Genomic DNA, 53,781 nt, shown 5'->3' with positions numbered 1-53,781 from the left:
AAATCGATTTCTTTAGGTTTCTCTTTAAAACGGATGGTGCAAGAGAATGTTTCATAAGCACTCGCTTCACCTGCACCTGCAATGATATTCAATACCGTTGCAGGTCCCACCCATTCTTTTTTACCGTCCGAACGAACAACTCTATGCCACACTATACGTTTGTCGCCCACTTCATCCTGCAAGCTTTCAATCAATGCTTGCGCAGGGTCTTCTGGGTCAAAGTGACCTTCAGGAGAATAAGCCCTTGCCACTCCTGTTACGGTTTCCTCTAGCGTCCCATCACCATCATAGAAAGCTTCCTCTTCTGTAGTTTCGTTTGGCTCCATTGCAATGTTGGAGATGTAGTGAGCCAATTCTAACCATTCCTCACCCGGTTCATCCTGTCCTGGTGTATATTCTTGGATAAAATGCCCACGTAATGCGTTTTTATTTCTAGCCATTGATTTTTTCCTCCTTGAAAACTGTAATATTTGCCTGTATATCTAATAAAAAAGTAAAAAAGCCTTGGTCATCAGCTTGGTTGATGAAAGGCTTGTTTGTGATTACTATATTTTGAAATTCAAAGCTACCGTCTTGACTTTCCAATTCTTCCAATTGCTCTAATTCATTCTGAACAACCCATAACGTTTGATTAATCTTGCCTTGAATTGTTGAACGCATGGCAAATTCAAAGTTTAGTTGTTGATCACTCGTTCCATCCATGAAAGCCTGCGTTATTCGGGAGCCTGGTAGTGGATAGAATACAAATGATTCACCAGCTCCAAGATAACCGGGTTCAACCCTGATAGGTAGACTCGGAATCTGGTTAACTCTTTCTGCTAGTCTTTCAATAAAGTCCACTTACCAACCAGCCCCTTTCAAAAATGCATTAATCCAATCGCTCATGAACATTCCTTTGGCTTTATTATCCCAACGTGGTCCAGTGCCTGGTGTGGTGTAGTTATACATGTAATACTTAAACATTCGGTTTGCGTATGGCGTGTTGTAATTGATTCCAGTTCCATCAATGTCGATGGTTGCCGTTTGCCTTAAGATACCCTCATCCATGGGAACAAATTGATTCATATCAGCAAGCGCCTGATTCGCAACTGCATACCTTCCACGGTCTACATTCTGATTTTCCATCTTTTTATATACACCAGATAAATTGACATTCACCTCGACCATTAGACCACTTCCAATTCGTAGGAATAGAGGGTTTTCTCATATGCTTCATAGATTGGAATTACCTTTGTAATCGTGTGGTCTTGGTCATCAAAGCGCACTATGGATTGTGTTATAAATTTCGGTAATGGCGTAGTAATGCCTTCGTAACAGAAAATAACGGCATTATAGAGCAACACCTTCCCAGCTGATGACTGACTGTATTCAGCTCCACGATCAATACGGCAGTGTTCAATCGTTACAGATTCTTTGTACTCCGGTCCGTTCCAACCATCGCTAATAAACTCCCGATATTCAAATGAATCAATACAAAAGTCTGCAGGCGGTTTAGGCATTACCATACGGCAACACCTGCAAATAACAACCCTGTACCAGATAGATAAATATAAACATCTTCGGCAACCAATGACTTGCTTTCATTTTCGCCCGTTGTATTGTATCTACTTGGATTCGTTACGCTTGTACGTCCCGCACTAAACGACTGTGGCGCTTGATTGATACCTTCGAATGTAGTTGCTCCTAACTCGTTGAAATACTCTATTTGAGCGCATAGAGCCTGTTTAAATTTGTCCACTCGCCAAGTATTATCTTTATCCATATCGCATTTAGCGTAAAAGTGATTCGTCACGTTATCTAAAATGGCAGATGCTTTCGGAAGCAACTTACCAAAAGTCGTTTCGTCAACATCTGCCTTGTTAAATTCTTTGAATTCGTCGAATGTGAGATAAGGCATAATCTCTCCTCCTCAAAAAAAAGAGGAAAGCTTAATCGCCTTCCCCTTGTTCTTCTTTATTGTCTACACGTTCATATCCAAAATTTTCATACCCTTTAAATTTGTCGCTTTGTTTTCTGATGTTTTTAACCACTTCATCAGCACGTTTGACTGTCATTTCAACAGGTTCATTTGCTTTTATGTCTTGTTTCAATTCTTTGTCGCGATAATCTTTATTAAACTTAAATGTCGCCATTTATATCATCCCTTTCTTATGCTTCTGGAGTAGTTTCGCCGCCCGCGATATCGATTTTAACCATGCCGTCCAAACGCTCTGGGAAGATTAACACACCAGATGCTAGAACAGTTTGTACAGATAGAGTCTCTAATTGCTGTCCGTGAGCTATAGCAATGTAACCAAACTCATCGGTAAACATGTTAAATTCTTGAAATGCATCAGAACCAGCTGAAATATAAGCCACTTGTAAGTTGTCAGCAGCCGTTGCATAAACTTCACCTTGTGGGATTGTATTGTTTAAGAATACAACCGTTCCTGTTAAATCAGTGTAGTAACGCAGCCCAAACTGTGTTTCAAGTGTAATTTTTTTATTAGCAATTTCGTTTGCGACATCCATTGGATTAACAAATGCCACTGTCGTGATCGTGTCATCTTCGAACAAGACTTCCAACGCACCCCATGCAGATGCTAACGCACCTTGCAATGTACCTGCATTCAAGTTCGGTTGTTCTGTTCCGTGTGTCTTGATTGTGTCAAACAAGTAATCACGAATGCCTTTCTGTACCTCTTTGATAAGTGCATTATCTGTCATGTTGATCGCTTCATCACGACCATATCGTTGGATAGCTTCGGCGGTGGTAACTTTACGATACTTTTTAAGCGTGATTTCTTTCGTTTCGGCAGGTTGTGGCGTGACTTTAGAGAGTGGGATTAATTCACCTTCTCCAACATCACCGTCAGCCAAATCAACAACAGGCGCTTTGTACATCGTCAACGTAAATCCTTCTTGTACCGGAATTTGACGTGTAATACCTAACGCTTCAATAAATTTACTGAAGTTCTCCCCGAATCGGTAAGCATAATCAATTGATTTTGCATCCAACTCGCTAAAATTAGATTGCATTTGTGTATTTGGTTCTGGGTAATTATCTGCTCTCGCAAATGTTTGCAAGTTCATTTTTAATAACTGTTTTTGTTTTTCCATTTAAATTGTCCTCTCTTTATTGGAATAATTGACTGTTTTCTTGAATCATTTTTTGACGCTTAATAGCATCTGGCTCTTTCATGATCTGTTCTTTCGTTATCGCACCACTACCGCCACCGTTTGGATTGCCGCCAGCAACAATTGTTGGTGAATTTGGTTTTTGTTCTTGCTTAAATAAATAAGCATCGGATTCTTGCAATGTTTTCAGCTGGTCATCTAACCCCAGTAACGTTTCACCATCTAATTTAATAGAATCGGTATCAAGCAAGGCTTTTACTGCTTTAGTGTTTAAAGCATTTGCATCTCTCAATGCTAGTTCAATAGCAAATTCCTTTTGTTGCTTGGCAGTTTGCTCCCGGTGTTCTTTGTCCTTATCTTTATTCGCTTGCTGCAAGTCCGTTATTTTTTGTTGTAACTTCTCCGGATCAACGCCCTTCAAGTCGTTTAATTGCTTATCACGGTCTTTAACTTGCTGTTTCAGACTCTTGTTTTCATTATTCACCGTGTCGAACTTTTCTTTTGGGAACCAATTCCCATCAGAAACAACAGCAATCTTTTTATCACCTGCTTTTTCAATGACTTGGTTGTATAGTTCTTCTCCGAGTAATTCTTTCAAATCCATCTATAATCGCTCCTTATTAATGTTTTTTAGCATGTAACACCTCATGCGGTAAGGTTTCGCTTAGTTTTACCCCAAGCCTTTAAAATGGGCATAATAAAGCACCTAACGCTTGACTGCTAGGTGCACTTAAATAAATTCAATTCCAGTTTCATGTATAACCACTTCTATATTCGATACATCGATTTCTTGAGCGTCTGGTTTTAAAAACACCTTATCCCATTTTCCGTTACGATGTTTTACCGCTGAACCCCAAGAATACTCATAAACTTCATAAGGCAATAAGTCGATAATATTTCCCATTACACACCACCTTTACGTTTTACAAACGGCTACCGCACCTGGTAGCTAGGAGATATAGTGATCACCTCCAATTATTGTCTGTCATAGAAACCGCATTTCTCCTTTTCCTCAAATGCATCTTTGAATACTGCCTCGACATCTACATCATCTATTTCAATAAAATCCGGATGACATTCTATAGTGAGTAGTGGTCTTTCCGGCGCTTGCATGTCTAAGTTGATGCCGAGTACACCTCTTTCTAATTTCCAATCATTGAGATAAATATCATATGTGCTTGAGCTAGTAGATTCGTATTCCTTGTTTTTACTAATTTTTAAAATCAATTTATCGCTCAACAAAATCACGCTCCTTCTTTATAAGAAAAGTCTTTCAACAATGTATCTAATGGCGTATAAACCTTCTCACGACGGTAATTCCGGCTCAAATACTCCCCATTGTTCTTCAAATGGATACGCATTGCCTTTTGCCTTCGAGTAACCATGGATTGCCAGTAAGAAGTCTTATCGCTGCCTAATTCAGTAGCAACCATAAGGTTTTTCTTGTATTTCACAATCTCCCTTTCAATCCGGCGCTGAGTATCACGTGCTTTTGCTACTTTTGCATTCAGCTCTTGGTCAAATTGAGGTTGGTTATTCGTGTTTACTCCCGGAATAAAAGGCACATGCAAGTGACGGCAGTTTACACCTCTGTGCCCACCCGCCGTTCCATATTCAGCACCCCACATTGGATCATAAATACTTTTATACTCGCTATCCGTCGGAATCTCATTAGGGAAACGTAAATCAACAACATTCCCTTGAATAACAGAGCATTGCTTCCTTGCTCCTGCATGAGAAGTAACAACCACTGTATGAACGCCATAATCAGCCATACGGTCTTTTCTAAGAGAATCATAGGTATTTGATAGGGTAGACTTCAAAACGGTTCTAGTATAGCGTTCTAGGCTCCACGTGTGGCCGCCTTTATCAACAAAAGTAGAATTAATACCCTTTTGCGCTAATTCCATTACAGAACGCTCAACTGCATCCTCAAATGAATATAATCCAGTATTAAACATTGCAGTAGTTCGGTTCAATACATCTGTGTATGCTCTTGCTGCTGTTCCAGTTCCATAATTTGTAGTAATTAACGTCTGATTGACGTAGTTATCAATTTCACTCCAAACCTGCTCATGATAAGCACGCATGACGTTATCTAAGTTGTTTGGCATTGGTTTAGTAGGATAAGGCATAGATTGGTCAATATCCTCCACAATGGCTGTTCCAGCATCTTCGAACATGCGCTTTATTTCAGTTTCAGCAACGCTTGTTACTTCTGCAAGGTATTTAGCCACTTCATTGTTGAATAAGCGCAATTCGGATAGTTTCTGAGCTTGCCATTGGGTAATGTCACTTGAACCACGCTTTAAGCGTTTGATGATGATGCGAATAATTTCTCCTTCAAGGGAGTTATAGAGTTCGGACATATTGCCGGACCATAAGTCGAGTTGGATAGGAGTGATTCTCGGATTTTTAGTTTCCACTTAATCACTCCTCCATTCCCAGCTCGCGCCTTTCCCGTCGACTAGTAATCTCTACCGGATCCATATCCGACTGGTCCATAATGATTTGCTCATACCATTCCTCAGCCATTTCTTTCGGAACCTTGAATATGCGTTCGATAGCTTCTGTTGTAGGAATGAAACCGAATTGCTTAGCCTGTCCATAGAATCGCAGCAAAGCCGTCCTATCCTGAAACACACCATCATCAAAGTCAACACCGATATGCTCAAATGTTGGTATTTCACCATCAAATAACTGTTTGTTATTCCATGTAGTGGCTTTTGCTAGTTCAAGAACAGAAACAATCAAGCCTTTAATAAACTGCTCAACCTCATAAACATGATCGTTACGAGTCCGGTAAGTTAAATCATTTTCACTAACAACCTCAGTTGCTGTTTTCATAGAACGGCCATCGAATGAGAAAGTACCCACAGAAAGCTTTAATTCCATTTCTAACGTTCGTAATGATTGATTAATAGCAGCGATATACTGGTCTGTACGAATGTCGCTAGTCACATCTTTAACCGGATCTTTGCCCTCATTCATTCTCATGGACTTATAAACGTTAACGTCTGGGTCAAAAATCTGTTTAGGAGGTCGGCCACTTTCGTCTGGCAGAGTGTTAAGCACAGCATCATCCACAAACACCGTTCGCTGCCCCATTCTGATTTCCCACCAGAACTGATCGTATGTGTCATTTATCTTTTTAAGAGTAGATACAGAGTTATCGCAAATACCCAGCCCTAGTGGACTGTGTGGATTGATATTATTGAATCCAGACGGCTTGAGATAATTAAATAACGGACGTGATAAACCGGGAATATATGAGACTTCTTGCAGCCCCTCGTATATTTCTTCTAAAGCAACACGCTTACCAACTTCATTCGGACTTTCCGACTTATAAAGTTCATTTGTAATAACGTATAAATTATTGCCATCCTGCCCTTTTTCCCACTCATGAAATTCTAGCAATGTGTAATAAATGGTGCGATTACCATCATGTTTAGTGGTCACCGACTTCATGACACCTTCCGATATGCCATTACTATTATTTCTTAACGGATAAAAAGCGTTGGCAATAGCCCAAGAAAATTCAATTTCGCCAGTTTCCATATCTACATACGGCCTTACTGTCAATCCGCCAAGAGCAAGTGCAGGCTCCAGGTAATCAGCTAGATTCTTCTTGAATTTGTTATGTTCAAATACATGCTCGATAAACTCATGTGCCGACTTAAAGGAGTTATCCTTCTTTTTCTTTTCATCCGCATCAGAAACATTGATTTCACATTGTTCATTAAAAATAAGACCAGCTAATACATCAGCACTCAATTTCCGTAAATTCAGTGACATATAATCTCGTTTCTGCAAGTCTCCATGCGAATTGTAATACTCCACTTTCGGATAATCGCCCTCATACTGCCTTAAGTTGCGCTCTATTCTTGCTAATTCTTTTGGGTCGATATTGATTTTAGGATGATCGTTAATTGATTTTAAATCCTTGCCAGACAATGCATAACCTCCTCTCTTAAATAGATTTTTAATGCGTTGGATGACTTTCACGGCTTCACCTCCTAAACTTTCAGTCTTAAATCACGTGCGTTTGATAAACAAAAATATATAAATTGGTCACAAGTATGGTCATCCTCTTCGATAACTTGCGGATTTTCACTGTTGACTGTTTTTTCATTCCAGGAGAACTTTTTATGTTCCTCTATGAAGATTTCATTGCTATCCGCATGCTCCATCCCGGTTGGATATGGATTTTTAAGATAATAAAAACGACCTTGCGCTAAAAGGTCTGTAGGGTAGTCAATCATATCAACTTTCTTTTTCTTGGCGACTGGTGTTAAATGCTGTCGATAATCTTTATAATACTGGTTTCTAAGCGCTCCCTCAGCACTATCAATGGTACGGTTCATTATCCTGGCACCACGCCAATACTCTTGTTGTGCTGTCTTTGTTATGAATTCATTTAAGTCCTTTGATAAATCACTAGGAGCCTTCTTTTCAACTCTACCAGCCGGGCTATAGTAATAAGTATTTAGCAGTATCACATTCCCCTTAGCTGTTAGACCGTAACAACCATGAGTAGTAGCCGATTGTGAGTGCCCGCCGTCTGTAGAATAATAAAGAGCAATGATTCTATCGTCAGAAGGCAACTCCTCTAACTCTTTAAATAAGCTCATATTGTAGACATTATTTCCAAGACCTACCGGTTCACCTTTATACAAATACCGATAGTAATCATAATCATTCTTTTTGATTCGCTCGATATCATCAAGCATTTGTTCAGTAACAAAGCCCAATTCATCATCTAAATAACTTGAATGATGGACCAAATAGGCATCTTCACCAGTCATGCTGTCGGACCATTCATTTATCCAGTGGTATGGGTTCCTCGGTGGGTTATACGACCAGAATATCCGGACGAAATCAGCCAGTGGATGTTTCTGTCGCATAAATGTAACGTTCGTCTGGTCAAATTCCTCGGCACTACCAAATTCAGCAGCTTCTTCATACCAGACTGCAATTAAATTCCCGATGTCGTTAGATTTCAGCTTCTGGAAATCATCCGATCCATAGAAATAGAATGTTGATCCAGTTCCTTTATGCATTATCTTGAAAGGAGCAACCGTCATACTAAATTGATCCAGCAATCCGAACTTCTCAAGCGCCCATTGAATTTTTAGGAATACCGAATCTCGAATTGTGCTTGCTACTTTTCGAACGACAACAACGTTCGCCTTTTCTCCCTTGGTTAGATACCTAAGCATCATATAAACAAGCAGCAATGCAATAACAGATGACTTAAATGAGTTCCGGCCACCTCTTAATATGTTATACGGCTTGTCCGTGGTCCATACAGGTTTGAAATGCGGGTTAACTTCTTTCTGGATGTTTACAGTTACCTGCTTACTCACTTGCATCACTCCACTCGTCAACAATTGTAATAACTGGTGGAGAACCGCCGTCTTGTTCTTTGGTTATTTTCTCGGTTTCGGCCTTGGTCTTATCTATTTGATGCTGCATTAGTTCTAACTTAAGCTTTCTTTCATCTTCATCGTGCGCTAATTCAAGGAACTGCTTAACAAGATTCCTGTATTCAGCCATCGCTCTCGATTGCGCTCTTATATATGCTTCATATTGCTCAAATGCATAAACTACCTTGTATGCCTCGGAAGAACCTTCCATACCACTTGATTCCATTGATATTTCACTCAATGTGTCGTCATCATGTTCAACCCACATTATCTTCTGTAAATGTATAATGGCAGAAAATTTAATCTCAATCTGTAACCATAATTGATCGGCGATGGAAAAATCCTCAAAGTCCTCCATGATTTCCTTTTGGGTATCGGTGAAGTACTTTGCTCTAAGACCATGCTTTCTTGCGGCTGAGTTTCGTTTGGCAAATTGCTTTACCGGGCTAGGATTCCCAGCACCTTTTCTGCTCCCTTCTTTATATCGCTGTTCTTTTTTTGGTTGCACCTCTTTAGAATTGGTTGCAACCTTCCGTGTTTTAGTTGCATCTTTTTTCTTAGTTGCATCCCTCGTCCATTTTTCACGACTGCGACGACTTTTCAGTGTACCTTCTTTTACGCCGTGTTTTTCTGCTAGAGCCTTGAATGTTATTTTTGTAGTTTCCCATTCTAATCGAATTTTTTCCCAGTTCGGCATTTACATCAACTCCACCTCCGAATTCTTAAAATAAAAAACACCTATCTTTTTTACAGATAGATGTTTTTTGTGTATTACTCACCTTTAAATTTACTGATGATTTCCTCAGGCAAGAAATCATACAAGTTTCTCCCTTGCTTGTTACCGACCGCCTTAACTAGTGAATAATATTCGGTATAAACTTTTTTCAGTTCATCCGAATCACTCACTCCCCAGCTTCTTAAGTGAATTTTGGTTAATTCCATCGCAACATCAAGAATGTTTCTTCCGTTAGTTTCTTCTGACATAACATTCACCTCCCCATCTTTATCATACGACAAAAGAGGACTAATTACCTGCTAAATCTACTAATGATTATAATATTAATAAAGACCGTAAGGTCTTAAGGGGCACGCTCTAAATTTAATTAGTGCTCTATCCCAAAAAGACCCTTTCACTTTCCGGAAATCCGTGCGACATTCGTGCGACATATTAAGCAGCAGTAATTTCTTCCACTTTCTCTTTTGCTCGGTTTATATAAGTTCTGACTGTCCACTTACTTAAGCCTAATTTATCAGCTATTTGCTGCATACTCAATCCTTCCGCCGTATGCATGACATAACATTGCCTTTCTCTATCAGAGAAGTTCCTGAACAATTGAATCAACGCCATTCGCTGTTCCTGACTCATATACAACGGCTCTCGCTCTTTCCGCAGTTCCTCATTGATATCCGGCAAAATGTCCATATCATCATAAAACTTAGCGCGATATTTATCTTTTTTATCTACACCACGATACATATCGGGTTGCCTGCCAGTTCGCATCCAATCGATGGAATAGGTCATGCTGTCAATCATGCTGTTTATATGTGTCTTATCCTGTTGATCAGGAAGAAAATCATCACGGAGATTGTCCTTCGTCTTATTCAATCCCTTCCAACCTTCATCGTATTCTGCCAGTAATCTGTCTGCCCAGTTTTCTAGTTGTTTGCTGTTCATATTGTTCATTTACAACACTCCCTCAAGTAGTTGTTTTGCAAATAAAAAAGGACACCAAACAACGCTTCTTGCGTCATTCAGTGTCCTCCAGTTGGCTGGTAGAACTATTTTTTTAATTGTTTTGCTCTATTTGATCTTTCCTTGAACAACTCTTTGTTTTCATCCCAATCCCTAATTAAGATATACAAATAATCATCAACATCTACTTTATCGTCATACCCTAAATCCTTTCTCATTTCTAAAATTAATTCAGCTAAAATATAATTAAACTTAGCTTGTTCATCTTTACCGCCCTCATTAGTTAATAGTTGAGAATATCTTCTGTACTCAACAAACTTCTTTATAGTGTTTTCCCCAGCGAAAAACATTATGTCCTTAGTAAAGGATTCCATAGATTTTGTTGCATTTTCTTTAAGTTCTTCATCATCAACATCTTTGTATTTCACACCATTAAGAACATCGTAAAGCGCCCCACTAAACTCTGTGAACTTTTCAATCTTCTTTAGGTGCAAATTGCTTTCAGAAGCCTCTAGCTTTACAATTTCCTTCTGTAATTCATTTTTAAATGTTTCTAAGTTTTTCTTGTGTATCTGATCTGGGACCTTTTTTATATAATCAAATAACCAGTATGCTCCAATAATAATTACCACTTGCAAAATTAATATAATTATACTCAAAACTCTTCCCCCTCTTCCCTCCGCATTCGTTTCACCTTCCCTTGATGTGTAACGATTTTGTATTCCCCAAATGGCGGAAGCTCCCTCAATTTAGCTACTCCATCGCAAATAACTATTACACAACTGGAAGGTAAGTCCATTATATCAAATTCTAGCTTATTAGCTCCCTCTTCTAGTTGGAAATCTTCTTGGATTGTTGCCTGGATGTCTCTCTTATTCATGTGTACCAACCCCTCAGTATGGTATAATAAACTTAGTCAAATAGAGTTGGTTGCCGGGGAGATGAGCCCCGGCTTTTTTTATTGATTATTTTGCTAGATTGTTAGATTGCTCTCTCTAAATAATCCAATGGAACACCGTTATTTGTTTTGATTAAGTCAGTATTTAATACAAACCACTCGTAAGGAATACTTTTCCGTCCGCCGCTTAATTGGCTATCCCACCACTTTTTAAGCTCATCTATCGGAAGGTAATACGCTTCGTTATGTTTCTCAAAGTAAACGATAAAGAACGATATTCCGCCTTGGTCTTGATGATTAATCAAATAGTCCACTTGGTGTTGCTCCACATTTTTTAGTGGGAAACTCGTCCGAATCTTGGTGCTTTTAGCATCGAAAGCAATTGATCGCCCGTGACTGATTCCTACAAAGTCCACTGTGCCTTTCTTTTCTGGGAACGCTCTGACAACCCTTCCGGTCTTTTTGTTATAGTGAACATTCCATGGAGTAGGCACCTTGTCAACGAGCGCCATCCCTTTATTTTTGTAAACTTTATTGGAATATTCGATTATATTCTCTAATGTTTTTCCTCGCTTGCCATGGCTCATATAACCATCACCCCTCACGATAATTTCTTACGATACACAGCTTCCCAATAGCTATCACCGCTATCTCCGGAAAACTCCACAAACTTACCTCTACGCTTAAAATGCTTATGATATCTCGTCACCCGGCGAATCGGCTTCACACATTCGAAGCCTTCCGATTCCTTATCAATACACTGCAGCACACACTGATATTTATCCGGATGGCGTACTCTGCTGATTGCTTGCATGGATTATTCCTCCCCGTATGCTCGAATAGCATCATTCTTGGCGGTCACGTAATTCCACTCCAATGTATACAGGCTTACATCGTCTAGACTTCTTCCGTCCGTTGTTTCAAAGACGCCTAGTTTTCTAAGGTTCATGATTAGAAATTTCTTGCGTTGACTGACTTCTGTATCTCTTAGTGATTTATCTAGTGTTTGCACGGTTAGACCTCCTTTAAATCTTCTTCTTTCACAAATATTCCATTAACCATTTCACCGCGGCGATCAGCGATTTCGTTATAAGCCATCTGCAAACATTCTTCTAGGGTTAAGCCGTTTTGTTGACCTAGAATGATAAGTGTTACAAGCACATCACCAATACCATCTTGGAGAGCAACTCTATCATCCCTTGCCAACGCTGCAGCAACTTCACCGACTTCTTCTGTGACTTTTAGAAATTGCTTACTGCTTTCTGCTTTGTCCAACCCTTTGTTGATGCTCCATTGTTCAACGTTTTCGACTAACTTTATTAGATTCATTGGTTTAATCTCCCTTTCAATACTTACTATCCATATTTGGATTTAATTTACGTACATCTTCTAAAAACTCTCGAATCGTATTCGATTCTCGGGCAGCAACAAACATGTCCATTTCGTCATCATGACTTCTTGTGTCATGATACTTCCGTCTGAAAAATCTCACTTCTTCGTTTACTTCCTGGAGCTTTTCATGCCATTTATCGTAAAGTTTTTCAGGTGTCATTGGTTAGTCTCCTTTTAATAGTTAGTATTTTGTTCGAACTACGAATTACTTTAATTCAAAAAACTTAAAGATATTCTTAAACCTCCTACTATTCCCTTTCTGTGACTTATTAGTTTTTCATCTTCAATAGGAGTACTCCCTAATATTTTCTCTTGTTCAATAATTTCATTGAATAGTGTTGCCTTTGTATCATTCAATAGAGTTTCTAATTGACGCACTCTTTCTGTTAACCTTTCGTTATCTCTCTCGCAAATTTCTTTCACTTTATTAATTCTTTGATTTTCTTTTTCTAATTCAATTACTTTCTCCCAACCCTTAACCGCTCTGTCTGTTTGTTCTTTAAAAGACTTTCTTAATTCTTGATAAGCCTTTTCTGAATCAAGTAAACTTCTGTTTAACCAATCGTTATCCTTTTCTAAAATTTCCACACGATTTATAAGCCACTCTGCATGTTCTCGGTCAAAGGTTACTATCTGATTCATGTTATAAACTTGTTCTAAAAATATTTCTTTTATTTTCTCTAATTCACTCATTAGTATTTATCTCCTCTAATTCAGGATTTTCATATATATTTCCGATAATCACAGGGTTGTCGTCTCCTTCAAGTGCTTCACTTAATAAATACTCATTAACCCAAAACGCACCATCTCTCCACTCGACCACACTAGTTTTTTCAAAACTGAATTCTACACCTTGAACGGACGCTACTGTGATGTGGTAGGCATAAATATCACCCTCATAAATCTCTTTTCCATTGCTATCTTTTAGTCCTGTGAATTGGTTTATTGACACTGTATTGGTTTCAACAAAAAACGGTGGTTCGATTTCTCTTTCGCAATCATCAATTTGTTGTACATACATAAGACTTCCATCTTCCCAAAATCCAAATTTGTTAAAATATATAAATTCTTTTTCTTCCTTGTCCCATACACGAAACTTAATTTCTCTCACTGTTATTCTCCTTTCAACTAGTCCACAATTCGTGTCAACTCTCAACCAACAACAACTCTCTCTTATGCTTCCGATTCTTATTTTCTTGCCTTACCAGTTCTTTGTTTTCGCCTTGAGCATAAATTTCAATGACCGTTAAAATTTCATTGTGCTTGTTTATGTGTTTCCGTTCGATCATCCAGCGTGGAGTCATGGGTTAGTCCTCCTTATACTTCTTTTGTTTCAACTCTGAAATGCAATCAAGAAGTACATCAATTGCGACATCAATGTTTTCGTTGTATTCCCTCACTCTTTGTGGAGTTCTTTTTATTTCGTAAGCACCACCACCGAAGCTAACGCTCGTTCGATTAGGTAATTTCATGAAGTCCGCTAACTCAAGCCTCAGTTCGTATGCTCTTTCATATCCCATATGCGTTAAGTTAAATTTCTTTTTAAACTCTCTATTCGATTGGATATAATCATTCTGCTTGGCATATTCAGGAAACTGTTCACGCAATTCTTTGATATAATTAATTCTACCTTTCACCTTTTCCGCAAAATCTTCTTTGCTTTCGTCATCGTTCCAATAGAAATCATCTTCTTGCCTGTATCCATCTAACACGAATGCTATTTTCACCTTATAGAATTCTTCATCATCTGAAACAGATATTATTGACAACATTTCTACCAATTCATTGCCTAACACATTCTGCAATTCCTTTTTTAAATCTTCTTTTTCTTTCTCCCTGCGTTCTTGCAGTTCCTTATATTCTGATTTCCTTATTTCCGCTAATGTCATAGTCATTTTAATTCCTCCTAGTTATAGTTTTAAGAGCGTCTCCCCCCTGTATGTATAAAATCTATTAATCTGTCACGAAACGCTCCCTATGTTGTTATTTGCGCTTAAAACCAGCTTGAATGTGGCGACTTAACCTCAATCTGCGTTAATTCCAAGAAAGCAAGTTGCTTATATAATTCTTTTAACGTTTTTCCGTTTGTTTCGTAATATCCCAATGCATGCAGTTCTTCGATTACATTTTCCATTTCTCGTTCATGCAATCCCTTCATTACAGAACCCCTCCTTTTCCGTTTTGGCTTGTTTATTGCTTTATCGATATCCCATTTGTGGAGCTTGACCCGGCTGTAAAATGTTCTGCGGTCGATGTTGTTTTTCTCTGCTTGGAAGTAGTGTTCGGGTTTTATTTGACTCATTGGGATTCGCCTTTCAGGGCTTGGCGGGATTCAAGGAGCATATCCCAAGCTAGGTTGTCATTAAATTCTCTGTTTGCCCAAAGTTCTTCGATATTTTCCAATGCCTGTTTGTAGCGTTTGTTTTCATTCCAATACTCTTTCATGCGCTTTCTATCCCAAGTCCTTTTCTCTCTTAAAGACTCTTGTTGGAATTCTAATTCCTCAACACGCTCAAGCAAATAATCAACATCTTCCGGCTTTATGCATCGTTCGTATTCCCAGTTGCCTTGAATGCCTTTCAATCGATCAGTCATCACTATCCCTCCACATTCTTTAATCTCTCAATCCGTCCCCTAAGCTTTTTATTTTGCCGTCTAAGGTCTTTGTTGCTTTGCGATAATCGGTCAAATTCCATTGCTTCGAGAATCCTCTTTAATCTGGGAATACCGATTGTCTGCTGTTTCGTTAATACATATCGTAGTTGGCGTTGGGCTTCTTCGTAGTTCACGATATCTCATCCAATCTGTATGCTACTGTTACATTTTCGCCATTCTCTGCCCTTATTCGATGGGACGGGGAAGAAATGACTGACAACTTTTTCTTATCAAACCCCAGTTTTTCTTTAATTTCTCTTCTCGTTCCCATATCTAGCATCTTCTCTCCTTTGTAAACAGCATACTCAACGGCATCATAATCTTTTTTCAATCCGAGGTTTTTAGCTTTGGCATAAAGTGATGAAGCACTTCTGTTTAATTTTTTGGATAATGCTGGCGTGCTTAATTTCCCGTAGTTTTCTTCAAAGTAAATCAGTTCCTTCGTTGTCCATGGCCTTGTCATTTGGTTACCTCCAGTAAATGACTGTGTTCAAAGGTATTTCCGATTATTTCAACATCCTTATCATTTTTAATCAGCTTTCCTAATTCGTAAGCTAACGCTCCGCCTAAATGAGTTCCGTCCATTGGTGGTTCATAATCTGTCTGAACAAGGAAGGACGCATTTTTATACTCAACAACGCCTTTTTGCTTTTCGCCGTCTCCATATAAGTCAAACTCGACAACATCACCCTCAATAATCGGTGTATCTTTTATATCTGTTTCGCCTGTAACTTGCCCAACCGATTCAGGATGCACTTTCACCCAAAAATCATGCACGATATATTCGTCATCAACTTCCACCAAATCTCCCACAATCCATGGCTCGCTTCCGTTCTGGATAAGGTTTCCAACTACCCAGCCGTTATCATGTTCAAATCCCATTTCGTTTAGTTCCTCAATTGGCATGATTGCTTTTCCTCGGTACTTTATCTCCCTCATTCAGAATCACCATCCAATAGTTCTGGGTTTTCGTAGATGTTTCCGATGATTTCATGATAGATTGCCGGTTTATCGTTTCGGAAAAATGTATCTTCACCTTGCTCTTCAAACAATGCATGCCAGCTTTTATTTGGATATATTTGAATTGGCACAAAACCAAATGCAGCAACTTCTTTTATCCAACAACAAACTGATACATTTTTATATTTATCCATAGTGATGTCGTGTTCGTATAATTCCTTGCCGTTCTTATCGACTAGGCCTGTGTATTGGCTGATTGTGTCAGATTCTACATAGAACGTAGCGCCACTTTCTGTTTGAATTTCCGTCCATTGACCTTCACTGCCACTATTGAAGAACAACCCATACACCCATTTATTTCCATGCATAGCAAGTCCTCTAAACTTTATCTCCCTCATTCAGAATCACCCTCCAACGCTTTGTATTCGTCCACGATGTCATAAACTTCTACAATGTCATCTGTGTCACAAAGCCTGTTTAACAAATCACGATAACGCTCATTTTGCCGTTTCAACTCATCCCATTCCTCACTTTTATCAATCAACACTGTGTCTAGCTTTAAGCCATCAACAAAGATACGTCCCGTTTCCTCATCAACGCCCATATAATCGCGTACATTAACTTTGTTGTTAGTTACATCTCCTACAGTTACTTTCATTCCGTCCCCTCCAATTCATCAAGGAGCATCATGATTTCTACATAATCCTCTAAATCTTGAGGTATTAATTCTCTAATTCGTTTGCTCACTTGACTGGAATGTGTTTCCAGTTCCTCAATCCGTTCTAATAAACCCACAACATAAACCTGTCCGTCTCTCAACTCCTGCAAGGCATGTATAGCTAATTCTTTTCCAGTCCAGTTGCTAGGAGTAAATGGCTCGGGATATTTTTCAGCACCTTTTTGTAATTGCATGAGCCTAACATCATCAACGAGCTTGTCTACTTTTTTATAAAATGGATGGTAGATGTGTTTGATTAGGTTTTCGTCCACTAAATCATTCCTTTCTTCCGATAAGCAAACGCCCGTGTAACCTTGTTCTCCATAGCCTGATGAAATAGAGCCAAGAATATTTCTTCCGGAGCTCGCTTGTACTTCTCGGCGATATTCTCAAGCTCCATTCCGTTATTCCAAGCGATTGTGATTGATTCCAATTGGTCTTTGGGAAATGCTAATTCCAGATCTTCCAGGACGAATACATAGTCTCGGTGTCTTGTTTGTTTTAATAGTGGAGCGCGATAAGCGTGCATAGTGTTCATTGCGCCACATCCTCAATCGTCATCTGATTCTCTTCCAGCCCGACTTCTTTTTGTTCTTTTTGCCACTTTTTGAAGCACTTCGGGCCGAATTTGCGCTCAATGCTGCGTTTATCCTTGAGCTTCCGACCGCATCGGATGCATGTTGACATTTAGACCGCCCCTCTCTGCAACTTGGTTTTATGCGATTCTCCCCGACAATGACCTGCGTTGTGACCTAATCTAAATGCCTTATCAAGTGCGGTCGATAAAAGTTCCTCGTCCAGCAAATCCATTCGGTGCAGCCTTAAAACCGCAATCTTGATGGCATTCTTTTCCTTCTCCCGTTCTCTTGCATAACGCTCCAAATTATCCATTCATGACCGCCTCCTGGTTATATCTATAATCGAGTGATACGAACTTTCCGTACTCCTTCAAAAATGCCAGTTCCACTGTTCCTGTTGGTCCGTTACGCTGTTTAGATAAAATAATCTCGATAACATTCTGCTTTTCAGATTCCGCATCGTAGTAGTCATCCCGGTATAGGAAACCAATCACGTCTGCATCTTGCTCGATGTTTCCAGACTCCCGTAAGTCCGACATCATCGGTCGCTTGTCTTGTCGATGTTCAACACCCCTTGATAGCTGGGATAACAGGATGATTGGAATGTTTAACTCTTTTGCTAGTAGCTTTAACTCTCGAGTCATTGCTCCGACTTCCAGGTCCCGTCGCTCATAACGTCCAGTGGATGTGATTAATTGTAGGTAGTCGATGATGACTAGATGTCTGCCTTCCGGATCACTCGTAACGCTCTTTCTAATCCGGGCTTTAATCTGATTCAACGTGTTTTCGTGCTCATGTATGTGTAAATCCCATTCAGACAGTATGCCGATTGCTGTGGATGCTTTTGCATAATCTTCTTGGGAAAACCGCATAGTCTGCCATTTCTGCCCGTCCACCCGAGATTCTGCGGAAATCATCCGTTGCAAGAGTTGCTTAGTTCCCATTTCCAAGCTGAATATGTGCGTTGTTCCACCATTTTGGCAATGTCCGGCACCGATGTTTAATGCGAATGCTGTTTTACCAACAGAAGGCCGGGCAGCAATGATAATCAAGTCCGTTGGTTGTGTTCCACCCGTCATTTCGTCAAAGTCCGCATAACCTGTTTTATAGCCCCGTTGGGTACTTTCCGGAGGTTCCAGCATATCCGCCGCAATCTCCATGAGATAATCTTTTGTTGACCTTCCTTGTTCCTGGATGCCGACTTCTTTAATGTTTTCCAGTTGAGCAAGTAGCTTCGGAAGTTCTTCGTCACTTGGATTTTCCGCATACTGCATAGTGATTCGCTTTGTTTCACGATTCCGGTATGCTTCAAAAACGATAGATTCATAGTGTTTGAGCGTTTCTGTGCTCGGGATAGATTCAGCTAGGGATACGAGATAACTCACTCCACCGACTTGATTTACTGCATCCCCTAGCTCCTTTGTAACAGTTATTGCATCGATGTCTATGTGTTTCTTGTTGACTTCTGCCATAGCTCTAAATATTTGCTGGTGCCTAGCTTCGTAAAAGTGTTTAGATTCGATTGTTAAGGTTTCGAATAGAGAACCTTCCAGCAATACCGATCCTATTACTGCTTGTTCTGCTTGTGGGTTGTGCATCATTTGGATTTATCCTTTATCAATTTTTCTAGGTTGCGTTTAAATTCTTGTTTTACATGGTCCGGCACCTGCGCAGCTTCCCTTTCCCACTGGCGAACCTTTTCTAGGTGTTCGTTTTTAGGTGGGGCATATGCTGCGATTTCTGCCAACGACGGCGGGAATGAACTGTTTACCATGTGTTCACTCAATCTAGCCATAACCCGGTCATAGTCCATTTTTTCCAGTTGAGGAATCATGATCTGTATTTTTCTTTCTGTCAGTTCGAATCTTGGGTAAAGCTCGTTGATTGTTTCCAAAATTTCTAGCGCTTGGTTACGGTTCATGTTTACACCTCCCTATATTTATCTAGGAGATAGCTTGATTCTTTTTTAGGTTTTATTCGCTGATTGATAGGAGTCACTTTATTGTTTTTACGATTTCGCTTTTCAAGTTCGTATGCTCTTACTTGATCTAGTGTTTCGAGTTTTTGATTCGCCCACTCTTTCCAAATTGCTTCCATGTAGCTAAATGAGTAACCGCCTTTTTGCGCAGCTAGTTTCATTCCAGCTATCACGATGTCATCACCTAAATCTTCACACCAAGCAATCAGCGAATCTCTTAAAATTGGTTTCAATATCCCGAAGTTTTGTTCATAAATCACGAAAGGATTTTCTTTATGCGCGTGTGTGTCTTCTTCTTCTCTTTTAATGTCTTTAATCTTTAATGTCTTTAATACTGTCTTTAGAGAGCTGGAACTCCTTGGCACTATTGACTTACCGTTAGGTGCTGGTAAGTATTTTACTAACCGCATAGTAAGTAATTTACTTACCCTTCCACTCTTATAAGTAAGTGTTTTACTTACTTCTTGTTTTCTGCCGGTAGGTGTTTCACTTACTTTTTTACGGCTTAAATTGAGGTGAATTAGGCTGTCGAACTTCTCGCTATCCCAATTTTTATTGGGTGTAATTTGCCACATTTTGTAGTTCTTATTGATGCTGAAAACCATCGTTTTTTCATCCCAATTTAAGACCGCGCATTCTCTTAGGTGCTCCAATTCTTTCTTCACATCTTGCTTATACATGCCAGCTAATTCTAGTTGATTAAATTTCTCTATCTTGCAGTCTTTCTGACCTGTTCCGTAAGATAACCTCCAAAGAAATAGAATTAAATTGAGTTGTCTCTTGCTGAAATTCCTTCTTAATATTTCGTTCCATAACTCGTTTGCTATCCTTATAAAACCTTTTTCCACTTGAGGACTAGCCATCCTATTCACCTCTTTTTAAGCCTTTTATCTTCCAATATCACAAATTGCTATTCTGCCTTTCACTTTCACAACCCGGTAACCTGGGTAACGCTTATCGACATAAGCGCGAATCAAGTCCTTTAAATGGTCTGTATTATCTGCCGTCTCCCAGATCCACTCCGGAAGACGGACATTTGATTTGTTATACATAAATCAACTCACCAACCTCGATTGGTGCACTCAGTTTCTTCGTAGACTTGCAGTAATCACATTTCTCACAACGTACTGGTCCAACTTCGCCACTTCTAACTTCATTGATTCGTTCTAGCTTCATCTGCACCCACTCGTATTCGAAATCAAAGCGACTTTCATCGAAATAAATGACTGCTTTATTTGGTATCTTTTCTTTACTTACAGCGACAATATAAGGCGTATATAATTCACCGGTATTTACTTCAATGATTTTGCGGTACATTGCCATTTGCAGGACGTAATCCCACCGTTCGACGAATGATACCCAGCCGTCGTACTTCTCACTCCAGGAGCGCTCAAATAGGTTTCTAGTTGTCTTTAAATCCGTGAATAACATTCTTTCGTGATTAATTGAGTCAACTTTCATTTTCCAATCGATGCCGAACGCGTTGGCTGTGTAAATTTGCTCCTTTTCGCCTTCCATTGCGAACATGGCGAAAGGATCGTTTCTCAATGTCTCAATCATTAAATCAGCTTGTTCGTAATCCGCGTATTTACTTTTGTTCTTTTTAAAAATGACACTGTTGTTTTCTTCTATGAAATCACTGAAAGCTTGTTCCGATTCAAATGCAGCGTGTGTATAGGAACCAACTAACATTGCAGCGTTTGGCTCCTTCCTTATTTCTCCGCTTAGGTAAGCCATTGCAGAAGCTTCACATTCATTCCAGTTTTTGAGTTGGGAGACGGACATGTATTGCCTGTCCATCTCCAGTGAGTAATAATTACTCGAATTTAATTTCGGTTTGGTTTCCTGCATCCTCTGTCACGTCCTTTTTAGGCTCGTTTTTCGGCTTTTCTTCCTTCTTGGTGCCTTTGGTCTTATCTTCCTTGAAAGCTTCTGTGAGCTTGGATTCTTGCTTTGTTTTGACTTCGTTCGAGAACCAGTCGTCAGCCTTTGACATTCCGTCTTTCAGTGAAGTGTAAATCTTGCCGATTTCGGATAAATCATATTCAGTAAATGCACTTGCGTTATAGCCAACTCGCTCTTCAATTTGTTCTTGTGTTACTCCGTATTTTTCTTTAAAGATTTTAAGCATCTTCGCAATCCGATCCTTAATCGGTTCGGCATTTCCGTTACGCATAGTCTCGTTACATTGCTCAACCGCCTTGTCTACAATATCTCCAGGGATAATACCTAAGATGCACGCCCGCAACCTTCTAGCACCGTTATTCGCGACCAATTCATAAATATCACGTGGATCATCAAGTTTTTTGATAGAGCCCCTTGCTTTCCGGCTATGGGGAACTGTAAACACCTTCTCTTGTCTAACGTTCGTCTCTAGGTCCCAGGCATAAGCCATAGCAACTGATTCACCCGGTCGTTGTTCTAACTCCTTCACACCGAAAGCAAGATTTCCCCAGTTTTGCGCCAAAACTTCCGCCAACCGAATAGATGGACCTTCTACTTTCGTTCCGCCTCTCGGATAGCTGTATAACGCCGCCTGAGCCAACGCCGGGCGCTTGCAGTTATCTAAGATACGTTGCTCTGACTTAAACACGTTTCTAGGGAATTGACGAGCCATGAAGATTTGACCCTTCACTTCTTCCATTTCGCGGCTGGCAGATGATTGTGCAATAACTCCTGTGTTCTCATTAGACTGCTGAAACTGATTTTGTAATTGGTTCATTGATTAATCCCTCCGATTTATTAAATTGATCATTTAGAAAATGTTTATCTAATTCTTGTAAGTCTTCTAATGTTCCGTGGACAGCTATACTGGATGCGATAATACCGAAAGCTTCCAGTGGCTTAAAACCTTCGTTACGGCGTTGATTGTAGCGATGGACATAACGGTTATGAGCCAATCAAATTACCTCCTTGCCCCTATTACAAAAACCGTTTATAATAGGGGTATAATTAAATTTGTTAAGCAATTCCAAACGTCCGCTGCTACGGGCGTTTTTTATTTGACTATTTTATGGATGCCACCATGTCTCTCCAAAATCTCAATTGCATCCAACGACAACTCTTCAACAAGATAAATTTCTTCATCAAATTCAATGATTTCGTCACCACTGTAAACATCGTTGTTCAAACCGTCGGTTCCCCAGTCTTCGCGTTTAGCGCTGTATGGGAAGCCTGTGCGCTCAATTTGTGTGATCATTGGATGGTTCATGTTAGTCCTCCTCAATTCTCTTTTCTATTTCTAGATAAGTGTTTGAACCACATTTACATCTGAAAGGGGTTTCTTCTAAGAAGTCGATAATAACTTTGTTTTCAACACCAGCCTGTTGCATATATGCGCTCCCCCCACAGTTTTCGCATTCTGTTTCCATGGTAATTACGTACATATCAGCACCTCCTTCCTATGTATTAGGGTTAATCATCCCTATATCGGCTACAAACGTATAGATGCATTAGGAGGGAGGAATGCACGTTTATAACCGATATAGGAAGGACTAGCCTTCCATTATTAATTTGAATTTGATATAATATAAATAGGTTTTGAAATTGATCTGATTCGATAACTCACGTGGCTGCGTGGGTTATTTTTCTTTCCAGATAACTGTTTCTTGTAGATTTGAATGCAATAGCTCAGCATGTCTGTTGTCCTCTGCATCGGGTTCAAAATCAAAGTTCCTGTTATGAATGGTTTTATGACTGCCATTTTCATCAGTAAAAGAGACGCTGCACATATTTCCCCTTTCAAACCAATTAACAGAATGTATTAAGTACTCCTTGTCCCACAATTTGATATAAGCTCTCATACTATCTCTCCTAACCAATAGGTTTTTTATGTTTTCGCTGCGTAGCAACATAAGCGCGTTGGATTTCCATGTACCGGTCTACAGGTCTCATTGCTAACCACTCACTTACTTTAATTTTCAATTCCGCACCTCCTAAACTAAAATCATAGTTACGATAAAAATTAATATTGGACTGCTCATAACTCCGTAAAACAGTAATTCTTGTGGCAATGTGACTTCTTCCGGTTCGCCGATGAAATAATCGATGATCCAATTTCTCATCGGAACGCCCCTAACCTAACCAACATCGCCCGAATTTCCTCTCGTCCCTTTTCTTCATTCAGGTCTATCAAGCGTTTAATGGAATGGAGGATGTCCTCTGCTCTCCGGTAAGCTTGATCTAATTTTCCTGCATCAAGGTTCAATTCCGTAAGTACAAACAAATCATTAATGCATTTAACTTCTGCTTTCGCGATTTGGATATCTTCTTGTTTAAAGTGGTTGTGGTAGTTCACAAAATCCCTCCTAGTGTGATTAATCCTGTTATTAATGAAGCGACTGGCTGTAACTGATTGATTACTTCAACTCCTGCATATAAAGCCATCAAGACATCTGGGTTGTTGGTGATGCGGCACCATTTGATTAGATCTGCCGCTTTAAGTTCAACCCTGCCTGTTTCTAGTTTGGCTACGTTACTTCTGGACATGTTAAGCTTTAACGCTATCGCCTCTTGGCTAAGCCCAGCAGTTATACGCATTTTTCGTAAGACTTCTCCAAAGTCCACATTTGCACCTCCTTCCTTGTTCGCCATACGAACAGTTCTTGAAGGGAACAGATTGTTCTTGCTGACTGACTTATAATGTAAGTACCAACCCCCTCAGTTGGTTGTTTTGCTAGATTGCTTGATTTGTTTGCTGATCTATCCAGTTCATCAGAGCATTGTACGGTATTCTGATTTTGTGACCATCACGTACACAAGGGAATCCGTTGTGCTCTGATTGCTGGCATAGTTCATAAGTTGCCGTTTTACCTATCCTTAGAATTTCGGCTGCCTCTGGTACTTTTAAGAATCTAGGCGTTTTGCGGTACCCGTGAGATTCTAGTAATTTTTCAATGTCCTGTAAGTGTCTTTCGTTTTCTTCGCGAATGATTTGACGGATGGATTCTTCCATGGACATTTAGATCACCTCCTGGATAGTTTGCTGGCGGTTAGCATTGTCGATTTCAATCTTTAGACTCGTTGAAGGTTGCCACATACCGATGAAACGCAAGCCTTCTTCATATTTCTTTTTAGGCAGATCGCCGTATCTTGGGATTTCGAAATGATTTTTAAAATCTCGCCAAAAAGCCGAAAAGACTTTGAATGCCATGTTTTTATATGCAGGTGAAGATTTGCCGCCTAGAGATTCGACAACAACTTGTCTACCTTTTTTGTTTAATGTGTGTTCTTGTGCGCCATCGATGCGCATCGTTTCTTCTAGGTTGGTAATTCGTTCATCGTGCTGTTCTAGTGTTTCGGATGCTTCTAACGATAGTCTCATGGAAGCTTTTAATTGCTCTTTGTCTGTTAGGACTCTTGGTTGTTGTTCCATTTCGTTAAACTTAGTCACATATGCAGCTGTGAATAATACGCCTTTTTCACCTGTGAGTTTGTTTGCTACCATTTCGCAACCTTTTTTAGTTATCTGAAAGCAAGGTCTCTTTTTGTTTTGAACATCCAAATATTCGGATTCGATGAAGAAATCAGCGTGGGGAAAATTCCCCTCACCTAAATATTCAATATAAGTTCTAATGGATTTCATTAATTCGTTGTGCGGTCTACCTATCATTTTTGCGACCTCACGACTGTCAGTAACTAATTTTCCGTTTAAAGAAACTACTTTTAATTGATTCATTAGACAACCTCCTTCGTGTCATTAATTGACACAGACTTATTAAAAAAAATATCACCTATCGACAAATCGAAGAACTCACAAACTTTAAGAATGGTTTTAGCGCTTGGATTATATTCCATGTTCTCAATCTTAGATAACGAGGTTCTCTCAATACCTAGGTAATCGGCGAGTTTCTGCTGGTTGACATCTCTTTCTTTTCTTAGCTGCTTAATCCTGTTGTGAAGTACTGTCATATCGTGACCTCCTTTTACATAATCTTTAATGCGTTGTGTTGTGTTGTGTCTTAACACTAATATAAATCACTTTGTGTCACTTGTCAACACTTGTTTTGAAATTATTTATTTTTGTGTCGTATTGCGCTACAATGGAGGTGAATGGGTGTGGTGATAACGATGAGTGAAAAGAAAAATGATAATAAATTCGGTGAATTTATAAAAGCATATAGAACTGAAGAGAAAAATATGAACCTTAGGGAATTCTCTAATTTGACGGGGGTTAGTTTTTCTCACTTGAGCAAAATTGAGCGTGGGGAGCATTCACCTTCAAAATCTACCGTTTCAATGATAGCCAATGCGCTAAGTTTAGATAAAAATAAACTTTACCTACTTGCTGGTTATGTAGCTGAGGATCATTCATATGGCTTAGACTCCTTTTTTCCTTATATAGAAGAAAGTGATGATGATGAAGATGAAAAAAGGAAGGCAAATATTATTAATAAAATCATAAAAGAATTCCCTGATGCCGATCTAATGTTTAAAGACCTAGCCAGTTTTACAGCAGACGATATGCAAGATGTGTATGATTATATTAAGTTTAAGAAGAGTCAAAAAGACAAGGGGGAGTAAAGTGAAAAAACTAATATTCGTTCTTTTGATTCCTATATTTTTGATTGGTTGTGGGGTGAATGCAAAAGAACTAGATAGTTTTGCAGAAGATTATAATCAAAGCGCAAGAAAATATGATGCAACAGAATTAGTTCCAGATGAATTTGGCGAAATAGAAGAAGAAGACGGCGAAAAGTGGAGAGAATTATTCAACTCCAAGGAGCACACAATAGAAGCCCTATATGATGGTAATAACGTTAAAGGATACTATATTAACGTTAAATCTGATACAAATTCTATTGATAAGACCGGAAAAGGATATAACGCTGTTTTAACCTTAGCCGACACATTAGGGTTAGATATCGACAAATTAGAGGACGGCATGCAAACTGCCTTTAATGAGAGTTTCCATGATTACGAAGACGGAGAACACAGCATAAGAATATCAGTTATTAACGTTACATCTGCTTCTATGTCTATAACAGTAGAAAAAAAATAATACCGTTCATTTTAATAAGGTGTGCAAATAAATGTACACCTAATCTTTTACACTTGAACAGAACATACATTCTATATATTGGGAGGTTTTCATGTACACACACCTAGAAGATTATATCAGAGAACTTTTAAGCACCATTAAAGTCCACAGTCCTCCTGACCTTACAATTGAAAATGTGGCTTCAAAACTCAAATTAGAAGTCGTGTATAGGAGAAAGTCTTATCGTTTTGGTAATGAAATTATTCTGCAACCGGGGACTGAACAGCAGGAATGGCAATTGTTTGGCCATGAGTTGTGTCACTATCTCAGACATGCAGGAACGCAATTGTTGATGCATCCCCTATTCATCGACTTACAGGAGTATCAAGCAAATTATTTTGCTTATCATTTCTGTGTACCAACATTCATGCTAGAGCAATTTAAGGAGGTGAATCACTATGAAATAATGGAAAATTTTAATGTAGAAGAAGGATTTGCACTACGAAGAATAGAAATGTATGAGAGGAAGATGTTACTTGCGTGGTCACGTTGCTAAAAAAGGTGACAGGTATTATGTAGTTGTGGATTTAGGGAGGGATCACCGGAATAAACGTAAACAAAAATGGTTTTCTGGTTACTCCAGAAAGAAAGATGCAGAAAAAGATTTACCTCGAATTTTAAATGAATTAGAAAAAGGCTACAAAGAACCGGAGAATATGACTTTAGAGGAATACTTCAACCAATGGCTCTCTCGTAAGAAAAGAAACGTCCAGCCGGGCACCTATGAACATTATGAATCGTATATGCGTACTCACATCATTCCGGGCTTAGGACACCTTAAAATAAGCAAATTAGAGCCGTATCATGTTGAATCCTTTATGGATGAAGTGCATGATAAAGATTTATCTCAGCGTAGCAAAAAACATATATACCGCATCTTATCTTCTGCTTTAAAAAGTGGTAAACGCTACGGCATCAAAGAAGTGATTATGGAGGATATCGAAGCCCCTAAAGTAAACAGAAAACAAATTGAATATTGGACCCATGAAGAAGTTAATAAATTTATGGGTAGCTTGAAAAGTAAGAATCATGCCATGCCTATTATTTTAGCTTTAGCTACTGGAATGCGACGTGGGGAAATTCTAGGGTTGAAGTGGTCTCATGTTGATCTTGAGAACAAAAAAATATCCGTCTTTAATCAGTTAAAAAAAGATGATGATGGTAAATGGACCATATCCCCTCAATTAAAGACGAGTACAAGCTACAGGACAATTGATATTGATGATGATACCATTGAGCTTCTACGGGCGCATCAGCGACAACAGACGAAAGATAAAATGAAAATCGGTTCAGATTACATTGATTTAGATTTAGTATGTGCAACGTCGACTGGGGACAGTATTAAACCAACCTATCTACGAACCGTCTTTAATCGGACAATCGAAAAAAGTGGAGTGAAGAAAATCAGCTTCCATGGATTAAGACATACTCATGCCACTCTATTATTACAAAATGGCGTGCACCCGAAAGTCGTTCAAGAAAGATTAGGTCACCGATCTATTCAAACAACTTTAGATACGTACTCACATATTATTCCTGGCATCCAAGAAATAGCTGCAACAAGTATTCAACAATCACTATACGGAAAGAAAAATACGGAGCCGGAAAATCTTGTTCCGATTGCCCGAAATAATGACTAAAAAAGTATTTCGGAACCCGAAGGTTAGAATATTGTTAGAAGAAAAGAAAAAAGACAAGGGATGAAAGTAGCTTCAAACCCTTGTCAATACTGACTTTATAAGCGCGCCCAGGAGGATTCGAACCCCCGACAAACCTGGTACCGGAAACCAGTGCTCTATCCGGCTGAGCTATGGGCGCATTACTTATTTTCGAGCACAAAGATTATTATAACGTTTTTTTAGTAGACTTTCAAGCTTTTTTACATGTATACTTATTTTACCGTTTGTTTATAAAGATAAATAAACGGGTAAGCTAATATTTAGTCTGCTTTTTATCTAGACACAGCCTTTTGTTTGACCTTTTTTGACCAATGGTATATGATGAAAAAAGAAAGCCAACAAGATAAACTAATAGTTAACAATGAAAATAAGGAGGATATGTAAATGAATTTAGTACCTACAGTTATTGAACAAACGAACCGTGGAGAACGTGCTTATGATATTTACTCACGGTTATTAAAAGACCGTATCATTCTGCTAGGAAGTGGTATTGATGATAATGTAGCAAACTCTATCGTCGCACAGCTGCTTTTCCTTGAGGCGGAGGATCCTGGTAAAGATATCTCTCTTTATATCAACTCTCCGGGAGGCTCCATTACAGCCGGAATGGCAATCTATGATACAATGAACTTCATTAAATCAGATGTATCAACGATTTGTATCGGGATGGCAGCTTCCATGGGAGCATTTCTCCTCGCTGCAGGTGAAAAAGGTAAACGTTATGCCCTGCCGAACAGTGAAATTATGATTCACCAACCACTTGGTGGTGCACAAGGTCAAGCAACGGATATTGAAATCCATGCAAAACGAATCATTGAAATTAAGAGACGAATGAACGAGATCCTTGCTGAGAAAACAGGCCAGCCACTAGAAGTAATTGAACGCGATACAGAACGAGACAACTTCATGAATGCAAACCGTTCTGTAGAATATGGTCTAATCGACCAAATCTTGGAGCGTAAACCAGAAGATATCTAATTAACGCTAAAAAAAACTCCCTTTCAACGATGGATTGAAAGGGAGTTTTTTCATAGCAAACTATAGTATAAAAAGCAGTGTATAACTATAGCTGCTAACAATAGCCATGTCCGGCTCCAGCGCCCAGCAACTATCAAACTTCACACTCCTCCAATCGATAAGTCAACATCGGCTCTCTACGTTCGCCGTGTTTCCTTTATCTCATTCCAGAGTGCTCCAGTTTGTACGTTGCTAAACGGGCGCTTCCGCCTTCGTTTATTCTTTATCTGTGACAAAAGAAATTAGGTGGTTTAGGGCGACTTCTTCATCTGGACCATCCGCAATAATTTTTACTTCTTCTCCGCTTGCAATAGCCAGGCTCATAAGCCCCATAATACTTTTTGCGTTCACCTTTTTTCCGTCTTTTTCTAAAAATAAATGCGAAGAGTAACGATTCGCTTCTTGCACAAATAGTGCAGCAGGTCTAGCCTGCAGACCTGAATCCAAACCAATCTTCACTAAATTCTCTACCAACTCAACTCATCCTCCTTGAAGTTTAGAAAACGCTACCATTTCGTTTTACATCATAATTATCTTTACTATAGGAGTAAAAATATTATGCAATTTTCATCGATTCGTAGCATTTTATTCCTTCATATCCTAATCGGGAATGCTGCAACATCCCCGATCCAAATTTTTTAATTATCAGTATTATATCATGAAATACGGGGAAAGAGAACATTCTTTTATTTCTTCACAAAAACTTCACCTTGACGAATTTTTTCTGCAAACTCGTCTATCTTCTTCAGCCGGTGGTTAACACCTGATTTGGATATCTTTCCGCTCCCCACTAATTCACCAAGTTCTTTTAGTGAAACATCTTCATGTTCCCTTCGTAGAACAGCAATTTCTTGAAGCTTCTCCGGCAGTTGATCTAAGCCGACCGTCTGTTCAATAAGCTTAATATTCTCAATCTGCCGGAATGCAGCACCGATTGTTTTGTTCAAATTAGCCGTTTCACAATTAACGAGACGATTGACAGAATTACGCATATCGCGAACGATTCGCACGTCCTCAAATTTAAATAATGCATTATGCGCACCGATGATACTCAGGAATTCTGTAATCTTTTCCGCCTCTTTAATATAAACGATGTAACCATGCCTTCTTTCAAGTGTCTTGGATTTTAAATCAAATGTATTTAATAATTTACTTAGAGAATCGTTATGCTCTTCGTGGAAGTTGTAAATTTCCAAATGATAAGAAGAGGTCTCCGGATTGTTCACCGATCCGCCTGCAAGAAATGCACCGCGTAAATAAGCCCGCTTGTTGGCATCATCATTAAATACTTCCGAAGAAATTGTCCGGATTATCTGGTGTGGTGGCTGCATAATTTCTAAATCTTGTAAAACGTTTCGTACTTGTTCCTTCAGTCTAACAATATAAATATTATTCTTTTTCAATTTCATTTTTTTTCGAACAAGAACTTCAATCGACACATCGTAATTACTTTTTATCAATGTATAAATTCTACGGGCAATTGCTGCATTTTCTGTTTGTATATCAAGGGAATAACGCTGCCTTGATACGGAAATAACCCCGTTCATACGGATTAATGCTGCAAGTTCAGCTTTCTTTTCTGCCTCATCTGATTCTATTGTCGTTAATTCTTTCTTTATTTCTGAAGCAAAGGACATCGTGTTCTCCTCCTTTACCTTCGATTCCTTCCCTCATGTAATTATAATAAGGAATATAACAGCTTTGCAATCTTATCCGTATCATGACGAAGGGCTGGATGTTCTTTGTTAATAATATCCCCTTCAATAATTTCAAGACCTAATGCAAGCAATTTATCAATATCATAAATAACGGGTTCAGCATTCTCTTCCGCATATTTCTCTCTGATTGTCCCTTTAATCGGTTCATTATGTACAACGATTGACTGAACAATCCCTTGCCCGATATGACGGTTAATTGCTTCCACATGATCGGATGCCATATATCCTGTCGTTTCGCCTGCTTGGGTCATCAAATTACAGATGTAAACAATTTTAGCTTCTGTCTGTTCCAATGCATCCTGTACACTTGGTACAATCAAATTAGGCATAATACTCGTGTAGAGACTGCCAGGACCAATGATGACAAGATCTGCCTCAATAATTGCCTGAACCGCATGACTGAACGGTTTCACAGGTTCCGGACTTAAGAAGACATGGTCAATTCCTTTATCCGATAACGGAATATTGGATTCCCCGGAAATAATTGTCCCATCTTTCATTTTAGCATGAAGTGACAGATTTTCTGTGGAAATGGGATAGATGGTTCCTTTTACGTTTAAGACACGGGAAATTTCTTTTATTCCATCGTAAAAATCCCCTGTTACAGAAGTCATCGCAGCGAGCAGCAGATTACCTAACGAATGACCGGACAACCCATTCCCTACCTCAAACCGGTGCTGAAACAGTTCGACAAGCATCGGCTCTGCATCAGAAAGCGCAGCAATTACATTCCGTATATCTCCAGGCGCCGGAATTGCCATCTCATTCCGTAATCTTCCAGTGCTTCCACCATCATCCGCTACCGTAACAATTGCAATCAGGTCAATCGGTAAATTCTTTAAACCACGTAGAAGAACAGGCATCCCCGTTCCCCCTCCGACAACAACGACTCTTGGTTGTTTCTCTTCATTCATGCCTTAACTTCCCTTTCTCTTATCAATATCGCGATGGCTGATATGAGTAATATAGTCTTTTGATAATTCCTTAGCGAAGTGTTCAGCAAGTGCAACAGATCGGTGTTGTCCCCCCGTGCATCCAATAGCGATGACAAGCTGGGATTTTCCTTCTTTCTTATACTGCGGAAGCATGAACTCTAATAAGTCAAGTACTTTATCAATAAATTTCTGCGTATCCGACCATTTAAAGACGTAAGAAGACACTTCTTGATTCAGACCTGTTAGGGGTTGAAGATGACCTACGTAATGAGGGTTCGGCAGAAAGCGGACATCAAAGACTAAATCTGCATCAATTGGAATTCCGTACTTAAAGCCGAATGAAACCATGTTGATGGAGAAAATTTCCTGATGCTCTTCGGAATATATTTTTAAAATTTTATCGCGAAGCTCGCGCGGTTTCAAATCAGTCGTATCGATTATGCGCTGCGCCCGGCCCCTTAATTCATCCAATATTTCTCTTTCCTGCTTAATGCCTGTAAGCGGCAGACCGTGGGCAGCTAATGGATGGGAGCGTCTTGTTTCTTTATAGCGGCTCACCAGTGCTGTGTCTTTTGCATCTAAGAAGAGAATATGTTCCTTTATCCAGTTTTCTTCGCTGAGTGAGTCCAATGCTTCGAATAAAGAATCGAAAAATTCCCTGCCGCGCAAGTCCATGACAAGAGCCACTTTTGTAATGTTGTTCGTAGAGTCCTTCATCAACTCCAAGAATTTAGGCAGTAGGGTTGGTGGTAAGTTATCTACACAATAATATCCTAAATCTTCAAAGCTTTGTACGGCTACCGTTTTTCCTGCTCCTGACATTCCTGTAATAATTACTAATCGCGTTCCTTTATCGAATCCTTTTTCCATCTCTGCCATTTCCTATCGCACTCCTTTAGAGGAACTATTATCGCTTCTTGTTCTTATATCTATCATATGCTATTCATCGACGGATTTAAACTATATTTCATTATTATTTAACTTTCGCAACCCGAAACAGTTGATTACTTTCATACAGCGTGAGTGTCCGAAACTCACTTCTGGAGGTCCGCAGTCCAGACACCTCTCGCACCTGCTGAGCGGCTGGCAAGCCTCCTCGCGCTGAGCACTAAGGGGTCTCGCCAGGCCTATCCTCCCGCAGGAGTCTCGAGGTGTCTGGACTGCTACCAGGAAAGGCCAAATTGGAATCACTGTTTAATGTTCTAAAAAAGTATACTCCTTATCGTGGCCGAATAATTTCTATTTAAAAGAGCCATCTAACCAGTTCAGTTGCCCGGGGGACGGTGACTCCTACGGGAAAAGCACGTGTCCAGACCTGAGCAGGAAGCGGTTTTCTTCCGAGGAGGCTGAGGCCGTGCCCGTGGAAAGCATCCGTCCCCCGGGCAACTGAACGGCGATTGAAGCTCTGAATGAGTGAAAGAGCCAAATCACTCACGCTGTATGAAAGGGAGAGCGGGTCATTTATGATTCGACAGGTGACAACAATTTAGGTGGGAGTTCGCAAAAAAAAGTGCACAGGTGTAGCAACCTGTGCACAGAAACTAATTTATCTATTAAAAGGGGGTCAATTAGTTATTTATAGTGTACCCAATTATTGTTGCATACGGGTTACAGGAGCGTTAAGAAGTAATGACGTTTCATTAACTTTCTTTACGATTGGGTCGTATCGATAACTTCAGGCAAGTTTTCCACATAGCTGATTGCCTCTTCAGCAGCGATACTGCCGTCTCCTGTTGCTGTCACAATTTGTCGTAATTTCTTGTCGCGAATATCCCCTGCTGCAAATACTCCTGGAATCTTCGTCGCCATATTTTGATCCGTTGGAATATACCCTTCGTCATCGGTGATTCCAAGAGATTGAAATGGCTCACTTAAAGGTTCGGTTCCAATATAGATAAATACACCATCTGCCTGGAAGTCGGACTTCTCACCTGTATTCCTATTTTCTAATGTTACGCTTGCTACCTTACCATTTTCTCCATTAATTTCATTAACGGCCGTATCCCAGATAAATTCAATTTTTTCATTATTGAATGCCCGTTCTTGAAGTATCTTCTGTGCTCGTAGCTCATCACGACGGTGAATAATGGTTACTTTGCTCGCAAATCGCGTGAGGTATATGCCTTCCTCAACTGCCGAGTCTCCCCCACCTACAACGACGAGATGCCTTTCTTTAAAGAAAGCACCGTCACATACCGCACAGTATGAAACGCCGCGTCCAGCTAATTCCTCTTCGCCTGGAATGCCTAATTTCTTATGTTCTGCACCTGTTGTGATGATTAATGATTTGGTATTATATTCTTTATTACCTGCAATAACGGTTTTATAGTTGCCGTGGTCAACAACGTCTTTAATATCACCGTATGCATATTCGGCTCCGAATTTCTTTGCATGTTCAAACATTTTATTGGATAGGTCTGGTCCAAGGATATGGTCATATCCTGGGTAGTTTTCCACATCTTCCGTGTTCGCTACTTGACCTCCGGGAATTCCACGTTCCATCATCAATGTTTTTAAATTTGCTCGTGATGCATAGACAGCTGCTGTCATACCAGCAGGACCTGCTCCTGCAATGATCACATCATATAAAATTTCTTCAGCCATGTTTATCGCCTCTTTTTATCATTGTTCTTATGTTGAGTTTATAACAATCTGCGGTTTTCCGTCTATCTATCTGCTCAGAGACTCTTGCCAAGGTGCTACATGATCACGTAGAGCCCGGTGTTTCATACAGCCATCCTCCCATAATTCAAAAGCAATCTCTTTTTTCCCTAGATGGTAGCAAGTAATGCTGAACCATTTATAAAAGGATAAATGTCCACGTGCCATGCTTCGTCTTATCTTATTGAATCGTTGGTAAGCTGTTTCGTATTTCCCTGTTTTTGCCATTATCACTGCCAGCTTAATCTGCTGATCCCCGTGGAGTGGATAGACATGGATCAATTCACTCATGATTGTATCATAAGCGTCGTACTCCTCTGTCTCGTAATAGAAGAGGGCAAGGTTCATCATGCTGTGCAAAGAGTGATCCATTTCTTTTAAATACTTTTGCTCCAGTTCAATCGCCTTCTTCTCGTTTCCTGTATAAAACAAGGCTTGGGCATAATCATGCCTGACACTGAGGTGATCTGGAAATAGAAGGAGCATCTCATGGATGAGCGGAATTGCTTTCTTCCATTCCTCATTTTCCAGCATATAGAAGACCGTTTCCTGATACTTCAGTAAATCATCTTCCTCTTCCAATAACCAGTCATCCATTTCTTCATCCTCAAGTTCGAATTCGATAAGTTCCATCAACATCTTCGCTTCTTCACCGAACTCGCCGTCGGGTTCTTTCTCCAAATAGGTTTGCGCATATTTCATGGAATCATTGAGAAGCCCCAGATGTGCATAGTTATTCGCAAGTAAATAATAACAATCTACATAATCATCATGCTGCAGTACGCTATTTAATAATTGGTTTGCTCGATGATACTTTCCGATTTCGGTATACACGACGGAAAGCTGGCAATTATATAAAGGATTTGTTGAATCCAAATCGATTGCTTTTGTTAACCATTTTATCGATTGATCAAATTTCTGCTTCTGGAATGCTTTAACTCCTTTAGAGAAATAAAATTCTGCATCCGGAATAAACGGAAGAAGCTTATTTGCTTTTTTACGCTGTTTATTCATTAACCTGCTCCTAAAATTGACATATGGTCTTAGTATAACATATTTTCACCCATTGACGAACCTAGAAACAAAGCAGATTACAGGAAGACAATTGCAGCATCCAATCATGCGCTGCTTCACATTCCATATATAAGTTCTGCTAAAATCTCGGCATTTATTCTTCGCTTCTCTGTGTCCTGTATATTTTCAGCAACGGATTCATTGGAACGCTCCCTATGCTAACTCATTAAAAAAACGGAACACGTTACATGTTCCGCTTAAATAGTTAATCCGGTGTAACCATCCGTCAAATTCCCACTTAAAACTTCATAAGACGGATGGTGACTTACTTCCTCCATTATGAACACCTTATTCAGATGGAAAGGTTTCTTGCCTTTGCCGTTCATCCATTTCTTCTTTTGTATAAATGATTCGCATCGGGTTCCCGCCGACGAATGCGCCTGCTGGAACATTTTTATGTACGAGTGTTCCAGCAGATACAGTAGCGCCATCACCGATTGTAATGCCAGGAAGAATGGTTGTATTGGCGCCAATCAGCACTTCATCTCCTATGACTACTTCCCCAAGTCGATATTCATTAATCAAATATTCATGAGCAAGAATTGTAGTATTATAGCCGATAATACTATTCCTGCCTACTTGAATTTTTTCCGGGTACATAATATCTGGCATTACCATTAGGGCAAATGCAGTTTCTTCTCCAACTTTCATCCGTAAAAAAGTGCGATAGAGCCAATTTTTCATTGCAAGAAATGGAGTATAACGGGCAAGCTGAATAACGATAAAATTCTTGGCGACTTTAAGAAACGGGACTGTCTTATAAATCTGCCAAAGGGAATTGGAATCTTTCACAGGAAAGCGCTTCGTATTACGCATTGTCTATACTCCTACTATTTGAAGAAGGTCTGTCATTTTATCAAGCATATAGGTCGGTTTATAGGCAAGCAGGCGGTCTCTTCCCTTTTGTGACCAACTGACCGCAGCAGTTCTTACGCCCGCATTATGGCCTGACTCAATATCATGGGAATTGTCCCCGACCATGATTGTGGACCTACTCTCCCCGCCTAAATCTTCCATCGCTTTCAGAACAGGTTCTGGATGTGGCTTCGCATGGGTTACATCATCCAACGTAACGACGGAATCAAAAAAATCAGTCAATCCTGTTCTTTTCAGTCCCATCTCAACGCCGCGCGTAAGTTTTGTTGTTACGATTCCCATTTTAATATTGTTTTCCTTCAGTCCTTGGAGTGCTTCCAGCACATTTGGAAAGGCTGTTACAAATTGGTCATGATACAGGTGGTTATGGGCTCTGTATGTTGCTACCATTTCATCTGCTCGGACTGGGTCAATTTTTTTAAACGTTTCTACTAACGGCGGGCCATTAAATTCAATAATTTCCTCATCAGTAAAATCTAGTTTAAAATGGTCAAAAGTATGTTTAAAAGATTCAACAATTAACTGATTTGTATCAATTAATGTTCCATCCAAATCAAAGAGTATTGTACGAGTGTTCATATTTCCGTCCCTTTCTTTGTTTCACATATTTCCTTTTCAAACTTAACGTTTTTTCTTCTTGTTCTTTCGGCCTTTCTTTGGCTCAGGTAAATCTAAATATCTTGCCGATTCCGTTTTACGTCGATAGATGATCAAGATAATCCCCAGCACAATTAACATCGCCGAGACAACTTGTGCAGTTCGTAAACCTTCTATAATATATAGACTATCTGTCCGCATTCCTTCAATAAAGAAGCGCCCAACAGAATAGAAAATGAGGTAGTTTAAAAATATAACGCCACGCGTTGGGTTGTATTTCCGCAGAAGCAGCAAGAATACAAACACAAGTATATTCCAGATGGACTCATAAAGAAACGTTGGGTGATACATTACACCTTCAATTGTCATTTGGTTCATAATAAAGTCTGGCAAGTATTGAAGAAAATTATTATAAGCCGCTTCTGAAACTGCTTCTCCATGAGCTTCCTGATTCATGAAATTTCCCCAGCGGCCGATGGCTTGTCCAAGAATCAAGCTTGGTGCCATAATATCGGCAAGCTTCCAAAAAGATAGCTTTTTCATTCTCGAATAAACGATTGCTGTTAGAACTCCACCGAGAACCGCTCCATGAATCGCAATTCCGCCTTCCCATATTGCAAACACTTTCCAAAATGGTCCGCCAGCATAACGCTCCCATTCAAAAGTAACGTAAAAAATGCGTGCAGTTATAATTGCGATAGGGATAGCATAGACGACGAAATCAATGATTGTATCTTTATTCCATCCGAGCCTTTCCGCTTCTTTCATCGCTAAATAAATACCTAATAATGCACCAAAGGCAATAATGACGCCGTACCAATAAATCGTAAAAGGTCCCAGTTCCAGCATTACCCGGTCTAATGGCTCTACCGTATAAATCAAAAGAACACCCCTCTACTCCATCATATTTCTTTCACTTTGAATAATATCGGTTAGCCGCTCGGAAAATAGTTCGGCTGTGTTAATTCCCATAAGCTTCAGCCGGAAGTTCATTGCGGCCACTTCAATAATTACAGCAAGGTTTCTTCCTGGGCGTACTGGAATCGTTGCTTTCGGCAGCTTGACATCCATAATTTGCAATGTATCTTCATCCAAACCAAGGCGATCATACTGCTTCGTTTCATCCCAGTTTTCCAGATGAATGGCAACTGAGATACGTTTTTTCGTCCTTACTGCTCCAGCACCGAATAATGTCATCACATCAATAATCCCTAATCCACGAATTTCCAGCATATGCTCAAGAATTTCCGGTGAGCTGCCAATAAGGCTGTCGTAATCTTCTTGATAAATTTCAACACTGTCATCCGCAACGAGACGATGACCACGTTTAACCAGCTCCAGTGCTGTTTCACTCTTTCCGACACCACTTTGTCCGGTAATCAGCACGCCTACACCATAAATATCAACAAGTACACCATGCATGGAAGTCGTTGGCGCGAATTTTCCTTCTAAGTAGTTGGTTAATCGACTTAGTACCCGAGTTGTTTTCCGGGGGGAGCGGAGAATCGGTACTCCCGCTTCATCTGCAACTTGAATTAATATTTCTGGAATATCCATCCCTCGTGAAACAACAATCCCCGGGGTAATGTCTTCGCAAAGTCTAACAGCTCGGTCGTGCTTTTCTTCTTCGGATAATTCTAGAAAATAGGCCATTTCAGTACGCCCGATTAGTTGCAGTCTTTCTTTTGGATAAAAATCAAAAAATCCCGTCATTTCTATTCCTGGCCGAGAAATATCACTCGTAATGATTTCTCGGTTGATTCCTTGGGCTCCGGCTACTAATGTTAAAGTAAAGTTATCGAGCAGATCTTTTGTACGTACCCTCACCATTATCATCCCTCCATTGAATGAATCGAAGTCACTGTATTTTCCAACATTATGTATATAGAAGTTTCACTTTATTGTAGCATAAAGCCTCAAAAAATCGTAGGCGGGTGGCCTACGATTTCGATTGGTAGTTAATTTTTCATTAATCCGCCGAGCACGAGGGTGATAAGCGAAATAATGATGGATGCGATAAAAGCTGTGCCGAAGCCGTCAATGACAAAGGATGTTCCCATCAATGCTTGAGTTGCCATTAACGTAATGGCATTAATGACAAGCAGGAACAACCCGAATGTTAAGATTGTAATTGGTAAAGTCAAGATAATCAAAATCGGCTTCAAAATCACATTTAATATAGCTAGAATGATACTTGCCAATATCGCTGTTCCGATCCCTGCAATATGAAAGGAGGTGAAGATTTCATTCACAATTAACAACGCGACTGTATTTAGTGCTAGGGACAGTAAAAATCGCATCATTAATAGATCTCCACATCTTTAGGAATGATTAACGCTGCAACTAGGTAAACCAATGCAACGGTACTAAAACTCATAATAAGTAAGATAATAAAAATCACGCGTAAAACAGTAGCATCAACATTCAAGTAATCGGATAAGCCACCAAACACTCCAGCTACGTACCGATTATCAGATGAACGATAAAGTTTTTTCATAAAATCCCTCCTAAGTATAACAACACTTACCTGTTATACGAATAAGCACGAAAAAATGTTTCATAGTAAGTGCATTTAATCGTTATATTTCCATATATAAAATTGCTCCGTCGAGAAATTATTCGCTACCTTTTTTTTAAATTCTTCTTGACTAAAACCAGGTTGCATAAATTGCGATAGAACCCCTGCAGCTTGAGTCTTATGGGCATAAATCGCATCGAGCTTCGTATCAATTTCTGCACGGACATCATTTATAACATCAGGTTTTCCGAGGACCTCCGTATAGTTCCTGCTGATTGCCTGCGCCCAAACGACTGGACGCTCGCTCTTATCCATCATACGAACCGCTTCAATCGCCGCTGCCCCAAGCGCATGGTGATCAGGATGAACGGCATGATCCGGATAATGAGTAATAACTAGAGATGGCTTTATTCTATCCAGATATTCCTTGAGATTAGTCGCAACCTTCGTCCGGTCTTCAAATTCAAGGGTTTTATCCCTAAACCCTAGCATCTCGACTTCCATATCCAGAACCCGGGCTGCTTCCAGCAATTCTTCTTTTCTTATTTCCGATAATGATTCTCTGTTCGCAATTGGGGGATTCCCCATATTCCTGCCCATTTCACCTAATGTTCCACATAAATATGTCACAGGAACACCTTGTTTTCGGTATTGGATTATTGTACCTGCTGCACCAAATGATTCATCATCTGGGTGCGGATATATAACCACAACATGTTTTTCCATATCTATCACCTATTTTCTATTCTTTCCATTTTAAATATTCGTTTCTGCTTAATTGGAAAATGGCTGTTCACTAATTTGCAGTGCCACCATCAATCTACCTTCTCGATCATGACCAGCAAGTAATAATTGATTTTCTTCCGTTACCGTCCAATCCGTTAAGCCTTCCGCGTAAATCCAACCGATTTCCAGCTTCAAGCCGACTCGGTATACATGATTATTTTCAATGATTTTAGCATTTGTAAATTTCACTTCAGCATTCCGAATGAAAGCTCCAACCGTATACGCTTTTTCATTTATATGACTCGCGTAAGCACCGTTTGTTGTTTCAAGGTGGATATAAACTGACTTATTGATCCGATCATCCAAATATGCTTGAATTTTTGATACATTAATAGGTTCCATTCCATTTTCCTCCTACATTACTCTAGTTTAAATGTACATAAACTAAAGGTTGCCGTCAAAAATTACGGCCTGATAAATGACATTTAACATTGCTTTCATACAGCGTAAGTGTGCCAAACTCGGAAACTTTCTACTGGAGGCCCGCAGTCCAGACACCTCTCGCACCTGCTGAGCGGTCGGCAAGCCTCCTCACGCTAAGCACTAAGGGGTCTCGCCAGGCTTACCTCCGAACAGGTAGTTCTAATGCCGGTGTTGGTCACAGGACGTGACCGTTTTTAGCTGGCCTCCCGCAGGAGTCTCGAGGTGTCTGAACTGCTACCAGGAAAGAACAAATTTAGATCACTGTTTATTATTCCAAAAATATAATTTTATCGTGACATGGCACTGGAATAATTTCTATTTAAAATAACCATCTTACCAGTTCAGTTGCCCGGTGGACGGTGACTCCTGCGGGAACAGCACGAGCCTGGAGACCCCACAGGGCGCGAGCCCGAGGAGCTCTAGCAGTGCCTAAGGATGCGCATCCGTCCACCGGGCAACTGAACGGCGATTAGAGAGCGAACCATAAGAACGTGCAAAATACTTACGCTGAATGAAAGTGTGAAACGTTTTTGGATATAAAAACACCCCAGATTTGCTGATAGCTAAGTGTCTGGGGTGTTTGTAACGGATTAATTGCTTAATGTTTCTTTTTCCTTCATTCGTTCATCCATCCGCTTCCGGTCACGTTCAAGAATTGGTTTCAAATATTTTCCTGTATATGATTTATCCGATTTCTTAGCAATATCTTCCGGTGTTCCGGTCGCAATAATCTTCCCGCCACCTGAGCCACCTTCAGGCCCTAAGTCGATAATATGGTCGGCAGTCTTAATGACATCGAGATTGTGCTCGATGATCAGTACGGTATCACCATTTTCAACAAGACGGTGAAGTACCGTCAATAACCGTTTAATATCATCGGTGTGAAGGCCTGTTGTCGGTTCATCCAGAATGTACAAAGATTTTCCGTTTGAACGTTTATGAAGTTCACTTGCAAGCTTCACCCGCTGCGCTTCCCCGCCGGATAAAGTCGTTGCCGGTTGTCCCAGTTTAATGTAACCAAGACCAACATCATAAATTGTCTCGATTTTACGCTTAATCTTTGGGATTGCGCTGAAGAATTCGCGTGCTTCTTCCACACGCATATTCAATACATCCGCAATACTTTTCCCTTTATATTTCACTTCAAGCGTTTCCCGGTTATATCGCTGTCCATGACAAACTTCACAAGGAACGTAAACGTCAGGAAGAAAATGCATTTCGATTTTAATGATCCCGTCACCTTTACACGCTTCACAACGTCCGCCTTTCACATTAAAACTGAAGCGGCCTTTTTTATAGCCGCGAATTTTCGCTTCATTCGTCTGAGCGAAAACATCACGGATATCATCGAACACGCCGGTATAAGTTGCCGGGTTGGAACGTGGTGTTCTGCCGATTGGTGACTGATCGATCTCGATGATTTTATCCAAGTGTTCGATTCCTTTTATTTCTTTATGTTTACCAGGTTTTCTTAAATGGGAACGGTAAAGCTTTGTGGATAAAGCTTTATAGATAATTTCGTTTACGAGCGTACTTTTCCCTGAACCCGAAACCCCTGTCACTACATTAAATAATCCAATCGGGATTTTTGCATTTACCTTTTTCAAGTTATTTTCTTCAGCACCGATTACTTCTATATAACGATCATCTGGTTCCCGTCTTGTTGCCGGTAATGGAATGAATTCTTTGCCAGCCAAATATCTGCCAGTTAAGGACTCATTATCTTTCATCACGTTTTCCGGGGTGTCACTCGCAATAATCTCACCGCCATGTTCACCAGCCCCTGGCCCAATATCAATAAGCCAGTCCGCTGCAAGCATCGTATCTTCATCATGCTCCACCACGATTAATGTATTATCGAGGTCACGCATTTTTTTCAATGACTCAATTAACTTATCATTATCCCGTTGATGCAGCCCAATGGAAGGCTCATCCAATACATAAAGAACACCTGTTAATGCGGAGCCAATCTGGGTTGCAAGCCGGATTCGCTGCGCTTCCCCACCAGATAGTGTTCCTGCCGAACGAGCAAGTGTCAAATAATCGAGCCCAACGTTATTTAAAAAGCTGAGCCGGTCCTCGATTTCTTTAAGAACGAGTTTAGCAATCTGTTGTTCTTTTTCAGATAGCTTCAGATCTTTAATAAAATCAATTGCATCCACTACAGAATACTCGGTAATCTTACTAATATGCTTACCATCAATCAGAACAGAGAGAGCTTCTCTCTTCAACCGGTGACCTTTACAAGTCTTACAATTGTTCACCGCCATATATTTCTCGAGTGTCTCTCTTATAAAGTCGGACGATGTTTCATGATAACGGCGATTGATGTTCGTCATCACACCCTCGAAGATAATTTCCACGTCACGGACTTTTCCGAAATCATTTTTGAAATAGAAACGGATTTTCTCTTTTCCGCTTCCATATAAAATGATGTCCATCTGTTTTTTCGGTATATCTTTAACCGGAATATCCATCGGTATGCCGTAATGGTCACAGACACTCTTTAATAGTTGCGGATAATATTGAGAACTAATGGGCTTCCATGGTAAAATCGCATGCTCCTCAAGTGTCAAGTTCCAGTCGGGAATTACAAGATCTAAGTCAACTTCAAGCTTTGTCCCAAGGCCATCACAAGTTGGACAAGCCCCGAACGGACTGTTAAAGGAAAACAATCTTGGTTCGATTTCTCCGATGGAAAACCCGCATATCGGGCATGAATGGTGTTCGCTGAATATAAGTTCTTCTTCACCAATCACATCCACGATAATCCGACCCTCACCTAATCTAAGCCCCGTTTCAATCGAGTCTGCAAGACGGCCTTCAATATCCGGTTTAACAACAACGCGGTCGATAACTACTTCAATCGAATGTTTCTTATTCTTCTCAAGACTAATATCTTCATGAATTTCCCGCATCTCCCCGTCAATTCGCAGGCGAACATAACCTTCTTGGCGGAGCTTTTCCAAGACCTTGACATGCTCACCCTTTCTCCCGGAAACAACAAGAGCAAGAATCTGCATTCGAGTCCGTTCTGGATATTCCATCACGCGGTCCACCATCTGTTGCACCGTTTGTGATGTGATTTCTATACCGTGATTCGGACAAATTGGATGTCCTACTCGCGCATACAGCAATCGTAAATAATCATAAATTTCCGTTACAGTCGCAACGGTTGATCTCGGATTGTTACTCGTCGTTTTCTGGTCAATCGAAATTGCCGGTGATAAGCCTTCAATCACGTCTACATCCGGTTTATTCGTTTGACCAAGAAACATTCTGGCATAGGCGGACAATGACTCAACATAACGTCTTTGTCCTTCTGCATAGATCGTATCAAAGGCAAGAGAGGATTTCCCTGAGCCGGATAGACCGGTGACAACGACCAATTTATTCTTTGGTATCGTCACATCTATCCCTTTTAAGTTATGCTCTCTTGCTCCTTGGACGACGATTTGTTTTTTCTCTGGCATGTACATGCTCATCCTTCCGCTTTAAGTTCGAAAACAATATCACGAAGTTCCGCTGCTTTTTCAAAGTCAAGCGCTTTTGCTGCCTCCCGCATATCCTTTTCGAGTTGCTCGATAACTTGCGGGCGGTTTTTCTTCGTAACTTGGGCAAAACTTGTAATCTTTTTCTCTTTTACTCCTTCATCTTCTGCTTCTATTGTTGCTTTAATGACATCGCGTATATCTTTCTTGATTGTTTTTGGTGTAATTCCATGTTCTTCATTATAGGCAATTTGTATTTGTCGTCTACGATTGGTCTCGTCTAGTGCCTTCTGCATCGAGTCGGTTACCTTGTCAGCATACATAATAACTTCCCCTTTTTCATTACGGGCGGCACGGCCAATTGTTTGAATAAGGGAACGCTCGGAACGCAGGAAGCCTTCTTTATCTGCATCTAAAATAACGACAAGTGAAACTTCCGGTATATCTAATCCTTCCCGGAGCAGGTTGATTCCAATCAAAACATCATATTTTCCAACCCGTAAATCGCGAATAATTTCAATTCGCTCTAGGGTTTTAATCTCTGAATGCAAGTAAGCTACTTTGATGCCAAGTTCTTTCAGATAGTCGGTCAAATCCTCTGACATTTTCTTCGTTAAGGTCGTGACCAGGACTCGTTCATTACGCTCGGTCCGTTCATTGATTTCCTCAATCAAGTCATCAATTTGACCTTCAATTGGGCGTACTTCAATTTTTGGATCAAGTAATCCTGTCGGTCGGATGATTTGTTCCGTCATTTCCGGTGTATGCTCCAGTTCATATGGACCAGGTGTTGCCGATACATAAATGAGTTGATTCGTCTTCTCTTCGAATTCTTCAAAACGGAGCGGCCGATTATCGAGTGCGGATGGAAGCCGGAAACCATGGTCGACTAACACTTGTTTTCTCGCCTGGTCTCCATTATACATCCCCCGAATTTGCGGTAATGTAACATGGGACTCATCGATAACGACTAAAAAGTCTTCCGGGAAATAATCAATCAATGTATACGGAGTCGCTCCAGCCTCTCTTAGTGTAAGATGGCGGGAATAGTTCTCGATCCCTGAGCAAAAGCCCATCTCTCGCATCATCTCGAGATCATAATTCGTCCGCTGTTCAATCCGCTGTGCTTCCAGTAGTTTATTTTCCGAACGTAACACTTTCAAGCGTTCTTCCAGCTCTTTTTCAATGTTTTGAATTGCTTTTTTCATAATATCTTCCCTGGTAACGAAGTGGGATGCCGGGAAAATTGCCACGTGTTCCCTGTCACCGATAATTTCCCCAGTTAGGGCGTCTACTTCGCGAATCCGGTCAATCTCATCACCAAAAAATTCAATTCGGATACAGTGTTCCTCACGAGAGGCTGGAATGATTTCTACTGAATCACCACGAACGCGGAACGTACCACGCTGGAATTCAATATCATTTCTTGCATATTGTATATCTACTAAATCCCGTAATAATTGGTCACGGTCCTTCTCCATCCCCATTCGTAAGGAAAGGACTTGGCTCCCGTATTCTTCCGGGCTACCGAGACCATAGATACAGGATACACTTGCGACAATAAGTACATCCTCGCGCTCAAATAAAGCCGAGGTTGCAGAGTGCCGTAATTTATCTATTTCATCGTTCACACTTGCATCTTTTTCAATGAAAGTGTCTGTTGATGGTACATACGCTTCTGGCTGGTAGTAGTCATAATAGCTGACAAAATATTCTACCGCGTTATTTGGGAAAAACTCTTTAAACTCACTATATAGTTGACCTGCTAAGGTTTTATTATGAGCAATAACGAGTGTCGGGCGGTTAATTTCCTTTACCACGTTCGAGACGGTAAATGTTTTCCCTGTCCCTGTTGCACCAAGTAATGTCTGGTGTCTTTGACCTGCCAAAACCTTTTGCACAAGTTCGTCGATTGCCTGTGGCTGATCACCAGCCGGTTCGTAATTCGATACGAGTTCAAACTTATTTTCCACGAGTTCAGCCTCCCTAAATATCTACTACCTATTTTACCACAAATGGATTAAATAATTAAAGAAAAACGAACATCTATTCGTTTGATATTTAAATAATCAGTGAAGAAAATATAAAAACACATGTTATATAGAGCTATATGAACTTCTATCGAGGGACTGCTCAAGTCATGTTTCTCATACCACGTTGCTGCTGGACGGACGATATCTGAGAATAATCCAGAACTTGTCATCCGAAAATCAACACAGACTAAAAGATCGACTTTCCCGCGTCGTGCCTCGCCTTGAGCATTTAAATATTTACTTTGTCCTAAATCCTATAGAAAAACGACAAAAAAGATGTGATAAACATCACACCATTCTTACTATTTGTATAATAATTGCGTTATTCATTGTCAATATCAATCTAATTCATTAAACTCGTAATAAAGTGAAACTTCATTCAGTGGGGGGCTTTTCTCTCCACTGAATGTTAGTTGAACAGAATCAGGGATTTACGGGCTGTTCATCCCCCTCCTTCACACTTTGAGTTTCCCTCATGTTGGGGGGAAGGGGTATTACAGACCGTTAATGCGTGGTAAAGTGAAACTTCATTCAGTGGAGGGATGATTATGACAGAGTTTACACATTTTGATGAAGCAGGACGAGCAAGAATGGTCGATATAACGGAAAAAAAAGCTACTAACCGGACAGCTACAGCACGGTCTAGTGTGAAGATGTCTCAAGACATCTATAAAAATATCGTCGAACAGAAGAATAAAAAAGGGGATGTACTTGGAGTTGCGGAAGTTGCTGGTATTATGGGGACGAAGCAAACATCCAACTTGATTCCAATGTGTCACCCAATTGCCATTAGCGGTGTATCCATTCAATTTGAATGGGATGGACTGGAGACAGGGGACTATGAATTAATTATTATCGCGGAAGTAAAAACAATCGGCAGCACCGGCGTGGAAATGGAAGCATTAACTGCCGTTACGACAGCCGCCTTAACCGTCTATGATATGTGTAAGGCAATCGATAAAGGAATCGTCATCGGAGAAACCTATCTACTCCAAAAAAGTGGTGGAAAAAGCGGAGATTACAAGCGGGAGTATTAATATCCCCGTTTGTAATCTCTGTCTAAGTCCTTTTTAAGTTCGCGAACCCCATGGGCAATTTCTGGCAAAATTAATTTCTCCATTGCTAAGCGGACTGCTCCCGTTGAGCCAGGAACGATGAAAACGAGCCGATGATTGATAGAGCCGCAAGTCGCACGGGAGAGCATACTGCCACTTCCGATATCCTCTTCATAACTGATCATGCGGAATAATTCCCCGAACCCTGGCAGCTCCTTTGTAAATAGAGGTTGCACCGCTTCTATCGTCACATCCCTTGCAGCAATTCCCGTACCACCGTTTAAAATAATCGCATCCACATTTTGATTTTTCACTAGTAGTTTCATCGATGCTTTGATAATTTCGGCATCATCCGGGACGATTTCATAACAAGTAACTTCATAACTCGCTTCCGTCAGTAAATCAATAATAAGTTTACCGCTTTTATCATTTTGTTTATTTCGTGTATCACTTACTGTTAATACCGCACAATTTATTAATTTTGGTGCAAATGCTTTATGTTCTTCATGCATCCTAATCCCTCAATCCCTATACCGAATATGGCTGTCAAAGTCCTCTAGCCGGTTAATGTTAATAAAAGGTTTTTCCTCCGTAAACGGTACAAATTTTACATTTGCTTTATCTAGCAGTGCGCGCATATGCAACCGATCCGTTTCCAACAAGGTTTCGATTTCTTGTTTAAGTGTGTGATGATAAAGTCCAATCAATGGTTGCAGTCTTTCATTCACTACTGGAATCACTGCTTGCACTTTCTTTCTTTCTGCAAGTAGCCGTTTGAAAACTTCTGCTTTCATGAAGGGGACATCAGTTGGTATAATCACATACCAACAAGCTTTTTTCTCGAGCATTGCCGTATATATTCCAGCAAGAGGGCCTTTTCCGGCAAACGTTTCCATATCGGTAACAATTTCCACTTTCAAATCAGTTGGAAACTTACCTTTCAGATCTTGATTTGTAATCAGAATGATGTCATCAACAACTGGTGCGATTGCATCAAGCGACCACCGGAAAAATGGTTTATTATCTTTCTCTGCAAACGATTTGGGGGTGCCAAATCTACGTGACCTCCCACCCGCGAGAATCACTCCAACAACGTTTTCTGGCATCATACTACTTAACCACCGCTGACCGGAGGAATAAATGCAACGGTATCACCTGACATAATCGCGTCTTCTTCTTTTGCATACTCTTCGTTAATTGCTGTCATAACGCCACTTAAGTTCAACTGTGGATAATCTGTTTGAAGTCTTTCTTTCAACTGTTCGACATTGACATTTTCTAACGGAATATTCAGGCTCGTTTTTCCTGCCGTTTCCTGTAACTCAGCAAATAGTAATACTTTAATCAACCAGCACCCTCCTCGCCTTTACAGTTATCACAAAAATAGTAGCACATCATAAATCAGTCTGCAAATGGGGGTGTATTCCGTGCACACGGTCAGGACGAGTATAAATATTCATCCGGTCATCCCTCACAAATCCAATGACGGTTATTCCTAGTTCATCAGCAAGCTTCACCGCAAGATCCGTAACAGCAGATTTAGATAGGATGATTCCAATTCCCATCTTAGAAGTTTTCAATAACACTTCTGATGAGATTCTTCCGCTGAAGACGACAAGTTTTTCCTTTGCAGAAATTTTATCACGGAGCATCGCACCAAATATCTTATCGAGTGCATTATGTCTCCCGATATCACTCCTAGTGAGCAAAACTTCAGTCGATGTTGCAAGAGAAGCATTATGAACTCCTCCTGTACGTTTAAATTCAGGAGAACTATCCATCAATTTCTTCATCAACTGCATACATTGGTGAACCGTCACTTCCAGCCTGCTCGTTATTGTCTTCGCTACCCGAGCATCATTTTTAAAATAAAACTGACGGCTTTTCCCGCAACAAGATCCAATCAGACGGCTGGAATGATCAAATTGATCTGGTTGTACCGACTTGTGGAGTGCAATGTGAGCAAAGCCAGTATACAGATCAACTTGGATATCTTTTATTTCTGCTACGGTGCGGATAACTCCTTCCGAAGCAAGAAATCCGACAACGAGATCTTCCAGCTCTCCCGGGGAGCAAACAATTGTTGCAAATTCATAACCATCGAGCATTAAAGTTAAGGGAAATTCTGTAGCTATCACTTCCGAAACACTTTCCTGATGGGTTCCCTTTATCTTAATCGTCTTCCAGCCGACCTCACCTGCTATGCTCATCAGGATCCCCCTCCTTAACTTGGTTCTAATTCCAATTCCTCGATACGCTTCTCTCTATATTTCATATCTTTATGCGCATAAAAACTGTCTGCTTTCTCAACAATGACCAGGGTCGTATATTCAGGTATACCGGCGAATTCTTCATATACGCCTTGCGGGATGACAACATTACCTTCTGGCCAGTGAAGTTCGATGTTTCCTGCTTTAATATTTACGAACTTTGCTTCCCCTTTATACATCCCATATTGATTATAAACAACAACTGGATCACCTTCCGCAATCCCAACTTCTTCCGCATCCATTTCATTCATTAAAACATCATCTCGGTCTGCAGCATTAAACGGATCCATATCATCATAAATCATCGAATTAAATTGCTTTCCTCTTCTCGTCGTAACATGAAAATGTTCTTCCGGTTTCCGGTGTTCCGGAATCTCAACCGCAATTAAATTTCCCCTTCCGTCCGGAGTCGGGCATATCCCGTCTTCACAGAGCCAGGCCCCTCCCCACTGGAATAAATCACCTCGATTTTTAAGATGCTGAATGCCATCATAGTTCGGTGCTGCCTCAGCGATTTCTTTTCGTATTTCCGCAGCGGAAATAAAGTTGATTAAATCACTTTCTTCGGGCTTAACACGTTTCGCTAAATCCACATAAACCTCCCACTCACATCTTGCTTCTTCAATCCGCGGTCCCTTTATCTCTGGTGAAAAATAAACCATCCGCTCCGTCGACGTCGAAGTTCCTCCCCCTTCTTGCTCATATCTCGTCATGGCAGGAAGGACAATCACCGCTTCTTTCGCATCGACCAAAGTAGATGTGTTGAAGATGATGTCCTGATGCACCCGGAGATCGATATTTGCTAAACAGCGTTCCACAAACTCCGGATTCGGCATCGTTTCAAGGAAATTGCCGCCTGATAAATAATAGAGGGAAAGATGACGTTCATGGTTCTCCGGAAGTAAAGCATTTTCCAAGGAAACTCCAACAATATCTCCTTGCCACTTCGGAATCGAAAAGCCCCAAATTTCCTCTACGCGTTCTCGGTTGTCCCTATCCATTCCACCACCGGGCAAAACAAATGGATCTGCTCCCATTTCGCCGGATCCCTGTACACCAGAATGGCCGCGAATTGGCATTAATCCACAATATTCCCGTCCTAAAAAGCCACGCAATAAAGCAAGATTTGCAACTTGAGATACATTATCCGTTCCAAAGCGGTGCTGAGTCAGTCCCATCGACCAAACGAAAACAGCGGATTTGGATTTGGCAAGCAATTGTGCTAATTCCAGCATTCTTTCCCTCGTAATACCAGAAGATGTTTCCAACGCCTCCCAATCATAGGCGATTACCTTTTCTTTAAGCACTTCCAACCCGTTAACATGTTCTGCAATAAATGCATGATCAAGCGCGGATCCAGGGTTCTTTTCTTCCATTTCAAACCAGTGTTTCATAATCCCATGCATAAACGCAATATCACCACCAATATTCACTTGATACACGTCATCCGCAATTTTCGTTCCGAATAAAGCAGATTCTGGAATCGACGGCACCCAATATTCATCCATTGCAGGTTCATAGTAAGGATTGATAATAATGATTTTTGTCCCTTTTCGCTTTGCAGCATACATATATTTCGTTGAGACCGGCTGGTTATTTGCTGCAACCGATCCCCAGAATAAGAGGACATCTGTGCCAATCCAATCCTTGTAATTACATGTAGATGCTCCGACACCAACTGATCTCGTAAGGGCTGTTTTGGAAGGCGAGTGGCAGATCCGAGATGCATTATCAATATTATTTGTACCGAGAAAACGGGAAACTTTCGCTAGCGTATAATACACTTCATTTGTAATTCCCCGTGAAGTCGTATAGAAACCATATCGCTTCGGATCAAGCGACCGCATTTTTTGCGCAATCCGTTCAAGCGCCTCATCCCAGGTTAATCTTCTGAAACGATTGTCTCCTGGTTCCCGAATGAGCGGGTACGGAATCCGACCCAACTTCCTCAGTTCGGTGCTTGAAAGCTTCTTTAATTCCTCTATATCGGAGTGCAATATTTCCTTTTTTATTGCGGGCATCGTGTTTAAACGAAGTACATTGAGACGGGTAGTGCATACATGCGGCCCTTTTAATGTCTGGTCCTGCAAGCCGGAAACACCGAGAGCACAGCCATCACAGACACCTTGTGTAAGAATCCGTGTAGCGTAAGGCAGATTATCTTTGTTTTCCCAAACCACCCTCATTGTATCGCGAATATGGTGCGGTTTTACTTTTCCAAGTCCAAAAGGCATCTTACTTACCCACAGACTCGGATCCGGTCGCTTCGATAACTTCACCGGACCAGTATGTTTCGTTTTTCCCAACTAAACCCCTCCTCATCAATGATAAATCGATTGTTACATAACTTTAACTTTGGCCGTCTCAAACAGCTAGATGTATCATTCTGCAAATCTTGATGTTATAGACCCCATACGAAAGAGTTATTACGTTTCAAATAACCCGTTAGCCGTTGTCACTTTCATACAGCGTAAGTAATTTGCTCATTCTCTTGAAATGCTCTTTAATCACCGTTCAGTTGCCCGGTGGACGGATGCGCATCCTTAGGCACGGCTAGAGCCTCCTTGGGCTGAGCACTAAGGCGTCTCCAGGCCCGTGCTGTTCCCGCAGGAGTTACCGTCCCCCGGGCAACTGAACTGGTTGGAATAGTACCATGTCACGATAAAATTATATCTTTGGAATAATAAATAGCGTTCTAAATTAGGTTTTCCTGGCAGCAGTCCAGACACATCGAGACTCCTGCGGAAGGATAGACCTGGCGAGACCCCTTAGTGCTCAGAGCGAGGAGGCTTGCCGGCCGCTCAGCAGGTGCAAGAGGTGTATGGACTGCGGATCTCCAGTACAAAGTTTCCGAGTTAGGCACACTGACGCTGTATGAAAGTGATCAGTGGTTTATTAACTGGTTTTTCCAGCAGAAAGCTGGGCTATAATTTAATTTATGAGTTTTCTATATTTTACAACAATAAGACGTATATGTAAACGCATTCAACCACGTGAAATTCTGCTGCTTTTTAAAAAAGAACAGTGTGGAGCGCTACAAAGAAAAATAATAAAAAGCCAAAGATTATATGCATCCGGCGTTTCTTTACACTTGGGAAATACAATCGAAACCATCCGGAGAGAACCATGCAGATGAGAGTGATGATCGCTCCCACTCCGCTCCACATTTTCATATTCATCCATAAGAAACCAAACCGGTGAATAATGATGGCCGCATGAAGGATAATGAGAAGAAGGGCCGTCGTGCCTACCCAGCGATGGAATGGATAAATTCGCTTCGAGATTGTTGCAAGTTTAATTTTCTTCTTGCGATCAGGTGTATTCCGGATGGTCGAAAAAAATGCATGCCTTGTCCAATTGAATAAAATCAAAAATAAACCTGCAAGTCCAAACATGATATGAATGGGAAGATGCGCGTATTGATCAGCTAATGAAAACAGAACCGTGATAAATAGTAATATATTTATGTATAGCCAGATACTCATTCGAAACAACCTTCCTATCTGTTTTTTTCTATGTATTATCCTACCATCTTAACGAGCTTTCTGGTGAAGATTCGTTATCTTTTCTTAAGAATTAGGAATATGATAAAATGAAGAGAAGTCATACCTTTGAGAGGAGGATACAGAGATATCTCTGTACATACATCATGAAAATACAAGTATCAGATAAAGCGCATCAGTGGTACATCGAAGAAATGGGGTTAGAAAAAGGTGACGGGGTCCGTTTTTTCGGTAAAGTTTATGGAAAAACTGAAGTACATGATAATTTCTCCGTTGCAATTAATATTGATCAACCAAATGATCCATTAGTTACCGAATCAGTGGACGGGATTACGTATTTTATAGAAAAAAGTGACGAATGGTTCTTTAGAGGGTATAACTTCCATGTGGAATATAATGAACAACTTGATGAAGTAACCTACCATTTTGTTAAATAAAAGAGGCTGGGACAAAACCCCAGTAAATAGAAAATCGCTTCGCGCAAAAAGCGTGAAGCGATTTTCTATTTACTCTTATTTTACTCAACAAAAAGGACACCTTTTGATAAAATTAAAGTTACCACAGCAATAATTCATCACAAAAGAGGTGTCCTTATGTTTAAACATTATAACATGAATCAAGTTGTTTTGCCGCTAAATTTAGAAATGAAACTACAAGAAAATGATATTGCCTTTGCGATTCACGATTTAGT

Annotated in this window: 83 protein-coding genes, 1 tRNA gene and 1 pseudogene (1 of these 85 only partly in view); 7 read left to right on the top strand and 78 right to left on the bottom strand. The window is 40.3% G+C overall.

Annotation, left to right across the window (positions count from 1 at the left end; all coding sequences use genetic code 11):
- From L3V42_RS12780 to L3V42_RS12520, 54 genes are all read right to left on the bottom strand, one after another.
- Positions 1-440, bottom strand: the 5' portion of a protein-coding gene (locus L3V42_RS12780) for a phage tail tube protein (RefSeq protein WP_235761349.1). Its footprint begins 100 nt before the window's first position; 440 of the gene's 540 nt are visible here — the first part of the coding sequence; the start codon lies at positions 438-440; the stop codon falls past the left edge of the window.
- Entirely contained in the window at positions 433-840 is a 408-nt protein-coding gene (locus L3V42_RS12775; RefSeq protein WP_238472155.1) for a phage tail terminator protein, read from the bottom strand. The genes L3V42_RS12780 and L3V42_RS12775 overlap by 8 nt, the downstream gene beginning before the upstream one ends.
- Positions 841-1,167: a minor capsid protein gene (locus tag L3V42_RS12770; RefSeq protein WP_238472154.1), complete on the bottom strand. Its 327-nt coding sequence runs from the start codon at positions 1,165-1,167 to the stop codon at positions 841-843.
- Positions 1,167-1,505, bottom strand: coding sequence for a putative minor capsid protein (locus L3V42_RS12765; protein WP_238472153.1), 339 nt, complete (start codon positions 1,503-1,505; stop codon positions 1,167-1,169). Before L3V42_RS12765 ends, L3V42_RS12770 begins: the two co-directional genes overlap by 1 nt.
- Positions 1,499-1,897: a head-tail connector protein gene (locus tag L3V42_RS12760; RefSeq protein ID WP_238472152.1), complete on the bottom strand. Its 399-nt coding sequence runs from the start codon at positions 1,895-1,897 to the stop codon at positions 1,499-1,501. The genes L3V42_RS12765 and L3V42_RS12760 overlap by 7 nt, the downstream gene beginning before the upstream one ends.
- 31 nt (positions 1,898-1,928) lie before the next feature.
- Positions 1,929-2,132 carry a hypothetical protein gene (locus L3V42_RS12755; RefSeq protein WP_238472151.1) on the bottom strand — a complete coding sequence of 68 codons (204 nt, stop codon included), beginning with the start codon at positions 2,130-2,132 and terminating at the stop codon, positions 1,929-1,931.
- Positions 2,133-2,148: 16 nt separating this feature from the next.
- Positions 2,149-3,072, bottom strand: a complete 924-nt coding sequence (locus tag L3V42_RS12750; RefSeq protein WP_238472150.1) for a hypothetical protein — start codon at positions 3,070-3,072, stop codon at positions 2,149-2,151.
- A gap of 43 nt (positions 3,073-3,115) precedes the next feature.
- On the bottom strand, positions 3,116-3,721 hold the full coding sequence (locus L3V42_RS12745; RefSeq protein WP_238472149.1) for a phage scaffolding protein: 606 nt from the start codon (positions 3,719-3,721) through the stop codon (positions 3,116-3,118).
- Positions 3,722-3,847: 126 nt separating this feature from the next.
- Positions 3,848-4,021, bottom strand: coding sequence for a hypothetical protein (locus L3V42_RS12740; protein WP_238472148.1), 174 nt, complete (start codon positions 4,019-4,021; stop codon positions 3,848-3,850).
- Between the two features lie 71 nt (positions 4,022-4,092).
- On the bottom strand, positions 4,093-4,356 hold the full coding sequence (locus L3V42_RS12735; protein ID WP_238472147.1) for a hypothetical protein: 264 nt from the start codon (positions 4,354-4,356) through the stop codon (positions 4,093-4,095).
- Between the two features lie 5 nt (positions 4,357-4,361).
- On the bottom strand, positions 4,362-5,543 hold the full coding sequence (locus L3V42_RS12730; protein ID WP_238472146.1) for a phage minor capsid protein: 1,182 nt from the start codon (positions 5,541-5,543) through the stop codon (positions 4,362-4,364).
- A gap of 4 nt (positions 5,544-5,547) precedes the next feature.
- Positions 5,548-7,122 (bottom strand): phage portal protein, encoded by a 1,575-nt coding sequence (locus tag L3V42_RS12725; protein WP_238472145.1) that lies wholly within the window; start codon positions 7,120-7,122, stop codon positions 5,548-5,550.
- Positions 7,123-7,133: 11 nt separating this feature from the next.
- Complete coding sequence (locus tag L3V42_RS12720; RefSeq protein WP_439651892.1) at positions 7,134-8,489, bottom strand: PBSX family phage terminase large subunit; 1,356 nt, start codon at positions 8,487-8,489, stop codon at positions 7,134-7,136.
- Positions 8,476-9,240, bottom strand: coding sequence for a hypothetical protein (locus tag L3V42_RS12715; RefSeq protein WP_238472143.1), 765 nt, complete (start codon positions 9,238-9,240; stop codon positions 8,476-8,478). The genes L3V42_RS12720 and L3V42_RS12715 overlap by 14 nt, the downstream gene beginning before the upstream one ends.
- A 74-nt stretch (positions 9,241-9,314) precedes the next feature.
- Entirely contained in the window at positions 9,315-9,527 is a 213-nt protein-coding gene (locus L3V42_RS12710; protein ID WP_238472142.1) for a hypothetical protein, read from the bottom strand.
- A 184-nt stretch (positions 9,528-9,711) separates the two neighbouring features.
- Positions 9,712-10,227: a sigma-70 family RNA polymerase sigma factor gene (locus tag L3V42_RS12705; protein ID WP_238472141.1), complete on the bottom strand. Its 516-nt coding sequence runs from the start codon at positions 10,225-10,227 to the stop codon at positions 9,712-9,714.
- A 95-nt stretch (positions 10,228-10,322) separates the two neighbouring features.
- Positions 10,323-10,895, bottom strand: a complete 573-nt coding sequence (locus L3V42_RS12700) for a hypothetical protein (protein WP_235761334.1) — start codon at positions 10,893-10,895, stop codon at positions 10,323-10,325.
- A complete protein-coding gene (locus L3V42_RS12695) occupies positions 10,892-11,116 on the bottom strand; it encodes an XtrA/YqaO family protein (protein WP_235761333.1) in 225 nt (74 codons plus the stop codon). Before L3V42_RS12695 ends, L3V42_RS12700 begins: the two co-directional genes overlap by 4 nt.
- Positions 11,117-11,217: 101 nt before the next feature.
- Positions 11,218-11,721: a Holliday junction resolvase RecU gene (gene recU, locus L3V42_RS12690; RefSeq protein WP_238472140.1), complete on the bottom strand. Its 504-nt coding sequence runs from the start codon at positions 11,719-11,721 to the stop codon at positions 11,218-11,220.
- Positions 11,722-11,735: 14 nt separating this feature from the next.
- On the bottom strand, positions 11,736-11,948 hold the full coding sequence (locus L3V42_RS12685; protein ID WP_238472139.1) for a hypothetical protein: 213 nt from the start codon (positions 11,946-11,948) through the stop codon (positions 11,736-11,738).
- Positions 11,949-11,951: 3 nt separating this feature from the next.
- Positions 11,952-12,146 carry a hypothetical protein gene (locus tag L3V42_RS12680; RefSeq protein ID WP_238472138.1) on the bottom strand — a complete coding sequence of 65 codons (195 nt, stop codon included), beginning with the start codon at positions 12,144-12,146 and terminating at the stop codon, positions 11,952-11,954.
- A 2-nt stretch (positions 12,147-12,148) separates the two neighbouring features.
- Positions 12,149-12,463: a MazG-like family protein gene (locus L3V42_RS12675; protein WP_238472137.1), complete on the bottom strand. Its 315-nt coding sequence runs from the start codon at positions 12,461-12,463 to the stop codon at positions 12,149-12,151.
- Positions 12,464-12,479: 16 nt separating this feature from the next.
- Entirely contained in the window at positions 12,480-12,686 is a 207-nt protein-coding gene (locus L3V42_RS12670; RefSeq protein ID WP_238472136.1) for a hypothetical protein, read from the bottom strand.
- Positions 12,687-12,736: 50 nt separating this feature from the next.
- The gene (locus tag L3V42_RS12665; protein ID WP_238472135.1) at positions 12,737-13,219 is read right to left on the bottom strand and encodes a hypothetical protein; all 483 of its coding nucleotides are present in this window, start codon (positions 13,217-13,219) and stop codon (positions 12,737-12,739) included.
- Positions 13,212-13,637: a YopX family protein gene (locus L3V42_RS12660; RefSeq protein ID WP_238472134.1), complete on the bottom strand. Its 426-nt coding sequence runs from the start codon at positions 13,635-13,637 to the stop codon at positions 13,212-13,214. Before L3V42_RS12660 ends, L3V42_RS12665 begins: the two co-directional genes overlap by 8 nt.
- A gap of 34 nt (positions 13,638-13,671) precedes the next feature.
- A complete protein-coding gene (locus L3V42_RS12655; RefSeq protein ID WP_238472133.1) occupies positions 13,672-13,830 on the bottom strand; it encodes a hypothetical protein in 159 nt (52 codons plus the stop codon).
- 3 nt (positions 13,831-13,833) lie between these two features.
- Positions 13,834-14,421, bottom strand: coding sequence for a hypothetical protein (locus L3V42_RS12650; RefSeq protein ID WP_238472132.1), 588 nt, complete (start codon positions 14,419-14,421; stop codon positions 13,834-13,836).
- Positions 14,422-14,519: 98 nt separating this feature from the next.
- A complete protein-coding gene (locus L3V42_RS12645; RefSeq protein WP_238472131.1) occupies positions 14,520-14,828 on the bottom strand; it encodes a hypothetical protein in 309 nt (102 codons plus the stop codon).
- Complete coding sequence (locus L3V42_RS12640; RefSeq protein ID WP_238472130.1) at positions 14,825-15,121, bottom strand: hypothetical protein; 297 nt, start codon at positions 15,119-15,121, stop codon at positions 14,825-14,827. The genes L3V42_RS12645 and L3V42_RS12640 overlap by 4 nt, the downstream gene beginning before the upstream one ends.
- 2 nt (positions 15,122-15,123) lie before the next feature.
- Complete coding sequence (locus L3V42_RS12635) at positions 15,124-15,315, bottom strand: hypothetical protein (RefSeq protein WP_238472129.1); 192 nt, start codon at positions 15,313-15,315, stop codon at positions 15,124-15,126.
- On the bottom strand, positions 15,312-15,644 hold the full coding sequence (locus L3V42_RS12630; RefSeq protein WP_238472128.1) for an NUDIX hydrolase: 333 nt from the start codon (positions 15,642-15,644) through the stop codon (positions 15,312-15,314). Before L3V42_RS12630 ends, L3V42_RS12635 begins: the two co-directional genes overlap by 4 nt.
- Positions 15,641-16,120 (bottom strand): YopX family protein, encoded by a 480-nt coding sequence (locus L3V42_RS12625; protein WP_238472127.1) that lies wholly within the window; start codon positions 16,118-16,120, stop codon positions 15,641-15,643. Before L3V42_RS12625 ends, L3V42_RS12630 begins: the two co-directional genes overlap by 4 nt.
- Positions 16,117-16,539 (bottom strand): YopX family protein, encoded by a 423-nt coding sequence (locus tag L3V42_RS12620; RefSeq protein WP_238472126.1) that lies wholly within the window; start codon positions 16,537-16,539, stop codon positions 16,117-16,119. Before L3V42_RS12620 ends, L3V42_RS12625 begins: the two co-directional genes overlap by 4 nt.
- The gene (locus tag L3V42_RS12615) at positions 16,536-16,799 is read right to left on the bottom strand and encodes a hypothetical protein (RefSeq protein WP_238472125.1); all 264 of its coding nucleotides are present in this window, start codon (positions 16,797-16,799) and stop codon (positions 16,536-16,538) included. Before L3V42_RS12615 ends, L3V42_RS12620 begins: the two co-directional genes overlap by 4 nt.
- On the bottom strand, positions 16,796-17,131 hold the full coding sequence (locus L3V42_RS12610; protein WP_238472124.1) for a hypothetical protein: 336 nt from the start codon (positions 17,129-17,131) through the stop codon (positions 16,796-16,798). Before L3V42_RS12610 ends, L3V42_RS12615 begins: the two co-directional genes overlap by 4 nt.
- Complete coding sequence (locus tag L3V42_RS12605) at positions 17,131-17,397, bottom strand: hypothetical protein (protein WP_238472123.1); 267 nt, start codon at positions 17,395-17,397, stop codon at positions 17,131-17,133. The genes L3V42_RS12610 and L3V42_RS12605 overlap by 1 nt, the downstream gene beginning before the upstream one ends.
- Positions 17,394-17,546, bottom strand: a complete 153-nt coding sequence (locus tag L3V42_RS12600) for a DUF6011 domain-containing protein (protein ID WP_238472122.1) — start codon at positions 17,544-17,546, stop codon at positions 17,394-17,396. Before L3V42_RS12600 ends, L3V42_RS12605 begins: the two co-directional genes overlap by 4 nt.
- The gene (locus L3V42_RS12595; protein WP_238472121.1) at positions 17,547-17,750 is read right to left on the bottom strand and encodes a hypothetical protein; all 204 of its coding nucleotides are present in this window, start codon (positions 17,748-17,750) and stop codon (positions 17,547-17,549) included. It lies immediately after the preceding gene.
- Positions 17,743-19,038 carry a replicative DNA helicase gene (dnaB, locus tag L3V42_RS12590; protein WP_238472120.1) on the bottom strand — a complete coding sequence of 432 codons (1,296 nt, stop codon included), beginning with the start codon at positions 19,036-19,038 and terminating at the stop codon, positions 17,743-17,745. Before dnaB ends, L3V42_RS12595 begins: the two co-directional genes overlap by 8 nt.
- Positions 19,035-19,358, bottom strand: a complete 324-nt coding sequence (locus L3V42_RS12585) for a replicative helicase loader/inhibitor (protein WP_238472119.1) — start codon at positions 19,356-19,358, stop codon at positions 19,035-19,037. The genes dnaB and L3V42_RS12585 overlap by 4 nt, the downstream gene beginning before the upstream one ends.
- 2 nt (positions 19,359-19,360) lie before the next feature.
- The gene (locus tag L3V42_RS12580) at positions 19,361-20,278 is read right to left on the bottom strand and encodes a replication protein (RefSeq protein ID WP_238472118.1); all 918 of its coding nucleotides are present in this window, start codon (positions 20,276-20,278) and stop codon (positions 19,361-19,363) included.
- A 24-nt stretch (positions 20,279-20,302) separates the two neighbouring features.
- The gene (locus tag L3V42_RS12575; protein ID WP_238472117.1) at positions 20,303-20,467 is read right to left on the bottom strand and encodes a hypothetical protein; all 165 of its coding nucleotides are present in this window, start codon (positions 20,465-20,467) and stop codon (positions 20,303-20,305) included.
- Entirely contained in the window at positions 20,460-21,266 is an 807-nt protein-coding gene (locus L3V42_RS12570) for a PD-(D/E)XK nuclease-like domain-containing protein (RefSeq protein ID WP_238472116.1), read from the bottom strand. The genes L3V42_RS12575 and L3V42_RS12570 overlap by 8 nt, the downstream gene beginning before the upstream one ends.
- Positions 21,232-22,137, bottom strand: a complete 906-nt coding sequence (locus L3V42_RS12565; RefSeq protein ID WP_238472115.1) for a hypothetical protein — start codon at positions 22,135-22,137, stop codon at positions 21,232-21,234. Before L3V42_RS12565 ends, L3V42_RS12570 begins: the two co-directional genes overlap by 35 nt.
- On the bottom strand, positions 22,103-22,315 hold the full coding sequence (locus L3V42_RS12560) for a hypothetical protein (protein ID WP_238472114.1): 213 nt from the start codon (positions 22,313-22,315) through the stop codon (positions 22,103-22,105). The genes L3V42_RS12565 and L3V42_RS12560 overlap by 35 nt, the downstream gene beginning before the upstream one ends.
- Before the next feature lie 98 nt (positions 22,316-22,413).
- A complete protein-coding gene (locus tag L3V42_RS12555) occupies positions 22,414-22,626 on the bottom strand; it encodes a YqaI family protein (RefSeq protein WP_238472113.1) in 213 nt (70 codons plus the stop codon).
- Between the two features lies 1 nt (position 22,627).
- Positions 22,628-22,801, bottom strand: a complete 174-nt coding sequence (locus L3V42_RS12550; RefSeq protein WP_188858905.1) for a hypothetical protein — start codon at positions 22,799-22,801, stop codon at positions 22,628-22,630.
- A gap of 195 nt (positions 22,802-22,996) precedes the next feature.
- On the bottom strand, positions 22,997-23,218 hold the full coding sequence (locus L3V42_RS12545) for a hypothetical protein (protein WP_238472112.1): 222 nt from the start codon (positions 23,216-23,218) through the stop codon (positions 22,997-22,999).
- Between the two features lie 132 nt (positions 23,219-23,350).
- Positions 23,351-23,479: a hypothetical protein gene (locus tag L3V42_RS18330; protein ID WP_255783466.1), complete on the bottom strand. Its 129-nt coding sequence runs from the start codon at positions 23,477-23,479 to the stop codon at positions 23,351-23,353.
- Entirely contained in the window at positions 23,476-23,712 is a 237-nt protein-coding gene (locus tag L3V42_RS12540; RefSeq protein WP_238472111.1) for a hypothetical protein, read from the bottom strand. The genes L3V42_RS18330 and L3V42_RS12540 overlap by 4 nt, the downstream gene beginning before the upstream one ends.
- Complete coding sequence (locus tag L3V42_RS12535) at positions 23,709-23,981, bottom strand: helix-turn-helix domain-containing protein (protein ID WP_238472110.1); 273 nt, start codon at positions 23,979-23,981, stop codon at positions 23,709-23,711. The genes L3V42_RS12540 and L3V42_RS12535 overlap by 4 nt, the downstream gene beginning before the upstream one ends.
- A gap of 109 nt (positions 23,982-24,090) precedes the next feature.
- The gene (locus L3V42_RS12530) at positions 24,091-24,375 is read right to left on the bottom strand and encodes a helix-turn-helix domain-containing protein (RefSeq protein ID WP_235761306.1); all 285 of its coding nucleotides are present in this window, start codon (positions 24,373-24,375) and stop codon (positions 24,091-24,093) included.
- Positions 24,376-25,092, bottom strand: a complete 717-nt coding sequence (locus L3V42_RS12525; RefSeq protein ID WP_235761305.1) for an ORF6C domain-containing protein — start codon at positions 25,090-25,092, stop codon at positions 24,376-24,378.
- Complete coding sequence (locus L3V42_RS12520) at positions 25,092-25,325, bottom strand: helix-turn-helix transcriptional regulator (protein WP_235761304.1); 234 nt, start codon at positions 25,323-25,325, stop codon at positions 25,092-25,094. Before L3V42_RS12520 ends, L3V42_RS12525 begins: the two co-directional genes overlap by 1 nt.
- Positions 25,326-25,484: 159 nt before the next feature.
- Here L3V42_RS12520 and L3V42_RS12515 point away from each other — a divergent pair, with 159 nt between their 5' ends.
- The 4 genes from L3V42_RS12515 (at position 25,485) to L3V42_RS12500 (ending at position 28,094) form a co-directional block, all read left to right on the top strand.
- Positions 25,485-25,937 carry a helix-turn-helix domain-containing protein gene (locus L3V42_RS12515; protein WP_238472109.1) on the top strand — a complete coding sequence of 151 codons (453 nt, stop codon included), beginning with the start codon at positions 25,485-25,487 and terminating at the stop codon, positions 25,935-25,937.
- Position 25,938: 1 nt separating this feature from the next.
- Positions 25,939-26,415, top strand: a complete 477-nt coding sequence (locus L3V42_RS12510; protein WP_235761302.1) for a hypothetical protein — start codon at positions 25,939-25,941, stop codon at positions 26,413-26,415.
- Positions 26,416-26,506: 91 nt separating this feature from the next.
- Positions 26,507-26,950: an ImmA/IrrE family metallo-endopeptidase gene (locus L3V42_RS12505; RefSeq protein ID WP_235761299.1), complete on the top strand. Its 444-nt coding sequence runs from the start codon at positions 26,507-26,509 to the stop codon at positions 26,948-26,950.
- Complete coding sequence (locus L3V42_RS12500) at positions 26,931-28,094, top strand: site-specific integrase (protein WP_238472108.1); 1,164 nt, start codon at positions 26,931-26,933, stop codon at positions 28,092-28,094. Before L3V42_RS12505 ends, L3V42_RS12500 begins: the two co-directional genes overlap by 20 nt.
- Positions 28,095-28,196: 102 nt before the next feature.
- Here L3V42_RS12500 and L3V42_RS12495 read toward each other — a convergent pair.
- Positions 28,197-28,272, bottom strand: a tRNA-Arg gene (locus L3V42_RS12495).
- A gap of 245 nt (positions 28,273-28,517) precedes the next feature.
- Between L3V42_RS12495 and clpP the strand changes: the two genes are divergently transcribed.
- On the top strand, positions 28,518-29,111 hold the full coding sequence (gene clpP, locus L3V42_RS12490) for an ATP-dependent Clp endopeptidase proteolytic subunit ClpP (protein WP_235761297.1): 594 nt from the start codon (positions 28,518-28,520) through the stop codon (positions 29,109-29,111).
- 255 nt (positions 29,112-29,366) lie between these two features.
- Here clpP and L3V42_RS12485 read toward each other — a convergent pair whose 3' ends face one another.
- The 17 genes and pseudogenes from L3V42_RS12485 to L3V42_RS18655 form a co-directional block, all read right to left on the bottom strand.
- Positions 29,367-29,624 carry an HPr family phosphocarrier protein gene (locus L3V42_RS12485; protein ID WP_235761296.1) on the bottom strand — a complete coding sequence of 86 codons (258 nt, stop codon included), beginning with the start codon at positions 29,622-29,624 and terminating at the stop codon, positions 29,367-29,369.
- A 212-nt stretch (positions 29,625-29,836) separates the two neighbouring features.
- Positions 29,837-30,787 carry a DNA-binding protein WhiA gene (gene whiA / locus L3V42_RS12480; protein WP_235761295.1) on the bottom strand — a complete coding sequence of 317 codons (951 nt, stop codon included), beginning with the start codon at positions 30,785-30,787 and terminating at the stop codon, positions 29,837-29,839.
- 41 nt (positions 30,788-30,828) lie between these two features.
- The gene (gene mgfK / locus L3V42_RS12475) at positions 30,829-31,782 is read right to left on the bottom strand and encodes a gluconeogenesis morphogenetic factor MgfK (RefSeq protein WP_235761294.1); all 954 of its coding nucleotides are present in this window, start codon (positions 31,780-31,782) and stop codon (positions 30,829-30,831) included.
- A 3-nt stretch (positions 31,783-31,785) separates the two neighbouring features.
- Positions 31,786-32,682, bottom strand: a complete 897-nt coding sequence (gene rapZ, locus L3V42_RS12470; RefSeq protein ID WP_438822740.1) for an RNase adapter RapZ — start codon at positions 32,680-32,682, stop codon at positions 31,786-31,788.
- A gap of 771 nt (positions 32,683-33,453) precedes the next feature.
- Positions 33,454-34,407, bottom strand: a complete 954-nt coding sequence (gene trxB, locus L3V42_RS12465) for a thioredoxin-disulfide reductase (protein WP_235761293.1) — start codon at positions 34,405-34,407, stop codon at positions 33,454-33,456.
- 66 nt (positions 34,408-34,473) lie between these two features.
- Positions 34,474-35,478 carry a tetratricopeptide repeat protein gene (locus tag L3V42_RS12460; protein WP_235761292.1) on the bottom strand — a complete coding sequence of 335 codons (1,005 nt, stop codon included), beginning with the start codon at positions 35,476-35,478 and terminating at the stop codon, positions 34,474-34,476.
- A gap of 348 nt (positions 35,479-35,826) precedes the next feature.
- Positions 35,827-36,354 (bottom strand): acyltransferase, encoded by a 528-nt coding sequence (locus L3V42_RS12455; protein WP_235761291.1) that lies wholly within the window; start codon positions 36,352-36,354, stop codon positions 35,827-35,829.
- Positions 36,355-36,357: 3 nt separating this feature from the next.
- Positions 36,358-36,993, bottom strand: coding sequence for a pyrophosphatase PpaX (gene ppaX, locus L3V42_RS12450; RefSeq protein WP_235761290.1), 636 nt, complete (start codon positions 36,991-36,993; stop codon positions 36,358-36,360).
- Between the two features lie 42 nt (positions 36,994-37,035).
- Entirely contained in the window at positions 37,036-37,893 is an 858-nt protein-coding gene (gene lgt / locus L3V42_RS12445) for a prolipoprotein diacylglyceryl transferase (RefSeq protein WP_235761289.1), read from the bottom strand.
- Between the two features lie 12 nt (positions 37,894-37,905).
- Positions 37,906-38,841 (bottom strand): HPr(Ser) kinase/phosphatase, encoded by a 936-nt coding sequence (gene hprK / locus L3V42_RS12440; protein ID WP_235761288.1) that lies wholly within the window; start codon positions 38,839-38,841, stop codon positions 37,906-37,908.
- Between the two features lie 128 nt (positions 38,842-38,969).
- Entirely contained in the window at positions 38,970-39,311 is a 342-nt protein-coding gene (locus tag L3V42_RS12435) for a phage holin family protein (RefSeq protein WP_235761433.1), read from the bottom strand.
- 2 nt (positions 39,312-39,313) lie between these two features.
- Positions 39,314-39,508 carry a PspC domain-containing protein gene (locus L3V42_RS12430; RefSeq protein WP_235761287.1) on the bottom strand — a complete coding sequence of 65 codons (195 nt, stop codon included), beginning with the start codon at positions 39,506-39,508 and terminating at the stop codon, positions 39,314-39,316.
- A gap of 75 nt (positions 39,509-39,583) precedes the next feature.
- The gene (gene bshB2 / locus L3V42_RS12425; RefSeq protein ID WP_235761286.1) at positions 39,584-40,255 is read right to left on the bottom strand and encodes a bacillithiol biosynthesis deacetylase BshB2; all 672 of its coding nucleotides are present in this window, start codon (positions 40,253-40,255) and stop codon (positions 39,584-39,586) included.
- A gap of 48 nt (positions 40,256-40,303) precedes the next feature.
- The gene (locus L3V42_RS12420; protein WP_235761285.1) at positions 40,304-40,657 is read right to left on the bottom strand and encodes a YojF family protein; all 354 of its coding nucleotides are present in this window, start codon (positions 40,655-40,657) and stop codon (positions 40,304-40,306) included.
- 671 nt (positions 40,658-41,328) lie between these two features.
- Positions 41,329-44,211 carry an excinuclease ABC subunit UvrA gene (uvrA, locus tag L3V42_RS12415; RefSeq protein ID WP_238472107.1) on the bottom strand — a complete coding sequence of 961 codons (2,883 nt, stop codon included), beginning with the start codon at positions 44,209-44,211 and terminating at the stop codon, positions 41,329-41,331.
- 8 nt (positions 44,212-44,219) lie between these two features.
- Positions 44,220-46,202: an excinuclease ABC subunit UvrB gene (uvrB, locus tag L3V42_RS12410; RefSeq protein ID WP_238472106.1), complete on the bottom strand. Its 1,983-nt coding sequence runs from the start codon at positions 46,200-46,202 to the stop codon at positions 44,220-44,222.
- A 122-nt stretch (positions 46,203-46,324) separates the two neighbouring features.
- Positions 46,325-46,480, bottom strand: a pseudogene (locus L3V42_RS18655) (molybdopterin-dependent oxidoreductase); the annotation flags it as partial.
- A 330-nt stretch (positions 46,481-46,810) separates the two neighbouring features.
- On the opposite strand from L3V42_RS18655, the gene moaC reads away from it, so the two are divergent.
- Positions 46,811-47,299: a cyclic pyranopterin monophosphate synthase MoaC gene (moaC, locus tag L3V42_RS12405; protein WP_235761282.1), complete on the top strand. Its 489-nt coding sequence runs from the start codon at positions 46,811-46,813 to the stop codon at positions 47,297-47,299.
- Here moaC and L3V42_RS12400 read toward each other — a convergent pair.
- The 6 genes from L3V42_RS12400 to L3V42_RS12375 form a co-directional block, all read right to left on the bottom strand.
- Positions 47,296-47,829: a MogA/MoaB family molybdenum cofactor biosynthesis protein gene (locus tag L3V42_RS12400; protein WP_238472105.1), complete on the bottom strand. Its 534-nt coding sequence runs from the start codon at positions 47,827-47,829 to the stop codon at positions 47,296-47,298. The genes moaC and L3V42_RS12400 overlap by 4 nt on opposite strands.
- Before the next feature lie 9 nt (positions 47,830-47,838).
- Entirely contained in the window at positions 47,839-48,426 is a 588-nt protein-coding gene (gene mobA, locus L3V42_RS12395) for a molybdenum cofactor guanylyltransferase (protein WP_238472104.1), read from the bottom strand.
- Between the two features lie 5 nt (positions 48,427-48,431).
- On the bottom strand, positions 48,432-48,665 hold the full coding sequence (moaD, locus tag L3V42_RS12390; protein ID WP_235761279.1) for a molybdopterin converting factor subunit 1: 234 nt from the start codon (positions 48,663-48,665) through the stop codon (positions 48,432-48,434).
- 46 nt (positions 48,666-48,711) lie between these two features.
- On the bottom strand, positions 48,712-49,527 hold the full coding sequence (gene fdhD, locus L3V42_RS12385; RefSeq protein ID WP_238472103.1) for a formate dehydrogenase accessory sulfurtransferase FdhD: 816 nt from the start codon (positions 49,525-49,527) through the stop codon (positions 48,712-48,714).
- Positions 49,528-49,541: 14 nt separating this feature from the next.
- Positions 49,542-51,893, bottom strand: a complete 2,352-nt coding sequence (locus tag L3V42_RS12380) for an FdhF/YdeP family oxidoreductase (protein ID WP_238472102.1) — start codon at positions 51,891-51,893, stop codon at positions 49,542-49,544.
- Positions 51,894-52,598: 705 nt separating this feature from the next.
- Positions 52,599-53,072, bottom strand: coding sequence for a hypothetical protein (locus tag L3V42_RS12375; RefSeq protein WP_235761276.1), 474 nt, complete (start codon positions 53,070-53,072; stop codon positions 52,599-52,601).
- Between the two features lie 107 nt (positions 53,073-53,179).
- Between L3V42_RS12375 and L3V42_RS12370 the strand changes: the two genes are divergently transcribed.
- A complete protein-coding gene (locus L3V42_RS12370) occupies positions 53,180-53,527 on the top strand; it encodes a HesB/YadR/YfhF family protein (RefSeq protein WP_235761275.1) in 348 nt (115 codons plus the stop codon).
- Positions 53,528-53,781 lie beyond the last annotated feature (254 nt).

This window comes from Oceanobacillus alkalisoli, assembly GCF_022213125.1.
GTDB lineage: Bacteria > Bacillota > Bacilli > Bacillales > Amphibacillaceae > Oceanobacillus > Oceanobacillus alkalisoli.
This window is presented reverse-complemented; position numbering and strand designations above follow the sequence as displayed.

Coding starts and splice junctions, on each gene's coding strand:
- L3V42_RS12770 (WP_238472154.1), bottom strand. CDS start 1,167: ATGGTCGAGGTGAATGTCAATTTATCTGGTGTATATAAAAAGATGGAA.
- L3V42_RS12765 (WP_238472153.1), bottom strand. CDS start 1,505: ATGGTAATGCCTAAACCGCCTGCAGACTTTTGTATTGATTCATTTGAA.
- L3V42_RS12760 (WP_238472152.1), bottom strand. CDS start 1,897: ATGCCTTATCTCACATTCGACGAATTCAAAGAATTTAACAAGGCAGAT.
- L3V42_RS12755 (WP_238472151.1), bottom strand. CDS start 2,132: ATGGCGACATTTAAGTTTAATAAAGATTATCGCGACAAAGAATTGAAA.
- L3V42_RS12750 (WP_238472150.1), bottom strand. CDS start 3,072: ATGAACTTGCAAACATTTGCGAGAGCAGATAATTACCCAGAACCAAAT.
- L3V42_RS12745 (WP_238472149.1), bottom strand. CDS start 3,721: ATGGATTTGAAAGAATTACTCGGAGAAGAACTATACAACCAAGTCATT.
- L3V42_RS12740 (WP_238472148.1), bottom strand. CDS start 4,021: ATGGGAAATATTATCGACTTATTGCCTTATGAAGTTTATGAGTATTCT.
- L3V42_RS12720 (WP_439651892.1), bottom strand. CDS start 8,489: ATGCAAGTGAGTAAGCAGGTAACTGTAAACATCCAGAAAGAAGTTAAC.
- L3V42_RS12715 (WP_238472143.1), bottom strand. CDS start 9,240: ATGCCGAACTGGGAAAAAATTCGATTAGAATGGGAAACTACAAAAATA.
- L3V42_RS12710 (WP_238472142.1), bottom strand. CDS start 9,527: ATGTCAGAAGAAACTAACGGAAGAAACATTCTTGATGTTGCGATGGAA.
- L3V42_RS12705 (WP_238472141.1), bottom strand. CDS start 10,227: ATGAACAATATGAACAGCAAACAACTAGAAAACTGGGCAGACAGATTA.
- L3V42_RS12695 (WP_235761333.1), bottom strand. CDS start 11,116: ATGAATAAGAGAGACATCCAGGCAACAATCCAAGAAGATTTCCAACTA.
- recU (WP_238472140.1), bottom strand. CDS start 11,721: ATGAGCCATGGCAAGCGAGGAAAAACATTAGAGAATATAATCGAATAT.
- L3V42_RS12685 (WP_238472139.1), bottom strand. CDS start 11,948: ATGCAAGCAATCAGCAGAGTACGCCATCCGGATAAATATCAGTGTGTG.
- L3V42_RS12675 (WP_238472137.1), bottom strand. CDS start 12,463: ATGAATCTAATAAAGTTAGTCGAAAACGTTGAACAATGGAGCATCAAC.
- L3V42_RS12670 (WP_238472136.1), bottom strand. CDS start 12,686: ATGACACCTGAAAAACTTTACGATAAATGGCATGAAAAGCTCCAGGAA.
- L3V42_RS12665 (WP_238472135.1), bottom strand. CDS start 13,219: ATGAGTGAATTAGAGAAAATAAAAGAAATATTTTTAGAACAAGTTTAT.
- L3V42_RS12655 (WP_238472133.1), bottom strand. CDS start 13,830: ATGACTCCACGCTGGATGATCGAACGGAAACACATAAACAAGCACAAT.
- L3V42_RS12650 (WP_238472132.1), bottom strand. CDS start 14,421: ATGACTATGACATTAGCGGAAATAAGGAAATCAGAATATAAGGAACTG.
- L3V42_RS12645 (WP_238472131.1), bottom strand. CDS start 14,828: ATGAGTCAAATAAAACCCGAACACTACTTCCAAGCAGAGAAAAACAAC.
- L3V42_RS12640 (WP_238472130.1), bottom strand. CDS start 15,121: ATGACTGATCGATTGAAAGGCATTCAAGGCAACTGGGAATACGAACGA.
- L3V42_RS12630 (WP_238472128.1), bottom strand. CDS start 15,644: ATGACAAGGCCATGGACAACGAAGGAACTGATTTACTTTGAAGAAAAC.
- L3V42_RS12625 (WP_238472127.1), bottom strand. CDS start 16,120: ATGAGGGAGATAAAGTACCGAGGAAAAGCAATCATGCCAATTGAGGAA.
- L3V42_RS12620 (WP_238472126.1), bottom strand. CDS start 16,539: ATGAGGGAGATAAAGTTTAGAGGACTTGCTATGCATGGAAATAAATGG.
- L3V42_RS12615 (WP_238472125.1), bottom strand. CDS start 16,799: ATGAAAGTAACTGTAGGAGATGTAACTAACAACAAAGTTAATGTACGC.
- L3V42_RS12605 (WP_238472123.1), bottom strand. CDS start 17,397: ATGAACACTATGCACGCTTATCGCGCTCCACTATTAAAACAAACAAGA.
- L3V42_RS12600 (WP_238472122.1), bottom strand. CDS start 17,546: ATGTCAACATGCATCCGATGCGGTCGGAAGCTCAAGGATAAACGCAGC.
- L3V42_RS12595 (WP_238472121.1), bottom strand. CDS start 17,750: ATGGATAATTTGGAGCGTTATGCAAGAGAACGGGAGAAGGAAAAGAAT.
- dnaB (WP_238472120.1), bottom strand. CDS start 19,038: ATGATGCACAACCCACAAGCAGAACAAGCAGTAATAGGATCGGTATTG.
- L3V42_RS12585 (WP_238472119.1), bottom strand. CDS start 19,358: ATGAACCGTAACCAAGCGCTAGAAATTTTGGAAACAATCAACGAGCTT.
- L3V42_RS12580 (WP_238472118.1), bottom strand. CDS start 20,278: ATGGCTAGTCCTCAAGTGGAAAAAGGTTTTATAAGGATAGCAAACGAG.
- L3V42_RS12575 (WP_238472117.1), bottom strand. CDS start 20,467: ATGTATAACAAATCAAATGTCCGTCTTCCGGAGTGGATCTGGGAGACG.
- L3V42_RS12570 (WP_238472116.1), bottom strand. CDS start 21,266: ATGCAGGAAACCAAACCGAAATTAAATTCGAGTAATTATTACTCACTG.
- L3V42_RS12565 (WP_238472115.1), bottom strand. CDS start 22,137: ATGAACCAATTACAAAATCAGTTTCAGCAGTCTAATGAGAACACAGGA.
- L3V42_RS12555 (WP_238472113.1), bottom strand. CDS start 22,626: ATGAACCATCCAATGATCACACAAATTGAGCGCACAGGCTTCCCATAC.
- L3V42_RS12550 (WP_188858905.1), bottom strand. CDS start 22,801: ATGTACGTAATTACCATGGAAACAGAATGCGAAAACTGTGGGGGGAGC.
- L3V42_RS12545 (WP_238472112.1), bottom strand. CDS start 23,218: ATGAGAGCTTATATCAAATTGTGGGACAAGGAGTACTTAATACATTCT.
- L3V42_RS18330 (WP_255783466.1), bottom strand. CDS start 23,479: ATGAGAAATTGGATCATCGATTATTTCATCGGCGAACCGGAAGAAGTC.
- L3V42_RS12530 (WP_235761306.1), bottom strand. CDS start 24,375: ATGTCCATGGAAGAATCCATCCGTCAAATCATTCGCGAAGAAAACGAA.
- L3V42_RS12525 (WP_235761305.1), bottom strand. CDS start 25,092: ATGAATCAATTAAAAGTAGTTTCTTTAAACGGAAAATTAGTTACTGAC.
- L3V42_RS12520 (WP_235761304.1), bottom strand. CDS start 25,325: ATGACAGTACTTCACAACAGGATTAAGCAGCTAAGAAAAGAAAGAGAT.
- L3V42_RS12515 (WP_238472109.1), top strand. CDS start 25,485: ATGAGTGAAAAGAAAAATGATAATAAATTCGGTGAATTTATAAAAGCA.
- L3V42_RS12505 (WP_235761299.1), top strand. CDS start 26,507: ATGTACACACACCTAGAAGATTATATCAGAGAACTTTTAAGCACCATT.
- clpP (WP_235761297.1), top strand. CDS start 28,518: ATGAATTTAGTACCTACAGTTATTGAACAAACGAACCGTGGAGAACGT.
- whiA (WP_235761295.1), bottom strand. CDS start 30,787: ATGTCCTTTGCTTCAGAAATAAAGAAAGAATTAACGACAATAGAATCA.
- mgfK (WP_235761294.1), bottom strand. CDS start 31,782: ATGAATGAAGAGAAACAACCAAGAGTCGTTGTTGTCGGAGGGGGAACG.
- rapZ (WP_438822740.1), bottom strand. CDS start 32,682: ATGGCAGAGATGGAAAAAGGATTCGATAAAGGAACGCGATTAGTAATT.
- trxB (WP_235761293.1), bottom strand. CDS start 34,407: ATGGCTGAAGAAATTTTATATGATGTGATCATTGCAGGAGCAGGTCCT.
- L3V42_RS12460 (WP_235761292.1), bottom strand. CDS start 35,478: ATGAATAAACAGCGTAAAAAAGCAAATAAGCTTCTTCCGTTTATTCCG.
- L3V42_RS12455 (WP_235761291.1), bottom strand. CDS start 36,354: ATGCGTAATACGAAGCGCTTTCCTGTGAAAGATTCCAATTCCCTTTGG.
- ppaX (WP_235761290.1), bottom strand. CDS start 36,993: ATGAACACTCGTACAATACTCTTTGATTTGGATGGAACATTAATTGAT.
- hprK (WP_235761288.1), bottom strand. CDS start 38,841: ATGGTGAGGGTACGTACAAAAGATCTGCTCGATAACTTTACTTTAACA.
- L3V42_RS12435 (WP_235761433.1), bottom strand. CDS start 39,311: ATGCGATTTTTACTGTCCCTAGCACTAAATACAGTCGCGTTGTTAATT.
- L3V42_RS12430 (WP_235761287.1), bottom strand. CDS start 39,508: ATGAAAAAACTTTATCGTTCATCTGATAATCGGTACGTAGCTGGAGTG.
- bshB2 (WP_235761286.1), bottom strand. CDS start 40,255: ATGGAAAAACATGTTGTGGTTATATATCCGCACCCAGATGATGAATCA.
- L3V42_RS12420 (WP_235761285.1), bottom strand. CDS start 40,657: ATGGAACCTATTAATGTATCAAAAATTCAAGCATATTTGGATGATCGG.
- uvrA (WP_238472107.1), bottom strand. CDS start 44,211: ATGCCAGAGAAAAAACAAATCGTCGTCCAAGGAGCAAGAGAGCATAAC.
- moaC (WP_235761282.1), top strand. CDS start 46,811: ATGACAGAGTTTACACATTTTGATGAAGCAGGACGAGCAAGAATGGTC.
- L3V42_RS12400 (WP_238472105.1), bottom strand. CDS start 47,829: ATGCATGAAGAACATAAAGCATTTGCACCAAAATTAATAAATTGTGCG.
- mobA (WP_238472104.1), bottom strand. CDS start 48,426: ATGATGCCAGAAAACGTTGTTGGAGTGATTCTCGCGGGTGGGAGGTCA.
- fdhD (WP_238472103.1), bottom strand. CDS start 49,527: ATGAGCATAGCAGGTGAGGTCGGCTGGAAGACGATTAAGATAAAGGGA.
- L3V42_RS12375 (WP_235761276.1), bottom strand. CDS start 53,072: ATGAGTATCTGGCTATACATAAATATATTACTATTTATCACGGTTCTG.
- L3V42_RS12370 (WP_235761275.1), top strand. CDS start 53,180: ATGAAGAGAAGTCATACCTTTGAGAGGAGGATACAGAGATATCTCTGT.